Source organism: Marinobacter sp. DS40M6 (genome assembly GCF_028581595.1).
In the GTDB taxonomy this organism is placed as follows: Bacteria; Pseudomonadota; Gammaproteobacteria; order Pseudomonadales; family Oleiphilaceae; genus Marinobacter; species Marinobacter salarius.
The window spans coordinates 458,394-514,930 of the sequence record NZ_JAFCAE010000004.1 but is presented as its reverse complement, the minus strand read 5'-3'; the positions used below and the strand labels follow the sequence as shown (position 1 = coordinate 514,930).

Here is a 56,537-nt window from a genome sequence, read left to right as displayed (position 1 = left end):
TGCAGGTTGAGTCTGCGCCGGTGGATGTTTCGGTGTTCTATCGTTTTTTGATGGCTTCTGTTGTGGCTCTGGTGGTGCTTGCATTGCTTGGGCGCCTGCAGACGTTGACGCTCAAGCAGCATGGCTGGCTTTTTTTGCAGGGGCTGACGCTGTACAGCGTGAACTTCCTGCTCATATACCGTGCTGCCGAGTCCATGACCAGTGGTTTGCTGGCGGTGGTGTTTTCACTGGCGGCGCTGTTCAATGCCTTGAATGGCTGGCTATGGTTGCGGTTGAAGCCCACCGCCCGTCTGTATCCCGCTGTGGCGTTAGGGATTACAGGCGTGGCGCTGCTGTTCTGGCATGATTTGCAGCTTGGTAACGCCACCGGTGCCAGCATCCTGTTTGCGGCTGCCGGCACGTTCTGGTTTTCCATGGGGAACCTGGTGAGTATCAAGGTTCGGCTGGCGCAAATCCCCTTGTTGGTGGCGAATGCCTGGGCCATGGTTTACGGCGCTGTGATCCTCGGCGTCTGGTGTCTGTTGCAGGGAGTGGAGTGGGTGGTGCCAACCTCCGCGACCTTCTGGGGCGCAACGGTTTTCCTGGCGGTACCCGGCTCCATTATTGCGTTTTATTGCTACATCACTGTGATCCAGACCCTCGGTGCCGACCGGGCCGGCTATGCAACGGTGCTGTTTCCGGTGGTTGCCCTGAGTGTATCGACCTGGCTGGAAGGCTTTGAATGGACAACAACCGCCGTATTGGGTGCCCTACTGGCCATCCTGGGAAATTACGTGCTGTTTCGCCGAGTCAAATGATATCCCGTGGGGCCTCGGAAACCGCTACGTTGTATGGAGCTTCAGATGCGTCACCTTTTCCGAGAGACGGCTGGGTTCCGTGCCGAGGATGTCATCCAGTGAGGAAGGCCGATGGACCCAGAAGCCCTGGAGAAGATCCACGCCGATCTCCTTCAGTAACGACGCTGCATCCTCGGACTCGACGTACTCGGCCACCGTGATCATGTCCATGGTTCGGCCAATGTCATGAATGGCCCTGACCATTGCAAGGTCTGTTTTGCTGGTGACGATATCGCGAACAAACATCCCGTCGATCTTCAGGCAGGTAACTGGTAATCGGCGCAGGTAACCAAACGACGACAACCCTGAACCGAAGTCGTCCAGGGCAAAGCTGCACCCCATGTCGCTCAGGCGTTTCATAAAGGCCTGAACTTCCAGCAGGTTATGGACGGCGGCAGTTTCGGTGATTTCGAAGCAGATCTTGTTCGCTGGAACCCCGTAGTGGTGGAACCTGCCAACCACAAAATCCGCGAAGTCTGTTTGATCGAACGAGCGACCAGACAGGTTGATGTGGCAGGCTTCCAAGGCACCAAGGTGTTCTGGGGCGGCGGACAGTTTTTCGAGTACATTCTCGATAACCCAGCGGTCGATTCTCGATGCCATGCCATAGCGCTCCGCAGGGGGCAGGAAAGCACTGGGAGGCACCACCGAACCATCCTGTGAGCGCATGCGAATCAGCACTTCGTATCGCAACCCCTTGCCCCGGCCAGTGGGCGGGGCAATTATCTGGCATTCAAGGAAAAAGCGGTTGTCCTGAAGCGCGGTCTGAATGCGGTTGTGCCATTCCATCTCGCCCTGCTGGGAGGCCATCTGCTTGTCGTCCATCGACATCACGCACACGCGGTTGCGGCCGCCGTCTTTGGCGGTGTAACAGGCAATGTCGGCGGCTTTCATCAGGGCGCTGATGCCCGCGCTTTCTGCGGTTATAGGCACCACGCCAATACTGCAACTGATGGTGTGGCTGGTTTGCTGCCAGGAAAACACCAGGTGGTCGAGAGAGGCCCGCACCTTTTCAGCCACATGATGGGCGGTGTCGAGGTCGCAGTTCTGAAGAATGATACCGAACTCGTCGCCGCCCAGTCTGGCGAGGATGTCTGCTTCGCGCAGATTCTTTGAAATGATGTCGGATACCTGGCGCAGAAGTTGGTCGCCCGCGTCATGGCCCGACGTGTCGTTCGCCAGCTTGAACTGATCCAGGTCGATGTAGCAGAGGGCGTGTTGCTTTCCTCCGTTGCGGACGTGCCCGAGATGGCTGGCAAGCTGCTGCTCAAAGGCTCTTCGGTTTATCAGGCCGGTCAGGCTGTCATGGGTCGCCATGTAGCTCAATTCCGTCGACAGACGGTGAGACTCGGAAATGTCTTCCATAACCGTTGTGAAATACGCTGAAGCACTGGGCACATCCCACACGCGGGATACGGTGAGCCTGGCCCACAAGAAGTCATTGTCTTTTCGAACAATGCGATGCTCGGTCGTATAGCTGTCGATGTTACCGAAGCTGATATCCCGTCGTTCTTCCCGGGCAACGTCCCAGTCTTCCGGATGGACCAGCTCCCGATAGGGGCGATGCACAAGGTCATCGGGCCGGTAGCCAAGGATGTCGCAGGTCGCCTGATTGGCATTAACGATTCGGCCCTCGGTATCAATCTGGATGATACCGATGGCGGACTGCTCGAAGATCGAGCGGAAGTTCTGCTCGGTTCGATTGAGCAGTCTCACCAGCCGGAATCCCAGGAACCAGGACAGCAGCGCCACAAGAGTCAGGAACAATGCACTGACAACAGACAGGAAGCTGGCGGCCCAACGCGAGGCGTCTCCCATGGAAAGGCGGAATTCCCGGGCATTCACCTGCAGTTGCTGGTCAACAATCGCGAGTTTGTCTCGCAGGGCCTGCAGTTGCTCGCGATCCGGAGGTGCCGCCAACCACTCTCGTTCCATCGCATTGCCGATCTGATCCAGTTCAAACAGCAGGTCATCGGCGCCCTCCCAGGCGGTTAACGCCCGCTCCAGTTGATCAAGCCACGAAAAAAGACGGATCAGCAGAATCATGCGGGTCAGGTCTTCTTCATGGTTGCCCCCTTGGAGAAAACCATGCCTGGCACGTTGCCAATCGAGCGTATCGGAGGTGATGGCGACGCGGGCGTGCAGATCGCCGATGGGCACCGCCAGCGCCTGCCTCGCCTTCGCAAGGTGCGAAAAATCACCAGATTCGGAAAACCGGTTGAGGTGGTGGACAGTATCGATCTGCGCTCGGGACCAGACGCTTTCGCCCCAGGTATAGGCAGTGATTGCCGACTGCACCTGCACCACGGCGACCATGAAACACACCGTCAGGATGATCGTGAGGCACAGTCCTGCCACCAGCGCGATCAGTTGTCTTTGAAGATTGGGTTGCTGTCCTTTGCGTCGCATGGCTGCCGGTACTCTCCATACATGGTGCAAAACAACATAAATGGCGCACCACAAATGGTGCCAGTAGGTGGCATTTTCTCAATGGGGGCGTCGGCTTATAACGTATGCCCCAACAACCCCAGGACACCGAGGATGATCAGATAGCCCGCCACGATGTAGTTCAGCAGCTTTGGAAACACGAGTATGCCAATGCCCGCGCCCAGGCTGATCAGTGGCGCCAGTTCAAGGTGAAGTGTCATAAGCGTAATATCCCTGTCGAGTACGTTGGAGCGTGTTTTTTCTATCTTTCATCGTAGTCGGTAAGTCTGCACAGTGCATCCACGCACGCCTCGATCTGTGACTCGCTCGCACTCGCGAATCCCATCACCAGCCCGGTTTGCGCGGTTCTTCCGATGTAGTGCTCGCTGAGGGCCGTGCTGCCGAAGCCCAGGTCTCTCAGTTGCTGACTCAGGGCAAGGTCATCCACGTTGCCTTTCAGAACCAAATGCATCCCGGCACTTTCCGCTATGGGGGCCAGCCTGCCGCCAAGCTTTTCGGTAACCCGCGCCTGAAAATGATGCCACTTATCACGATAGAGTTGGCGCATACGGCGCAGATGTCGTGTGAACTGGCCGCTGTCGATGAACTCGGCGATGGTTGCCTGGGTCAGTAACGGTGTCTCTCCGCCGCTGACACGCTTGGCCCAGAGGAAATGGTCGACGAGTGCCTCTGGTACGATCAGGTAGCCGACGCGTAGGGCTGGCAGCAGTGTCTTACTGAAGCTGCCCACATAGAGAACGGGGGCGGTATCGAACATGCCCTGAATGGCTGCAAACGGTTTGTTATAGAAATGGAACTCGCTGTCGTAATCGTCTTCCACGATCCACGTCTGGTTTCGGCGCGCCCACTGTAGCAGTGCCATGCGCTGGGAGACATCGAGAATACCGCCCATGGGGTATTGGTGAGTCGGTGTGCAGAACAGCAGTTTGGCGTCGCCAAGGCTGTCCAGGACGCCGACATCCAGAACCTGTTGCTTGAGCGGTACGGGCAGCAGTGGGTTGCCGTGACGACCAAGGGCGTATCGGGCGCCCCGGTAGCCGGGGTTCTCAACAAAGACCCTGTCACCGGGTTTTAACAGCACGTCTGCAATCAGCGACAGCGCCTGTTGAGCCCCATTGGTCACGATCACCTGGTGTTCCTGGCAACGCACCCCGCGGGAAGCTCGTAAATAATCAGCAATGGCTCTGCGCAATGGCTGGTAACCCTGGGTTGTGTCATAGCCGCGAAGGCTTGTTCGGCTCTCCTGATGGTGCAGTATTCGGTTCCAACTGCGAATGGGGAAGGCGTTGATGTCGGGCAGCCCGGGCTGGAAGGGCAGGTTGGCGTCCTCCCCGAGCTTCAGGCGGCTGGCGGGAGCCGGCGGCAGTGGCGGCAAGGTCATGGCCTGCGTGGTTTGAATGGCTCCGCCGGTAGGTTGGTTGATGGCCAGGTTGAGGTCTTGATGCACGAATACGCCCCGACCAGCTCGGCTTTGCAGGAAACCTTCGGCTTTCAACTGGTCGTAAACGGCATTGACGGTGTTGCGGCTGATACCCAGGTCTGCTGCCAGCTGACGGCTGGAGGGCAGTTGGCTTCCCGGCAGGTAACGTCGATGGATAATGCGTTGGGACAGGTGTTGATAAAGCTGTGTTTGCAGCGGTGTGGTGTGTTCGAACCGTATATCGTCAATCACCTTAACTGGTCCTATTGAAATCTATAATCTGGATCTTTCCATGGTATCAGATGTTGCTTCTAATAGAGACGTACTTTGCAAAAGGAGCATACGATGTCTCGGAAGGAAATCACGGATACCCCTTTATCACTACCGTTATCACCGCCGTCATCACCGCTGTCTTGCTGTCCTCGCAGTCGGGTGAAGCGCGCGGCCAGGAGAGCCAGTTATGAGCGGGCGCCGGCTTACGCCCTGATCGATCGGTTAAAAACAGCGCATGTGGGTTTTGTGGAAGAAGGTGAGCCACGCATCATCCCGATCACGGCCTGGCGTCTTGCTGACGATCTTTACCTGCATACACTCAGCGGTGGAAGGTTGGCGCAGACGCTGGCATCGGGACAACAGTTGTGCATTTCATTCGCCGTGACAAACCAGTGGGTGATGACAAAATCGGCGTTCCACCATAGTGCCAACTATGAATCGCTGGTGCTGTTCGGCAGGGCCTCGCCAGTGTCGGATGATCGTGAGTTCGACGCCGCGTTTCAGGCCATCATTAATCAGATTGAACCGGGCCGCTGGGAGCAGGTGCGTGCCCCCAATGCGAAGGAGCGGAAGGCGACGGCATTGTTCCGGATTCCGATCGAGGAGGGCGCGTTCAAAAGCCGGGATGGCGGTCCTGGAGAGGAACCCGAGGATATGGCACTCCCGGTGTGGCACGGTGTGCTGCCCGCGTAAGGTGAGTGCAGGCGTTGATGCCCCCGATCGTTGGCCGGCAGGTTATGATTGGGGGTCATTCAAGGTAAACTGTGTTCACAATCGTTTCACTTACTTGCCAGATAACACAGGCAGCAACGCATGTCCGATGTTGATCCCCTGAAAGCCTTGTCCGATATTGCCAGTGATGCCCATACCCGCATCCAGGCTGCCCATGAGCACATCAACCCGGTGTTGGAAGTGCGCCGGGGCATGCGTGATTCGGGTATTCCTGCGGATGTCATGACCATTGACTGTCTGCGCACCCGTCGCCGCATAACGTTGATCCTGCACGACAACCAGCCAGGCGTGTTGTTGTATCAGTTCGTGACCATCGATGATGAAGTGGGTGATGAGTTCCAGGGCATGGCGTTGTCGGAGGTCAGTGCCCAAACGCTGGTGGACTGGATGCAGGATTATTTTGGCTAAGCGGGCCCTTATGTCGGGCGCCTGACACACGAGGGGCAGCATGGAAGCATTATTGATTATTCTGGCACTTGGTCTTGCCATACTCCTGCCGGTGGGCTCCGTGCTGGGTATTCTTGCGTTTTCCCGACGTCGTGATCAGTCGGAACGCCTTGAGTCCCTGAACCGGGAAGTGTCCCGTTTGCGCGAAGAAGTGACTTATCTAAAACAACATTTGGGCGGAAAGGACCAAGACCAGCCGGCCCCGGAGCTGGAGCTTGAACTCGACGAAGCCGTTGTCGAGGACACGCCAGCCCCTTCTGAATCAAGCCCCTTTCCTGACACAAGCTCCCCGGGAGCGGATGCGACGTCACGCGATAAATCTCGCTTTGTCCAGGCCCTGAAGGATAACTGGATGGTCTGGCTTGGTGGCCTGAGCGTTGGGTTGGCCGGTATTTTCATGGTCAGCCACTCCATCAACGCAGGAATGATCGGCCCATCGCAGCAATTGATGTTGGCGCTATTCAGCGGTCTTGCGTTGCATGCGGGAGCGGAGTACCTGCGTCGTCGCAACCGGGGTGCAAACGAAGTATTTGCGGCGCTGGCGGGTGGAGGCAGTATCACCCTCTATGCGGCATTGCTGGCGGGCGTTCACCATTACGGGCTGGTCGGCCCTACCGTGGGCCTGTTCGGGCTGGCTATTGTGTCTCTGGGTACCATGGTGCTGTCGCTGTTTCATGGCCCGTTGCTTGCTGTCATGGGGTTGAGTGGTGCCTATCTGGTGCCGTTATTGATCGGTGGCGATGATGGCAGCGTGGCTTTTGTGCTGTCTTACAGTTTCCTGATCACCGTCAGTTCGTTGATGTTGATGCGTTATGTCTATCGGGACTGGCTTTGGTACGCCACGTTATCCGGCGCGTTTCTGTGGTGGTTGGCCACGTCCAGCGGAGCCGCCATCGGCGCCTCAACAGCCTGGTACATCGCCGCCCTGTTTGTGGTGTTTGCCATGGTTCCGGTTCGCGCAAAGCAGGCGTTGCCGTATTTACGGGAAGTCTTGATATCCCTGCTGGTTCTCTGGGCACTATCGATGGTCGGGCAGGGTGATCGCCCGTTTTTCTGGAGCTGGCTTATCATATTGCCGGCCGCAGCTCTGGTGCCGCAGAGTCGTGGAGCGCTCTGGTTCCTGCCCTGGGCCGCGGTGCTGGTCAGTGCGCTGGGATGGCTCGGATACGTCGGGCGCAATGGCACCGAGGTGACCTATTTTACGCAGATGGCGCCGGAGCATCAGGGTGGTTTGCTGTCCTACCTGATTGGGGCCGCCATACTCTCCACCGGGCTCGGATTATGGCACTGGGTTCGCCAGAATGATCGCCGCCGATGGGCCTCCTTTACACTGTTGTCGCCACTGGTTTGGGCGGTGCTGGGTTGGCTGTTAGTACACGGCTACCAGACGTCGTCGGCCTGGTCGGTTGCAATGTTGCTGGTTGGCGGCGTTTACGGCGTTCTCGCGTGGAAGCTCGAAAGCGTGCAGCGCTATCGAGTGGGCGTTGTCTGGGCAGTGATGGCGGCACACGTCAGCTATTCCCTGGCGGCGATAATGATTGTTAGTGAGGCGTCACTCACCCTCGCCCTGTCTGCTCAGTTTGTCAGCCTTACCTGGCTGGCGCGTCGTTATCAGATGCCCGAACTTCACCTGCTGTTGAAGGTGGCCCTGGCCCTGGTGGTGGCACGGCTGACGTTCAACCCCTGGCTGCAGGATTACGACACCGGTCTCCATTGGTCACTCTGGAGCTATGGTGGGGCGACGTTGTTTGCCGGCATTGCTACCTGGCTGGCGGGGAAGGATCGCGCCATTCGTCCTTGGCTGGAGGGGGCAACCCTGCATCTACTGGTGCTGTTCCTGGGTGCCGAGATGCGTTACTGGCTTTACGATGGCGATATTTTTTCCCAGCAGTACAGCTTTACCGAGGCCGCAATCAACACACTGCTCTGGGGTGCACTGGGCGTGACCTATATGGTGCGTGCCGGGGCAAGTGAGTCACTGGCCTGGCTGTACCGGTTGTTCTCGCGGATACTGGTTGCGCTGTCGATGTTGAGTTATCTCGCTCTGGTGACGCTGCACAATCCCTGGTGGGGCGGCGGCCATATTGGCGATACACCGATCATCAATATGCTGCTTCCCGGCTACGGTGGTCCCATTCTGCTGGCGCTTGCGGTCAGCCGGTTTCCCTTGCTTGCGCCCCGGTTCTGGTCGTTGTGCGTGGCGTCTGCCGGCTTTCTGCTGTTTACCGCGCTGGAGATCCGGCAACTCTGGCAGGGGAGTGACATGGGGTTGTCGTTCGGTATGTCAGAGGGTGAGCTTTACACTTATTCGGTTGTCAGCCTAATGTACGCGATCGGCGCTATTGCCTACTCCGCCAAGCGTGACAATGCGGTGCTCTACAAGGCTGGTATGGCTCTGTTGGGACTGGTGATTGCCAAGATCTTTCTCGTCGATATGGCCGGCCTACAGGGGCTTTGGCGAGTGGCGGCCTTTATGGGGCTTGGGCTGGCGTTACTGGGGTTGGCCTGGATGTATCGGAAAGCGCAGCCTTCGGCGGGTAATCAGACCCTCTCCGACTGATCAGGTGGGGCCGCGGGAGCGGCCCCACCCAGTTGTTTGCCGGTCGCTTACTTCGCTGTGATGGTTTTCATCACAAGCTTACCGTCTTTCTTGATGGGACCATCTTCCTTGGCGCCCAGGGTGTATTCGAAAATGCCCGTTTTCATGCCACCGTCTTCGCTATGAAGCATCAACATCAGCATGTCACCGGATTTGACGTCTTCAGTCAAAATGGCGGCCACATCTGTGTTTTTACCCTTGCGAAGGGGCGCGTGTGCCACGACCGGGCCGGGCTTGCCGCTTTCATCCGTGCGATGCACTACGAGCCAGCCATTTTCCTCGGCAACGACTTTTTTGGCAGTGACGGTGCCGTCCGCAACTGACTGATTGTCTCCCCAAACCCCGACTTTCATGTTGTCCATTGCCAATGCGGAACCAGAAGCCAGAGTTGCGGCTAGAAATGCGCTTGTCATCAAATGCTTCTTCATTGTGTTCTCCTTGCTTTCGGGTTGATCCCATCTTGATGTCTTGTTCGATGGGTGTAACTACAGCTACGGGATGTGATTCCCAAAAGTTTCAGCAAGGAAAAAAGAATCAGTGAGAAGGGTCGGATGTGCCATCAGCAACGGGATAAAGGTAGCCATGTATAGCCGGCCCGGTGGGCTGGCCAGTAGGTGAACCGCCTTCGGGCTCTAGGCTGATACCGAAGGTGGCTTCCTTCAGTAGTTCAGGATCGTAGTCACGAAGGGCTGCACGCTCCAGCTCAAAGTTGTCGTTAAGTACGCCCAGGGAGCGCGGATTCGGCCCAAGCGAATCGGCCTTTATCCACATCTGGTAGGATTTTCCCTGCATGGGTTTGGCCGTTACCGGACGAATCTGCATTTGACGGTTGTTGAGGTCTACCGAGAGCATGAAGGCCGGCTGCTGGTCATTCTGTTGGAACACGGCCACAAACGACTGCGGGCCCTGCTCTGGCGCAGGTTGGAATACGAGAACCGCAACCAGCACCATGGCAGCGGCTGACGCCAGGGCTGTACTCCACTGCCAACGCCGGAGGCGCTTGTGCAGGGAAATCACGTTGGATTTATCGAGGCTGTCAGTATCGACACCTGCCCGGCGCGTCTCGAGGGCATCGATATCTTGTTCAATCCGCTGATACAGCTCGGGGTCTGGCGTGACCGGCGTTACTTCATCAGCCAGTGCAGACAAACGCTGCTCCCAGGCAGAGATCATCTCGTCGAGATCCGGTTCGCTTTGCCGACGCACGGCCACAGCGGCCCGCTCCCGGGCATCCAGTGTGCCCAGGACGAACTCTGCTGCCAGCATGTCCAGATCGTCGTGGTCGGTCATGGTGTGAGACACCCTTTCAGTTGTTTCAGCGCCCGGTGTAGCCAGGTTTTGACAGTATTCACCGGTTGATCGAAATGCGTGGCCAGGTCTGCTCTGGACCAGCCGTTAAGATAGGCCAACCGCACCATGTCGCGGCGATCTTTTTCCAGCTCCTCCAGGCATAGGTTCAGTCGGTTCACGGTCTGCTGGCTTTCCACTTGTGATTGGGCATTGGGTTCTTTGCTGGCAAGCTGCTCCAGCTCATCTTCCGGTGCCTTGCGACTTGCCGGCTGCTTTCGCAGCTCGTCGATAGCACCGTTGCGGGCAATGGTGACCATCCAGGTAATCGCAGAGGCCTTGGACGCGTCGAACTGATCCGCTTTTCGCCAGATCTTGATATACGTATCGTGCACGACTTCCTCGGCCCAGCCCCGGTTATTCAAGATACGGGTGATGGTGCCAAGAAGTTTCGGCGCCGTTGCTTCATACAGTGTTGCAAACGCGGAGCGGTCTTTTGCGGCAACGCCCTTAAGAAGCTGGCTGAGTTGATCGGGGGACACTGACATGGATGGCGACTCCGCGCCTGATGGGGCGCGGCCAGTGGTGGATGAACTGAACGGTTCAGACATGCAGGAGTCGCCAACGGGTGTGTGAAAAGTTGCCTCGTGATACGCAGATTGCCGTGTTCGGGTTTATTTCGTCAAGCAAGTTTGTGTGTGAGCCCTTCACCAACGGTAGCGGACGCTGGCAACCACGCTGCGGGCTTCGCCGTAGTAGCACCAGTAATCACAGCTTGCGACGTATTCCCGGTCCGCAACATTGGTGACGTTCACCTGTGCCTGCCAGTTGCGGGTTACATCGTATTGGGCCATCAGGTCCAGAACCGTGTAAGAGGGAACATCGGTCGTGCCGTCGCGAGTAGAGCCCACATAGCGTGCGCCGCCGCCGATTTTCAGGCCTGGCACGTGGTCGACGAAACTGTAATCCAGCCAGGCTGACGCCATATGTCTAGGGATAAGCGGGGCTGCGCGTTCGCTGTTGTCGGTCTCGGTTTCCTTGATCGTGGCATCGCTGTACGTGTACGCGGCGGTCAGTTCCAGTTGGTCGGTCAGGTAGCTGACACTCTCCAGTTCAAAGCCAGCCGTGGTGCGCTCCCGGTCCTGGATCTGGAAACCGCTTTGGCTGGTGCCGAGGGAATTCTCTTCTTCGATCCGGTAAATCGCCGCTGTTACGTAGCCATCCAGATCGTCCGGAGCGATTTTGACGCCGGCCTCCAATTGCTTGCCTTTCCTTGGTTCGTAAAGGTCGCCAGTGCCATCAGTACCTGAAATAGGCTGAAATGATTCGGTGTAGGACACGTAGGGCGAGAATCCGTTGTCCGCCAGATACATCACACCACCGGAGAGGGAGAATTCATCAGCATCGGCTTCCTGGCGTGTGCCGGCCGTACGATTAACGCTGTCGACTTCGGCCTGGTCAAAGCGACCACCGGCCAGGAACACCCAGCGATCATCCAGGCGCAGTTGATGTTGCAGGTAGTAGCCTGTCTGCTGCTTGTTGATGTCCTGTACGATCAGATCTGTGGCAGTGATTGGCGTGAAGTTGCCGTACTGCGGGTCGAACAGGTCGATAGGACCGCCAAACGGAGTAGATCCTCCAGCGCCGTTCTGTTTGCCCTTGTTTTCAAGATCCTGATAGTCCACCCCGAACAGCAACGTGTGTTCGGTGCGGTCGGTAAACCACTTGCCCACCAGGCGATTGTCGATTGTCCAGCTGTTGATCTCGCCGTCCCGGTAGACCAGATAGCGCTGACCTTCCCGCGGACCTGTCTGGAAGAAGATAAAGCTGCTGCGTAACAGCAGGTCTACCTGGCTGTAGCGGAAGTCCTGCTCGAAGGTCCAGGTGTCGTTTAGGCGATGACTCAGTGAATAGCCGATGGCTGACTGGGTGCGTTCGTTGGTGTCGTAGCCTGGCTCGCTGTAGTTGGTGGACGGGTCCACTTTGCCAAAAGGCGTGTCGTCTATGGTGCCAAATGGCAGCTTGAACGGATTGGTCGGAATGGCGTCGTCCTTCTGGATACTTGCCAATAAGGTGAGCTCGGTGCTGTCAGACATCTCCCAGGTCAGGCTTGGGGCCAGGTAGTAGCGCTCGTTCTCGGTGAAATCCAGATCGCCTTCGTTATAGCGGTACAAGCCAACCAGACGGTAGCTGAGATCGTTTCGATCGCCGACGGGTCCGGACGTATCGACCCCAAGCTGGCGATGCTCATCGGTTCCTGCCTGCAGATTGATCTGGCCCTGAACAGTATCGGTAGGTCGCTTGCTGATTGCATTGATGACACCACCCGGAGGCGCTTCGCCGTACAGAATGGACGCAGGGCCTTTGAGCAGTTCTATGCGCTCCAGGCCAAAGGGCTCTGGCAGCCATTGATAGAACCCCTCGCGATAGATTCGCAGGCCGTCCTGATAAGTCGACTGGTCGAAACCACGTATCTTCAACCAGTCGGTATCGTTGTCTTCACCATACTGTCCCGAGAGCACCCCGGCACGGTAGCGGAAGGTTTCATCAAGCGTCTGCACGTTGCGCTCTTCCAGTTCTTCCTGCTCCACTACCGAACCGGGCCGGGGGGTTTCCATCAACGGGGCTTCCACTTTCAAAGCGGTTGCGGACACAACCAGCTCCCCCAGACTCGTTGGTTCGCTGGCATCGTCCTGCGCAGCCGCGATAGCTGGAACACAGATTGCCGAGCAGGTTGCCAAAAGGGTTAGTGTGCGCCTGATCGCCAGCGTGAGCTGGTGCGGGGTGGGAGACTGGGCCATCGAAAACCTCCGGAAAACGCTGGGAGAGAAATGAACGGATGTTCATGTTGGATGGCGGCAATCATATCAGTCGCATTAAATAATGCAAATCAATCTCATTATGATTAATAATTTAGAATGACATTCTCACTCGTAGGTCTGTGTTCGGCGGCATGTCGTGACGAGCTGAGGAAAGCACTTTTTTGAGTAGCAAATTCGGAGTTTTGCAAATAGAGTTAAGGTCTTATCAGTCTTTTCGATACAGCCTTCCAGGAGTATGCCCGTGTCTGAGTCAGAACAGTTTGCCAGTGATAATTACAGTGGCATTTGCCCGCAAGCCTGGTCCGCAATGGCCGAGGCGAATGGTTCTGACGAGCCGGCGTATGGGGAAGACCGCTGGACACAACGAGCCGCCGATGGGCTTCGGGGCCTATTCGATACCGACTGCGATGTCTTTTTTGTGTTCAACGGCACTGCCGCAAACTCACTGGCACTGGCATCCATGGGGCAGTCATTCCACAGTGTGATCTGCCACGAACTGGCGCACATCGAGACCGACGAGTGTGGCGGGCCGGAGTACGCTTCCAACGGTGCAAAACTGCTTTTGGGGCAGGGGCCGAACGGCAAGCTGACGCCAGAGAGTATTGAGCACCTGGTTACCAAACGCACGGATATCCACTACCCCAAACCCAAGGCCCTGAGCCTGACCCAGGCAACTGAGGTGGGTACTGTCTATTCTCCAGACGAGCTACGCGCGATCCGGCAAACGGCTGATCGTTTCAACTTGAATATCCATATGGACGGAGCTCGTTTCGCCAATGCCGTAGCGGCGCTGGATGTTCACCCTTCCGAGATTACCTGGAAAGCTGGCGTGGACGTACTGTGTTTCTCGGGCACCAAGAACGGCCTGGCTCTGGGGGAGGCCGTTGTGTTCTTCAATCGTGCGTTGGCAGAGGACTTCGAATGGCGCTGCAAGCAGGCGGGGCAATTGGCGTCAAAGATGCGCTACATTTCCGCGCCCTGGTGCGGGCTGCTTGAAGGTAATGTATGGCTGGAGAATGCCCGGCACGCGAATGCCTGCGCAGAGCGACTGGCGAAGGGCCTGGAAGGCTTGCCGGGTATCGGGCTCCGTTACCCCAGGCAAGTGAACGGCGTATTTGTAGAAATGCCTGACCCGGTGCAGGCGGCGCTGCGTGACAAAGGGTGGAAGTTCTACAATTTCATCGGCGGAAGTGCCCGTTTGATGTGCTCCTGGTCGACCACCCCGGAGCAGGTTGATCGCTTTCTGGCGGACTTGCGGGCGCTGGTGTCCTGATTTTGGTGTCGGGCCTCTCGCCAGCGTCGTCGCTTCATGATATATCAGCACCCTGTTTGTCCCACTTTAAATTCCGGAATCCGTAGCAATGCCAAAAGCAGGTGAAATCAAAAAGAATTCGGCGATCGAGTACGAAGGTGGTGTCTACTTCGTAAAAGATATTGAGCGTTCTGTCCCGCAGGGGCGTGCCGGTGGCAGCCTGTATCGCATGCGCCTTTACGACGTTGTAACCGGCTACAAGATCGACCAGACCTTCAAGGACTCCGATATGCTGAACCTGGCGGATCTGGTCCGTCGGCCAGCAACGTTCTCCTATTCGGATGGCGAGGAGTACGTCTTCATGGATAGCGAGGACTATACGCAGTACAGCCTGAATGGCGAGGCCATTGCCGATGAGCTGCTGTTCATCAACGAAGAGACTCAGGGCTTGATGGTGATTCTGGTGAGCGATGCGCCAGTGGCGCTGGATTTGCCCCCAACGGTGGACCTGCTGATCGAAGAAACCGACCCGTCGGTAAAGGGTGGCTCGGCCACTGCCCGCACCAAACCGGCCAGACTCACCACCGGCCTGGTGGTGCAGGTGCCCGAGCATATTTCCACGGGCGACCGCATTAAGGTCAATGTCGATGAGCGGCGGTTTCTGGGGCGGGTTTGATCCTCGGCTTACCCGATAGCGGGGCTTTCGGTGCCGTTGTGGCTCATAGCCCCGCGTCTTTCACATTCTCCATGACCACAAACGTGCTGGTCTGCAACACATGGGGCAGCGCCGATATCTGCTCCCCCAGCACTTGCCGGTATTCCGCCATGTTCCGCGTGCGTACTTTCAGCAGGTAGTCGAAGTTGCCGGCAATCATGTGGCATTGCTCTACCGCTGAAATCTGCTTCACCGAATGGTTAAAGGCCGCAAGGGCATTGCTGCTGGTGTCGTTCAGGGTGACCTGGGCAAAGGCAATATGACTCTGTCCGAGTTTGGTCTGATTGATCAGGGCTGTGTAACCCGTGATATAGCCCTGTTCTTCGAGGCGCCTCATACGGACCTGGCAGGGGGTTTTTGACAAACCAACACGTGACGCCAGTTCGGTGACGGTCACCCGTGCGTGTTTTTGCAGTTCGCGGATGATGGAGTGATCGATCCTGTCCAATTCGACCATAACTTATTTCTCGATATGGATATACGGCTATACAAAGCCAAGAATATAATCAAATTGCCTGCATTTTAAAACTTTATGGGCAAAGAGTCTTTCGTGAGTTGTCTATACTGGGGGTGTTCCGTCATACATGCCCCAGTTGATATCCCCGGAGATCTCCGATGACCCATTCCGATTCCCCTCAAAAGCAAACCCTCCTGGAACAGCTCTCCGAGGCGTTGGAGGGTGAGGACTACGACCCGGACGATTCCGGCCATCTGCGTGACGTTGTGGCGACGATGCTGGAGGAGTCCCAGTCCTGGGACGACGCGTTGCACCGCCGTTTGACCGAGGTGTTGGGTAAAGCGGAAGGAAAGCGTTGGGCGGGGATGTTCAGCGGCGGGTTCCCTTCGAGTTACCGATCGAGATTCTCCGTCGCGGAGGCCGCTGGCGATATCCAGCAAATCCAGTCCATTGCCCTGAGTTCTGATGTGCCCATGAGGTTCTACACATCATCGGAGCAGGGAGAGCAGGAACTGAACTTCAAGCTCTACAGTCAGGGCAAGCCGGTGATTCTGTCAGATGTGATTCCGATCCTTGAGAATCTTGGCATGCGAGTGTTGGGGGAGCACCCGTATCGTATTCGGCGGCGTGACGGCGAGCAGTTCGGGGTCAGTGATTTTACCGTGGAATGTCATTCCCGCTGCCGTGGCGCAGATGTCGAAGCGGCCAAACCGCGACTTCAGGAAGGGTTCCGGGAAATCTGGAATGGTTTCGCTGAAAACGACGACTTCAACCAGTTGATGATGGCGGCGGGTCTGAATTGGCGTGAAGTCAGCCTGCTGCGAGCCTACTCCCGCTACATCAAGCAGTTGCGCTTCGGATTTAGCCAGCCCTTTATTGCCGACACCCTGGCCCGGCACCTGGATATCACGGCGTTGCTGGTCGCCTTTTTCAGCGTTCGTTTCGATCCTGTAGTGGACAATCGGGAAACAGAATCCGAGCACATCGAGAACCGGATTCTTGAGGCTCTCGAAGCCGTAACTAGCCTTGACGACGACCGTATCCTCCGGCGGTTTTATGTACTGATCAAGGCCACCCTCAGAACCAACTATTTCCAACGCCAGGACACCGGCGAGTTCAAAGGCTATATCTCGCTTAAACTCGATCCTTCCAGCATCCCGGATATTCCCAAGCCATGCCCGCGTTTCGAGGTATTCGTGTGTTCCCCTCGGGTGGAAGGGGTTCATCTCAGGGGAGGCGCCGTGGCCCGTGGTGGTTTGCGCTGGTCCGACCGTAGCGAAGACTACCGCACAGAGATACTCGGGCTGGTGAAGGCCCAGCAGGTCAAGAATTCGGTCATTGTACCCGTGGGTGCCAAAGGGGGCTTTATCGTCAAGCAGCCTCCGGAAGGCGGCTCACGCGAGGCGCTGAGAGAAGAGGGTGTTGCCTGCTACCAGACATTCATCCGAGGTTTGCTGGACCTGACCGATAACTTGGATGAAGGCAGCGTAGTGCCACCGGTTGACGTGGTCCGTCACGACGCCGATGACACCTACCTGGTGGTGGCCGCCGACAAAGGCACGGCGACCTTCTCTGACATTGCGAACCGGCTTTCCGGGGAATACGGCTTCTGGCTTGGTGACGCTTTTGCCTCCGGCGGCAGTGAGGGGTACGACCATAAGAAAATGGGTATTACCGCGAAGGGCGCCTGGGAGTCGGTCAAACGTCATTTCCTTGAGAAAGGCATCGACACCCAGGCCGACGAATTCACAGTTGTGGGTATTGGCGACATGGGCGGGGACGTGTTTGGCAACGGTATGCTGCTGTCGGATCGCATTCGCCTTGTGGCAGCCTTCAATCACCTGCACATCTTTGTGGATCCGGAGCCGGATGCAGCGGCGTCGTTCGCCGAACGCAAGCGCCTGTTTGAAACGCCGGGATCGAGTTGGGAGGACTACAGTGCAGAACTGATCAGCGAGGGTGGTGGTGTGTTCTCACGGGCTGCCAAATGGATTCCCGTGTCGCCACAGATGCAGGCACGCCTCGGCATCCGTGAAACCCGCCTGCCGCCCAATGAGTTGATCAGTGCGCTGTTGCAGGCCCCGGTGGACATGCTCTGGAATGGTGGTATCGGCACCTACGTGAAAGCGGCTGGCGAGACCCATGACGACGTCGGCGACAAGTCCAACGATGCCGTAAGGATAGACAGCCACCAGCTACAATGCGGGGTCCTTGGTGAGGGCGGAAACCTCGGTTTCACCCAGCTTGCTCGCATCGGTTTTGCCAGAACCGGTGGTGCCGCCAATACCGACTTTATTGATAATGCCGGTGGGGTGGACTGTTCGGACCATGAAGTAAACATCAAGATTCTGCTCAACGAGCGGGTGCGAAGCGGGAAGATGACGCTGAGGCAGCGTAACCAGATGCTCCGGGCAATGACTCCGGAAGTGTCGGAGCTGGTGCTGCGGAACAATTACCGTCAGGCCATGGCTCTGAGCCTGGCCGCCACGGGGGCGGTTGCCACTACGGACGAGTACGAACGCCTGATGCGGCGGTTGGAGGCAGAGGGGAAACTTGATCGGTCCCTCGAATTTCTGCCCGACGACGAGGAACTCCGCTCGCGGCGAGAGCGTGCTTCGGGGCTGACTCGCCCTGAGCTTTCGGTGTTGATTTCCTATGCCAAGATTGAACTGAAGCAGGCGTTGCAGGCTGCGCCTATTGTTCACGACGATCGTTTCTCCGCAGCCCTGTACTCCGCTTTCCCGGGCTCGTTGCTCAAGCGTTTTCCAGACGCGATCGATGCCCATCCCCTGCGCGGGGAAATCGCTGCAACGCAGATTGCCAACGATATGGTGAATCGCATGGGCATCAGTTGGGCGGACAAGCTGCGTAATGCCACCGGTGCCGACTGTGGCCGGATTGCTGCCGGCTTCCTGATCTCCCTTCAGATCCATGACGTAGAGACCCAGTGGAAAGCGATCGAAGCGCTTGACGGGAAAATCAGTGCCGGCGTGCAGGCGGAGTTGTTCAGCGATGTGATTCGCCTGGTTACCCGCAGTACCAGCTGGCTGTTGCACAATCGCCGGGCTGACCTGGACCCGGAAGCCTGTGTTGCCCACTATCAGCGGCCGCTGGCGGAGGTGTTGGCGTCGACAGAGAGCCTGGAGGCGGTGATTCCTGCAAGTCGGTGGCAGGAACGCTATGATAAATACTGTGAGCACCATGTTCCGGAAAAACTGGCAGCCTATGCCGCCTCTGCAGAAAGCCGCTATTGGCTGATGGATATCATCGAAATCGGCCGTCAGTTGGATCGGGATCTTGAGTCGGTGGCCTGGGTGTACTTCAGCTTGGGTGAAGGTCTCAAACTGACCTGGCTGGACCGTCAGATGCGTGCCTTCAAGGCCCGGGGGCACTGGCAGGTACTGGCGACGCTTCATTACAGGGACGAACTGGACCACCAGTTGCGGAACCTGACCGCGAGTGTACTGTCCTTCGCGTCCGAAGGGGGCGGATCGATGTCTCCTGAGCAGTCTCTTGAACGTTGGCGTGAAGACAAGCAGGCTCTGTTGAGCCGTTGGCAAAAGATGCTGGCTGATATGCAGGCCGCGAGTGACGTGGATTGTGCCGTGTTCTCGGTGGCCCACGGCGTGCTTCGGGAGCTGGCTGCAAAGGCAGCTTAGTCATCTGTCAGGGTGTTTTCGTCTGAAAATTAATCATTTCACAGGAAAAATGTAAATTTTAATTAACCAAAAAAGCCTGAACGTCGCGCTTGTATGGTTTTTACAGTCAAATAGTCTTTGTCGTTCCCGGTAGAATGCGGGAAAGATAAACAACTGAGAGGGTTCAACCATGAGACCGCAGCAATCAGAGACTCCCACACTGGTCGATAGCCGGCAGGCCATCCGCAATTATTACCTCGCGGACGAACACAAGGTGATTAGTGAGATGATTGCTGGCGCCCAGTTGACCCGGGCAGAGCGCGATGGAATCTCGGAGCGCGCCGCCGATCTGGTACGCAGCGTCCGCAAGAATGCCAAGTCCACCATCATGGAAAAATTCCTGGCGGAGTACGGCCTCACGACCAAGGAAGGCGTTGCACTGATGTGTCTGGCTGAGGCGTTGCTGCGTGTGCCGGACAATATGACCATTCACGAACTGATCGAAGACAAGATCACTTCTGGCGCCTGGGGTACTCACGTAGGCAAGGCGTCCTCAGCACTGATCAACACGGCGACCGTGGCGCTGTTGATGACCAGCAATCTATTGAAAGACTCTGAGCGACACAGCGTGGGTGACACGTTGCGTAAGCTGCTGAAGCGTTTCGGCGAGCCGGTCATTCGCACGGTTGCAGGTCAGGCCATGAAGGAAATGGGCCGTCAGTTCGTGTTGGGCCGTGATATCGACGAAGCCCAGGACGAAGCCAAAGAATACATGGAAAAGGGGTATACCTATTCCTATGACATGCTGGGTGAAGCTGCCCGCACCGATGAGGACGCCAAGCGCTATTTCGACTCCTACTCCAATGCCATTGATAGCATTGCCAAGGCCTGCAAAGGCGATGTGCGCAAGAATCCGGGTATCTCCGTCAAACTGTCCGCACTACTGGCCCGATACGAATATGGCAATAAAGAGCGGGTGATGAACGAACTGCTACCCCGCGCCAAAGAGCTGGTAAAGAAGGCCGCAGCGGCCAATATGGGGTTCAATATTGATGCCGAGGAACAGGATCGGCTTGATCTGTCCCTTGATGTCATTGAAGCCCTGGTCGCAGACCCGGAACTGGCCGGTTGGGACGGTTTTGGTGTTGTGGTTCAGGCTTACGGCAAGCGTTCAGCCTTCGCGCTGGACTGGCTGTACGGGCTGGCTGAGAAGTACGACCGTCGCTTTATGGTGCGCCTGGTAAAAGGCGCGTACTGGGACGCCGAGATCAAACGCGCCCAGGTAATGGGCCTGAGCGGTTTCCCGGTATTCACCCGCAAGGCCTGCAGTGACGTTTCGTTCCTCTCCTGCGCAACCAAGCTGCTGAACATGACCGATCGGGTCTATCCGCAGTTCGCCACCCACAATGCCCACTCGGTATCGGCGGTGCTCGAGCTGGCCAAATCCAAAGGCGTGGATAACTATGAGTTTCAGCGCCTGCACGGTATGGGTGAATCACTCCACAACGAAGTGTTGAAAACCAGTGGTGTGCCTTGCCGGATTTATGCCCCGGTTGGCCCCCACAAAGACCTGTTGGCGTATCTGGTACGTCGCCTGCTGGAGAATGGCGCCAACAGTTCCTTCGTGAACCAGATCGTGGACAAGAGCATTACGCCGGAAGAAATCGCCAAAGACCCGATAGACTCCGTTAAAGAGATGGGCAGTAATATCTCAAGCAAGGCGATCGTCCACCCCTTCAAGCTCTTCGGTGAACAGCGCAGAAACTCCAAGGGTTGGGACATCACCGATCCGGTGACGGTTGCGGAAATCAACGAAGGCCGGGACGCCTATCGTGACCATCGCTGGAAAGGCGGTCCGATCATCGCTGGCGAAGTATCCGGTGCGGAAGTGCAAATGGTCCGTAACCCCGCCGACGCGGAAGACACGGTTGGCCATGTGACGCAGGCGTCCGAGGAGGACGTGAACACAGCAATCACCGCAGCTCAGGAAGGCTTCAAGGCCTGGTCGGCCCGGTCCGCCGAAGAGCGGGCCGAGTGTCTTCGCAAGGTCGCTGACCTGTATGAGGAAAATGCCTACGAGCTGTTTGCGCTGGCCACCCGCGAAGCCGGTAAGTCGCTGCTGGATGGCGTCGCTGAGATTCGGGAGGCGGTGGACTTCGCCCAGTTCTATGCCAACGAAGGTATTCGCTACAAGGACAGCGGTGAGTCGCGCGGAGTCGTGGTGTGTATTTCGCCCTGGAACTTCCCGCTGGCGATCTTTACCGGCCAGATTCTTGCCAACCTGGTAGCAGGCAATGCTGTGTTGGCCAAGCCGGCCGAGCAGACCTCGCTATTGGCGGTAAGGGCCGTGGAGCTGATGCACCAGGCCGGTATTCCGGAAGATGTGATCCAGTTGCTGCCGGGCACCGGTGCGACGGTTGGCGGGGCGTTGACATCCGATTCGCGGGTCGCCGGCGTTTGCTTCACCGGCTCGACTGCGACGGCCCAGCGCATCGACAAGAAGATGAGCGAGAACATGGCCCCCGATGCCACCCTGGTGGCGGAAACCGGTGGTCTGAACGCCATGATCGTGGACTCCACGGCGCTGCCGGAACAGGTGGTGCGGGATGTTCTGGCGTCATCTTTCCAGAGCGCGGGCCAGCGCTGTTCTGCACTGCGCATGCTGTATGTGCAAAAAGACATTGCCGACCACCTGCTGGAAATGCTGTATGGCGCGATGGATGAATTGGGCATTGGTGATCCCTGGTTACTGTCCACCGATGTTGGCCCGGTCATCGATGAGACGGCCAGAAAAAAGATTGTCGACCACTGTGACAAATATGAAGCCAAGGGCCGGCTGATGAAGAAAATGACGGTGCCGGAGAAAGGCAACTTCGTGTCACCTGCGGTGATCAGTGTCAGCGGCATTGAAGAGCTGGAAGAGGAAATCTTCGGCCCGGTGCTGCATGTGGCCACATTCGCGGCCAAGGACCTGGACAAAGTCGTTGATAGCGTTAACGCCAAGGGCTATGGACTGACCTTCGGTGTTCACAGCCGTGTTGACCGCCGCGTTGAACGCATCGCCAGCCGTATCAAGGTGGGCAACACCTATGTTAACCGCAATCAGATCGGTGCCATTGTCGGCTCTCAGCCGTTTGGTGGTGAAGGTCTTTCCGGTACCGGCCCCAAGGCTGGCGGACCGCAGTACGTGCGTCGTTTCCTGAAAGGTGAAACGGTTGAACGCCCGGCGGATGTCAGTGCCAAAGCAGTGGATATCAAGAAGCTTGAAGGGCTGATTGGCAAGGTAGCGGATGTGAAAGCGCCCGCGCCGGAGCCACGAATTGAAGCCATGAAGCCTGTTTTCGGTGATGTGCCAGCACCGCTGGACGCCCATGCCGAGGAATTGCCGGGGCCAACGGGTGAGCTGAACCGCCTGAGCAATCATGCCCGAGGTGTGGTGCTCTGTCTTGGTCCGGACAAGGAAACCGCGTTGGAGCAGGCTGCAATGGCTCTGTCCCAGGGCAACAAGGTGGTTGTGGTTGCGCCGGGCACCCAGGATACGGTTGACCGTGCTGCCAAGGCCGGTTTGCCGATCGTGGGTATTGAGGGCCTGTTGGAGCCAGAGGCATTGTCCCAGGCGCGTGGTTTCCAGGCAGCCGTAAGCTGCGCTGAGCCGTCCTTGCTGAAGGAGTACCGTCAGGCCCTGGCGAAGCGGGAAGGTGCGCTGCTACCGCTGATCACCGAACACAAGCTAGACCAGAGGTTTGTGATTGAGCGCCACCTGTGTGTGGACACCACGGCGGCGGGTGGCAACGCCAGCCTGATTGCAGCATCCGAGTAACGACCTGTCACCTTGCAACGCCCAGGGAAGGGCGTTGCAAGGGTTTTGGTCAGGCAGAGTCAGCGATCTCCCGGAACGCGTTGATCAGTGTGTCTGGCTCCTGCGCACCGGATATCAGGTACTTCTGGTTAATGATGTAAGCAGGAACTGCCGACACGCCTGCCTGCTGATACTGTGCCTCTTCCTCCCGAACAGCCTCTGCATACTGGTCAGACGCCAGTACCTCGCGCGCTTGCGAGCCGTCCAGGCCAATCGTTTCCACGCAGTGGATCAGCGTATCCGGATTGGAAATATTCTCACCGCGTCCGAAATAGGCCTCGAAAAACGCCAGTTTCATATCGGTCTGCTTGCCCTGTTCACCGGCCCACTTCACCAGCCTGTGGGCATCAAAGGTGTTGCGAGTGTAGCGTTCCTGAAGTTTCTCGAAGTTCAGCCCCAGCCCCTTGGCAATGTCCATCATCTGCGCCTGATTGGCTCTCATCTCGTCCTCGCTACGGCCGTATTTGCGGCTCAGGGCGGGCAGGATGGGTTCGCCGTCACCGGATGGGTCCGGGTTCAGCTCAAAGGCATGCCATGCAACAGTGAAGTCCATGTCGTCTTTCAGGGCGTCCATCGCCTTTTCCAGGCGGGCATAACCAATGGCGCACCAGGGGCACGCAATATCGGAAACAATGTCGATGGCTATTGGGGTCATGGTGGCTCCTGTGTGTAAGGGCGAATAAGGGCAGGGTACCTGAAAGTTAAGCGGATGACTGCCCGTGCAGGCTCTTGGCCGTCCGGGCGCGCGGACACCTCTGTCAGGCGTTCCGGGCATATCGTTATTCAGAACAATCCCTGGGATGAGGGAAATCAGCAACCTGCAATCCTGGCACGTATCTTTCAGTTGCAACACTGCCGAACAATAAATCCAATAAAAGGAGCTCAAGATGTTCCAACTCATCGCACGTCAGGTGCGCGGTGGCACGCTATCGGCATTGCTGGCCTCCGCCGCCCTGATGATTCCTGCTCTTCCCGCGGTCGCGGGCCAGACAGATTCCTATACCCTGCCACAACAATCCTACAATCAGTCCAGGGCCCGTAACTACAAGGTGTACGTGCCCTCGAACGTGCAATCGCCTGCACCCATGGTGATGGCATTGCATGGTTGCAAACAGACCAACAACGACGTGCTCAATGACTGGGGGCTGAAAGCCGCCGCCGATGAGTACGGGTTCATTCTGGTTGCCCCCTTCATTACCAGCTACGACGGGCTGCGTAATGAAAACTGTTGGGGCTTCTGGTTTGACCACCATCGCCATGAAGGCGCTGGCGAAGTGGAGGACCTGCACCAGATTGCACAGGCTGTTGAGTCCAATTACACCATTGACGCCAATCGCCGTTATATCACCGGCCTGTCTTCCGGCGGTGCCATGGCAACCGTAGCCTCGGTGGCCCATAACGAATACTGGGCGGCGGCCGCGCCTGCCTCGGGCCTGCCGTACGGTGAGGATTCTGCGTCTGTCTCGTTGTCCGGACAGTGCCCCGGTAGTGCGACGTTTCACAGCGTATCGCGGGTATCCTCCGACATGCAGTCGGAGGTGGACGACCAGTATCCGATCCCGCTTATGGTGTTGCAGAACGAGAACGACTGTACCGTGCTGAAAGAGGCGGCTGATAACACCCGGGATGCGCACCTGCAGGTGTTTGGCGAGTCCGGGTTCCAGACCACGGGCCAGGCCTACGCCTCGTCAGTCGCCTGTTCACCCTATTATCAGAACAACCACAGCTGCGAGCACATCCGTTATACCCAGGATGGCACCAACGGAGCGCGTTCGGTGGTTGAAACCGTCTACCTGGACGGCCCCCTGTCGACCCCCAATACCCAGGATACCAATCATGGTCACTACTGGGTTGGCGGAGAGCATGGTAATAATGGCAAATGGTCCGTGAGGGTGGGGCCCAGCTATCCGGATATCATCTGGGATTTCTTTAACCGCCACAGCCGCGATGGAACCGAGCCCGAGGGTTTTCCGGTCATCACACTAATCGGCGATAACCCGATGACCGTGGCGATCAACACCACGTTTACCGATCCGGGTGCCACCGGGCAGGATGCTGAGGACGGTTCACTGACGGTAACGGCTGACTGCAGTGCGGTGGATACGTCAACGGTCGGAACCTACACCTGCGACTACAGTGCGACTGACAGCGACAGCAATACCACGACGAAAAGCCGTCAGGTCGAGGTGTATGACCCCAACGCACCTACCGAGACCTGCGAGCAGGCGACAGCGTCGCCCAATGCCCACATCTCGGCAAACCGGGCCTACGCTGGAGGTAACTCCAACCTGAGGGCCTATGCCAGTGGCGACGACATCGACATCGGGGGCTCCTTCGACACCTGGAGCAATGTCACCCTCTATGAGGGCGATCCGGGGCTCTGGTATACGTCCGAACCCAGCGCTTGCAGCGGAACCGGCGGAGGCGGTGATGGTGGTGGCTCCGGCGGCGATGTCACCTGCCAGGACTGGAACGATACCCATCTCAACCATGATACCGCTGGCCGGGCGTACTATTCAGGGGGGTACTACACCACCGGTGGTAACGATTACCTGGGCGCGGTATCCGGCACCTACAGCTGGGTGAAGGAGACCGACAGCGGCGTCTTCAAAGCCGGCCAATGTAACTGATCGCCATCGAAGACAGGCACTCACAGGGGGCGGGAAACCGCCCCCTGTTTCGTTGTTATTCCAGAATAATTTCGCGGGTGGTGAGTGGTCGGAATTCCCCGGGTTTCAGCGTTGGGTCCAGTGTTATCGCGCCCATTTGTTCCCGGTGCAGGCTACTCACACGGTTGCCCGTTGCGTGGAACATACGCTTGATCTGATGATAGCGGCCTTCGTAGATCGTTACCCTGGATTCGTTGGCAGACAGTGGTTCCAGGCGCGCAGGAGAGGTGGTCAGTTGTTCGTATTCGAACCAGATTCCCTGCGCGAAGCGCTCTATGGCATCGGTTGAAACCGGTTCGACCGTGGTGACGCGATAGACTTTGGGGAGCTTTACCCTGGGCTCCGTAAGCCTTCGTGACCAGGTTCCGTCATTGGTCAGTATCAACAAACCGGTGCTGGCGCGGTCAAGCCTGCCGGCAATGTGAAGGTCTTTTCGCAGTTCCGGGTCGATCAGCTCCATTACGGTTTTGTGAATCTTGTCCGCCGTGGCACTGAGGTATCCGGCCGGTTTGTTCAGCATCAGGTAGTGGGCTCCGTCCCCGTGCTGGATAACCCTGCCGTTGCAGGCTACAGTGCTGAAACGGTCGACTTCCCGGGCTGTCTCCCTGCAGATACAACCGTCCACTGTAACCGTTCCGGCCGCGACCAGGGCGTTGGCCTGCTTGCGGCTGACACCGTTTTGATTACTGAGAATTCGGGAAAGCTTCATAGTGGCAATGTTATAGTCTTTCCGACTTTCTCCGTGATTCCCAAACCTGGGTGATGATAACACCGTGGCTCAACGATCCGTGATCCAAAAATCCCTGCGTGCGCTTGCCTGGTTACTGGTGGGCTTTTTGCTGTTGATAATCGCATTGATTGTCCTGCTCCGGTTCGTGAACCCACCGACGTCCACCTTCATGCTGGGGCATCTGTTTTCCGGTTCCAGCCACGAGCTCAGACAGGAGTGGGTTAGCCTGGACGAGATATCACCCTGGGTACCGTTGGCAGTGGTGGCCAGTGAGGATCAACGCTTTCCGTACCATCAGGGAGTGGATTTCAGCGCCATTCGCAAGGCACTTGCGGAATACCGTGCGGGCCAGGGTTTGCGGGGCGCCAGCACCATCACCCAGCAGACGGCAAAAAACCTGTTCCTGTGGAACGGGCGCAGTTTCGTGCGCAAGTCGTTGGAGGCCGGGTTGGCGCTCGGTATCGACGCTATCTGGCCGAAGCGTCGGATCATGGAGGTGTACCTGAATATCGCCGAATTCGGCCATGGGATCTACGGTGTTGAGGCTGCCAGTTGGGCCTTTTTCGGCATCCCCGCCAGCCGGCTGTCGCAAACCCAGGCAGCACGGCTTGCTGCGGTTCTTCCCAATCCGAAAGTGCTCAGTGCCGCCAGCCCCTCGTCCTATGTATGGGAGAGGGTGGCCTGGATTCGTGGGCAGATGGCTCAGCTGTCCGGGTTGCATTATCTGCGTGGACTGTATAATTAAGAGTTTCGTTTCTCTCAACGTCCAACATTCTATCAATGTAAGAGTCTGCCCGTGATGTCACTGAACCTGGCCTTGTTGTCTGCGTTTATCCCAACCTTCTTTGTGGTGTCCATTACGCCGGGTATGTGTATGACCCTGGCGCTGTCCCTCGGCATCACTATTGGCGTGAAGCGGGCGTTGTGGATGATGGCCGGAGAATTGGTTGGTGTGGCCGTAGTGGCGACTGCAGCGGCGGTGGGTGTGGCAACCTTCATGTTGAAGTACCCGACGGCCTTCGACGTATTCAAGGTTGTAGGCGGCGCCTACCTTGCCTGGCTGGGCATCCAGATGTGGCAGTCCCGGGGCAAAATGGCCATGCCGGAGGAGGATTCGCAACCGGTGGAGAGCTCAAGGGTGCAATTGGCGCTCCAGGGGTTTGTGACCGCTATTGCCAACCCGAAGGGCTGGGCGTTTTTCATTGCGCTATTGCCGCCGTTTATCGACAGTAAACTGCCAATGGCGCCACAACTCACGGTTCTCATCCTGATCATACTGGCCCTGGAGTTCCTCTGCCTACAGCTCTACGCCCACGGTGGAAAGACTCTGCGCAAGGCTCTAAAGCAAGGCGGTGGTGTTCGCACGGTTAACCGTGTGGCGGGCAGTCTGATGATGCTGGTGGGCGCTTGGCTGGCGCTCGGTTAGGCCGGTCAGTTACTGGCGTAGCGCTGATGAAGGATTCCAACCCGTTCCACATAGGCGCGGGTTTCCGCGTAGGGTGGTATGCCGCCATGGCGCCCGACGGCCCCCGGGCCGGCATTGTAGGCGGCCGTTGCCAGCTTGATGTCACCGTCGAAGCGCTTGAGCATACGGGCCAGGTAATTGACTCCACCGCGAATATTCTCCGGGGCCACCATGGCATTGCGAACACCCAGCTCCTCTGCGGTGGCAGGCATTAACTGCATCAGCCCCTGGGCTCCCTTGGGCGACAGGGCTTTGTCATTAAACGCCGATTCCGCATGGATGACAGCCCGAACCAGAGCGGGGTCAACGTTGAACTCCCTGGCGGCCGTCTTGATTTCATCCCGGTAGGGCGACAGAAACAGCGGTGTGGTGCGCCAATTAACGTTGGAATCCGGATCGCAGGCGTAGCAGTGGAACCGGATGACACTGAAATTCGAGCTGGCGGGCTGGATACCACTGTAGGCAACTACGCCATTGTCGTCAGTGTAGCGGTAAACCACTTCATCCTTTGTTGACGCACGCTTGTCGCCACTGCCCTTGACGTTGGTGTACTCCACGGTACCGTCGGGGTGCACAATACGCTTGATACTGTCCGCCGATACGGGCGCAACGAAAGCCAGTAGCAGAAATGCCAGCGAGGAAGTGAGAAGGGTTTTGCCGCTTATCATCGTTGACTCTTGGAGTGCATGATCAAGAACACCGCCTGCATTCGTAAATAACAACCGTAAGGCGGATTATACGGCGTTAATTGCCTGAAGAAACCGCAATGTTTGTCGGAAAAGTGTTACTTTTCTCAATATAGCCGGTCAATTCTCATTGTTGGCGACATCCTGGAGATTCTGTGCCTTTGAATACGTCCCGCAGCAACCTTGTACTCATCGGAATGCCCGGCAGCGGCAAAAGTACGGTTGGGGTGCTGTTGGCAAAACAGCTTGGCCTGGGGTTTATCGATACGGACCTGCTGATTCAGGAGGAAGCAGGTCGCACCTTGCAGGACATTGTCGACGGTGATGGCTATCAGGCACTAAGGCGAATTGAGGAGCAGGTATTGCTGAGGCTGGATGTGCGGCGTCAGGTGATATCCACGGGCGGCAGCGCCGTCTACAGCGAACCTGCGATGAGCCACCTGAAAGCTGATGGTCTCGTGGTGTTTCTTGATATTCCGCTGGAGGTGGTCATTGCGAGGATAGGGGATTACAGCGCCCGTGGCATCTCCCGACGACCGGATCAGTCGCTGGAACAGCTGTTTTGGGAACGTTTTGAGCTTTACTCGCGGGCTGCGGACGTGGCAGTCAATTGTGTTGGTAAGAGTCAGGAAGACGTTTGCGACGACATATCGGCGGTGATGTTGCAGATGCCGGCGACACGTTAAAAACATGCCGCCGGACGCGAAGACTTCTAGGGTTTCGGTCCTTTGCCCCGAAGCGCGTTGGCCACCAGTGAAATAACCAGCAGAACCAGAAAGATAAAGAACAGAATTTTCGCAAACCCTGCGGCTGTCCCCGCGATACCACCAAAACCAAGTACGCCGGCGATTACCGCGACGATCAGGCATACAATAGCCCAATAGAGCATAGTATTTCTCCTGTTGTGTAACGTCACCTTCAAAGTGGCACATGGGCCTGAAAGCCACAAATAGTGGAAGTCCGAAAACGCTTCGCAAGAGAATGATTTGTGCTGCAAACGATTGTTTTGTTGGTCTAATTACCTTTATTGTCGGTTGATTAAGCTTTGCTAAGGTGCGGTTTTACGACAAAAGTTGTTACTGTCTACCAAATAATATCGGGAGAATTTCAATGCTCTTCAAACAACTCGGTTATTCTCTGGCTTTCGTTCTTGCACTTGGCATGTCCGGTTCCCTGCAGGCGGAATCGTCCGGGGATTCTTCGGTTGAGTCGCTGAAAAAAGAAACCCGCGAGCTTGGCCAGGCGTTGCAGGAGTTCGGTGCGGACCAGAAAGCAGAGGCGGAAACAGCCATTGAAAATACGCTCTCAGCTCTCGACAAGCGCATAGACACGCTACAGCAGGAACTGGATCAGAATTGGGACGACATGAGTGACACGGCCCGGGAACGGTCAAGGAAAAGCCTTGAGTCACTGCAGGAGCAGCGGCAACGCGTCCAGCAATGGTATGACGAGCTGCAGGCCAGTTCATCCTCCGCCTGGGAACGTGCCAAGCAGGGCTTCTCCAACGCCTACGACGCTTTATCAGAACAGTGGAATGAAACCGAGCGCAAACTGATGGACGACTCGGACAAGAAGAACGACAGCATCTAGACGGCGTTTCGGAATTGCACCGGCCATACAGACCCGCCCTGAACATCTGTACTGGTTGTTAATTCCGTTTACTGTATCTGTTTTGTTTGTCAGTCACAGGTTACAGTGGGCAGACTCACATTCGTCTGCCTCTCGGTTAACCGTATGCCCCCGATTTTCTATTCGTTTTTTGTGCCGGCGCTCTTTGTTTGGCTGTGGAGCACGGGCTTCATTGGCGCCAAGTATGGTTTACCCTTCGCTGAGCCGTTTACGCTCCTGCTGATACGCATGCTGTTTACGCTGGTACTGCTCAGCGTACTCGCCTGGATAATGAAAACCCGCTGGCCTGGTTGGCGTGGTGCCGGTCATCTGGCGGTTACCGGCCTGCTGGTGCATGGCTGTTATCTGGGCGGGGTTTACTACGCGATTCAGGGGGGCATGCCGTCGGGAATCGTGTCGCTTATTGTCGGCCTGCAGCCGCTGGTAACGTCGGCCGTGGCCATTCTGGTGCTGAAGGAAAGTGTCTCGAGCCGGCAATGGCTGGGCCTGGCACTGGGCCTGGTCGGTGTAACACTGGTGTTGCTGGAAAAGTTCGGCGGTGGTGCTTCTGCTTCCGATTTCCCGCTTTGGACTCTGCTTTGGGCTGCGCTGTCCCTGGGCGGCATATCCTTGGGCACGGTGTACCAGAAACGTAACGGCACCCAGTCGGATCTCGTCGCAGGTACGTTCATTCAGTACAGTGCTGCGGCAACGTTTTTCGCCGTTGGTGCCTTTGCGTTTGAAACCCGTGAGGTGGTGTGGGCTCAGCCGTTGATCTGGTCGATGGTCTGGCTGGTGTTCGGTGTTTCCATCGGGGCGATTCTGCTGTTGATGTGGCTTATCAGGCGCGGTGCTGCCTCACAGGTGGCCAGTCTTTTCTATCTGGTGCCACCTGTCACTGCGCTGGAAGCATACTGGCTCTTTGATGAAAGGTTGGGCGTGCTTGCGATGATTGGGGGTGTTATCTCCATCACCGGGGTTGCCCTGGTGGTAACGCAGCAGCGAAAACAGGCGGCCTAGTTCCAGGGGTCTACCCGGAACAGGGTACCCAGGCCGGATTGCGGGGTCAGTTTGCCGCACAGCCTCAGCCCCTCCCAGAAGCTGACCTGATTAGCGGTCAGTACCGGCTTGCCCGCCGCTGCCTCCAGGTCCTCCAGCCAGGCGGCGGAATGCAATGCGGTATCGGGAATCAATAGCGCATCTGCGTCCGGGTGGTCATTGTCCGTCACGAACCTCAATACGGCCTCTTTCTCCAGCGTGCCCACCTCCGCTGCGGTAATAATGCCGCGGCAGTTTATGTGCACTACCTCGATATCGAAGTGCTCCAGAAACGTTTTGAACAGCAGGGCTATGTCCCGCGGGTAGGTAGCCGCGATGGCGACCCGCCTGGCGTTGATGGCGGTAACCGCCCTGGCGAATGCCATGGCCGTGGTAGAGGCCGGGATATGAAGCAGGTTTTCGAGCGTCTCGATTTGTTCCCCTATACCGTCGATGCCACGAACGAAACTGGCACTGGTGGAGGTCCATAAAACGGCTTCCATATCCGCATTTTCAAGGTGTCCGGCTCCTTCCGTAAGGCGCGCCGGGCTTCCCATTTCGGTGAGTGCGTCAACGGTATGTGCATCTTCATCGAACGCCGTATGTACGACTCTGACCTCAGCCGGTGGTGAGATCATTCCGGCCAGACGTGGGTAGTCATCCTCGGCAGCGTGTCCAGGATAAAGAAAGGCGAGGCGGGGAACCGGTGTGTTCTTGTCCATGCCTGAACAGTATTAGAGTTCAGGCAGTGTTGGCAACAGGATTGCGGGATGTCAGAAGGTGGTGTCCAGTACGGTGCCCATTTTTTTCTGACCCAGTGCATTGTCGAACGACGTTCCGTGCCACGCTGGATGACCGGCAATCATCACCAGGGGCACCACACCGTCGGTGCGGTTAACCAGTTGCTCGTGCTGAAATGCCTCACGGTACTGACGTTGCACCGTATTGTTGTGGTCCATGCGGCGCAGGGCTGACGGGTCTACCAGGATAAGGTCGGCCTGATCGCCCACTTCGATGCCGCCCCCTTTGACGCCAAATACACGAGCGGGGTCTCGGGTGAGACGGCGTACCATATACGCTACATCTATATCGCCGCCGTCAGAGGCCAGTTTCAGGGCTCTGAGGTTGCCGTCGTAAAAGGCCATGTTGGTGAGATGGGCGCCACTGTCATTGAAGCCCGGCAGCAGTTGCCGATCCATCAGCAGGTTGCGGACAACGCGTTCGTTCCGATTCGCGGACACGGTATACCAGCTCAGATCACGGTCGAACGCCCGCAGCATCGCCAGCACGAAATCGCCTTCGTCCTTCACCCCAGAGAAGTGGTCTTTCAGCAGGGCCCGTTCCGCATCGCTGCCTTCGAGTGGTTTTCCTGCGTTGGCGGCATTCACCCGAACGAAGACATCGGCAAAGGTATGGCCTTGCCATTCTCTCAGGGGGCATACGTCGATGGTCATGTCCGCCAGGGTACGGTTGAAGGCGTAGTCCTCCAGGCGTACCAGCCGTTTGAGGCGCTTGAGGCCAAAACCGGTTTTGCCGCTCATCCACATGGCTTTGAACGACGCGATGTAGGCTGGATCGTTGAGGATGTTCAGCCGGCCTTCACGGTCCTCCAGTTCGGTCTCATTGAGAATACGCAGTTCCTCGATCTCCTCGGAGAGCGGCGTTACGGCGCCGTCGGACCATACCTTGAAGGGGGCGGCCAGGGCCTGCAGGTGGAAGTCACCCCGCAAAAGTCGGGAATTGAGAACCCGGGCCAGCAATCTCGCCAGCCGCACGATCTTGCGGTTGCTTTGCACATCCAGGGCAGCCACCACCGTTGTTCTGAGTGGTTTGCCGTGGAGTAGGCCACAACTGAGCAGAAAGGTCTTGATGGTGCCCATGGTGCTGTCTTTCGGTGGCGTGGCCTGCCAGACACCGCCCTTGCGCCGTACCACGTCCGTCAGCCGTTTGATTTCCGGGTATTTGGCGAACTGCGTGGGTATGGTCTTACGGGTATTGGGCTGGTTGGCCAGGTAATGGAACGGCAGGGCATCGGTGGAGAATCCGGCATAGCCGTCATCCATGGCCTGCTCCAGCAAGGCCTCCATGGCCTTGAGTTCGTCTTCCGTGGGGTCACGGGAAATGCTGGCGTCAAACCCCATGACCTCAATCCGCAACATTGAGTGCGGCACCATGGTGACCAGATTCGGGCCCAGGCTAAGTCTGTTCAGATGCTGGATGTATTCCTTCGGGTTCTTCCAGTCCACTCGATCGGCGGTCGCCCGCAGGACGTCCTTGGGAATGTTCTCCACTCGGGCGTAACAGTCCACAATCGGGTCTGCACCGTCCTTGCGCTGTGCGCCAAACGCCAGCCCCAGGCTACAGTTGGCAATGACAACCGTGGTGGTGCCATGGCGCACGGATTCGGGCAGGCCAGGGGCAACCTCCAGCTCCAGGTCGTAGTGGGTATGAATGTCAAACAACCCTGGCATGGCCCAGCGTTCAGTGGCATCGATGACCTTGTGCGCTTTTTGCGGATCAAGGTCCGGCCCTCGTGCTGCGACCCTGCCATCTGCGATGGCGATGTCTTCGCGGACCGGTAATTCGCCAATACCGTCGAAGACCTTGGCACCCTGGATCAGATAGTCCCAGACGGTATCGGGTGTGGTATCGCTCATGCGTGCCTCATGGTTTGTTGTTATGGTTCTCCCTAGAAGCCAGACGGGGTGCTAGGGCCTGATCTCGGTGGTGCTACCGGCCGGATTGGCGGGCTCATCCTTGGCTATAACATAGATGGCGCCGAGCACGATGGCCAGGGCTGCGATCAGAACGCCGGCGGCGCCGATAATCATTTTGGGCCTGGAGCTCTGAAGGCTCCCGCATTCCGGGCATTTAGGCGTTTCGGTGGGAAGGCTGGCTCCGCAGTTGGAGCATTGGGTCTTTGCCATGTTGTCTGTCCTCTTGGTGATGACGGGTCACAGGCATAGGGTGACATGTACCGAGTTAAGGCCAGAAAGCATTGGGGATAAATCCGTAGTGACCCTGAGTCAGAGCGCAAACACCGCCACAAGGGCGGTGAATACTGCCAGGGTGCCCACGATCACCAGGAATTGCATCCAGGGGAACCGCGGCTTTTGCGGAACGTTCAGTTCGGATTCCAGGTGTTCCCTGAGCAGTTGGGTATTCCGGACATTGGCCTTCCAGGCGAAGTCGAAGACGTCGCCAATGACCGGAACAAGGCCGCCGAAAAAGTCGATCAGCATGTTCCTGGCCATTTGCTGTTTGACCCGGGGGCTGGCTCCGGCACGGTGCGCTTCCAGGAGTACGTAGCAGGACATGAGCAGCCCGGCCAGGTCGCCGAGTACCGGAACAAGGCCGATGATGGGTTCCAGCCCGATCCGAAAGCGCGTGAAGGGTATGCCAATAGCGTTATCGGCCATCTGACTGAATCGGTTCAGGCGGGCCAGAGCTGCCTGTTTCTCTTCCTGGCCTACGGGCGTTGACATCCCATCAATCCCAGGATTTTTCCTTGAGCCGATAGAACTCCTCGACCACGGCATCCATGGCACCGGCGTCATAGTCACGAAGGCCACTGACCACAAGCTTTTTGGAAACCTCGCCGGCAACGTTGCCGTCTGAGATCAGCCGGTAGTCCAGTGAGACATTGCCACGCTTTCCGTCCGGCTTCAGCTCCGCGTTATGGAGTTCAAGGTCGGGGCTTGGCGCATCAAGCGTATCCAGGGCCAGGCTCATGCTTTGATACATGATCATTGGCCGGTCCGGATTGAACATCACGCCAGCATTTTCCATCAGCGGTTTGAGCGTATGGGGGAAGTTCTTGCCGGACGCGGCCACGTAGCAGCGAGTGAAGTTCTCAATCACGGTGTCATCGTGAGTCCGCTCACCACTGCGTTCCACCTCGATGTAGACCTTGTCATTCTGATCGTAGACGCGGATCAGACCGTCGTCGTCCTCGCGGAAGTCCAGTGGAACATTTTCGCCGAGCAGGCTGCGAAAATGGAAGGTCATCTGTCGGGACAGGCCGAAGTGTGACAATAGCAGGGCAAACAGCAGGTCTCCGGGAACACAGAAACGCCGGGCATCCGGATTGTGGATCGGATTAAAATCACCGGCCACTTCCTTGGCAAATCGACTGGCCTGGGTCGCGCTGATCAGTACGAGTCCGTTCTGGGCGGTGTGGTAGCGTTCAAGAAACATGCGTTGCCTTTTCGTTTTCGCAAATAGAGATGCCATGATAGTGGCCTGAAACGTCCTTTGCAGCAAGACACTACGAAACCAATGTCTAAGGCCTGGACGTAAATAAATGGTTTCGCTATGTCGCCCGGCGATGATGGCGGCCGGTTTGCATGTACACCAGAGTGCTCAGGCTGTGGGTACCCCGTCGGTATGGCCGAGTGATCGATCGGGCGAGACTTCATTTCGAACCAGTTGCTTCAGTTCCCGGATGTCGGGGAAGCCTTGCTGTTCCTTACGTGACCAGATGCGTTTGCCATTGACGTGAATTTCAAAAATTCCGCCTGTGCCCGGTATCAGGGTCAGTTCGTTCAGCTCCTCTTCAAAGGTGCTCAACAGTTCCTGGGCCATCCAGGCGGATCGAAGCATCCACTTGCAGCCCGTACAGTACGTGATTCTTACGCTGTTTGGCATGGGTGGTCTCCCGTTGATTCGGTGATTGTGGTGTTTCAGGCTTTTGCGGTGGCCCCCAGACTATCCATCCGCCGGGGTTTTGCAATACAGAATCCCTGCCCGAAATCTACCTGGATCTCTTTAAGCAGCTCCAATGTCTCCATATCTTCCACATATTCGGCGATGGTTTTCATGTCGAGGAAATGACACAACTCGGTGATGGATCGAACCAATGCGTAGTTGGTCAGGTTACTGGCCATGTCACGGACGAATATGCCGTCCACCTTGACGTAGTCCACCGGTAGTTTTTGCAGGTAGGCGTAGGAGGACAGGCCGGTTCCGAAGTCGTCCAGTGCAAACCGGCACCCAAGCCGCTTCATCTCGGTCATGAAATCGGCGGCGTAATGCAGGTTGGCAACGGCGGACGTCTCGGTGACTTCGAAACAGATCTGATGGGTGAGGGCGTTGTGCTGCTTCATCCTCGTTTCCAGGGCGAACAGAAAGGCGTCGTCACTCAATGATGCGCCGGAGAGGTTGATGTTGAACGTATGGATGCTCTCCATGGCGCCTGGGTGTCCTTCCATCCAGTCTATTGCTTCGTCAATCACCCAAAGGTCAACACGGGAACTCCGGCGGAACTGTTCCGCGGCCTCAATGTAACTTTGTGGGGAAATTTCCTGGCCGGAGGAGTTCTGAAGGCCTAGCAGCAGTTCGTACATGTCACCGTTGCTGCCATCAGTCAGGGGAAGGATCCGCTGTGCTCTCAGGTACAGGCTGCCATCGCGTATGCTGCGGTCAATTTCGGGTACCCACTGGGGGCCCGAGGTGGGCACTTGCTGGGATTGGTCCCGAACCCGTTCAACGCTGTTTCCGCCTTTCTTCTTGGCGGATTTGAGCGCCAGGTTGGCCTGGTTCATCAGTTCGCCGGCAGAGCGTAGGGTGTCTTCGAAAGGGCACACGCTCGCACTCAGGGTGGCGGAGAATTCGGTGTCGTCAACGGTATGTGACTCGGTTCGAAAGGCGTCACGCAGCCGTTCGGAGAAATCCAGTCCTTCCTCCACCGGCATCTTTTGGGCCAGCAGTGCGAATTCGTTACCTCCCAGTCGACCGATGCAGTGATCGCCGGAGTGTCCCGAAGCCTGATCCTGAAGCAGGGAGGCAAACCGTTTAAGGAGTTCGTCGCCGACGCCGGTGCCATAGGTGGCATTGATCACACTGAATTCGTCGATGTCGAACACCATCAGGGTATGACTACCTGGTTTGCCGTCCATTACGGACAGGGCCTGGGCCAACTGCTTCTCGAAATCATGCCGGTGAAGACATCCCGTGAGGGCGTCGTGAGTGGCTTCGAAGTTGAGCTTGCTGTAGACCCCCTGAACGATGTCGAACAGGCTCTGGTCGACAAAGGGAATGTCACCCTGCTTGACGAGCCACGCGTCACCGCGGGCCAGTCTCGACACGAATTCGGAATATTGATAACTCACCTCACCCAGCCCCTGGGGCGAAAGGAACACAAAGCGAAAGACATCCTTGCCGCCCCAGACCAGTCGCATGCGCCGTTTTTCACCATTGTCGAGGACAATCTCAACCCAATCGCCCACGCCAATTTCCTGGGCACGCCGGGCCCAGCGGGTGTCAACTGACTCTGTAGAGGCCTCCGCTTCCTCCAGCTGGCAGGAACCCGGGGGATAGGCGTCGAGGGTTACTGTTTCGGTCGATACCTGCTGATGCAATTCCCGGGTCAGCCTCGCCACCACATCGCGGACTGGAGACACTTCGCCAACCGTACGTAGTTCCCTGTCGATAAGCTGGATCAACGCGTCGCTTTCCAGTTCCCGCTCAAATGCGAGATCCTTGCTGGTTTCTCCGCCCGATAGCCAGAGGCGGATCTGCTCAACGATGTTAATGAAACTTGTGGCGGTTTGGCTCTCAGCGCCTTCCCGCAATACCGCCAGTACGATCAACTGCTCCCAGCCTGCGTTCAAAAGATCAAGCAGTACTGTTGGCACGGCTTTATCCGCCAGGATCATGTTCAGGCGTCGCTGCACGCCGAGCCGCGTCTGCCGCAGGCGCTCCTTGCCTTCCAGGGTCTTGGCGATACGTTCGGAGTTCCTCAGGAACGATTGTTCCTGGCGTTCTACCAGGCCCTGCAACCGGGTACCGATGGACCTGTAAAACGCTTCATCCCGTTCTTCCGTCTGGATGAGTTCATCGATAATCCCCGTCACCGTCTGTTCCAGGTTGCGGCTTGAACTCCGCTCGGCCAGGCAGAGGCGCATAAGATCGTTGACGATGGTCCTGGCCGGGTGGTTGTCGCGGTCCAGAAATTCAGAGGTATCGAGCAGGACCTCCAGAACCGGAAGTCTCAACTGTTCAAGCTGTTCCCTCAGCGTTCTGTTCAGCCCCTGTTCATGCTCCAGTGGGGCGAACAGACGATCCACGAGGGTGACTTTGTCCCACGTACCGTCATCAAGTGCCTGTTCCAGATCCGGATTGGAGGATGCCAGGTTTCGAATGGCCTCCTCCATGCTGGGGCCCGGCTCGCCCAGCACCTTGCGCAGATCATCTCTGTGCGGTCGCAGTTCGGCGGTAAACTGTGGGTTGGTGCGTGGCCAGGTATCCCGCAGGTTACCCGGATCCTGTTGCAGGCTCATCAGTCGCAGTAACGAACGCCCAGGGGCAGAGGCGGGTGCCGCGGGGGGCGTGGAATCTACCACCGAAGCTTCAGGATGGGGCGTCTCCGTTGGTGCTTCCCGGGCCTTATTGGATTCCCTCAGTGACCAGTTGGAAGGCAAGCTGGTCAGATCGAGCGCCAGCATGCCCGCTGCACGAAGGTCGCGGTTCAGCGACTCTGCGGCTCGGGGCCAGAGGTCATCCAGCACGGTCTCGAAAGCAAGGTAGAGCGTGCCGCGATGCTGTCGGGCAATACCGAGTCGATCAATGGCGAATTGCAGACAGGTGCACAGTGACAGTGGTGAAAGAGGGTTGCTGCGGTCGCTGATATCGCAGGAAAAAAGCTGGTTGAGCAACTGGCTGAGCACGAACAGCGTATTGGTGTGTTTGCTGGCGAGCTCGGATGCCACCATTTGGAGTTCCAGCCAGTCCTCAAAAACATGCTGCTCCACGACCCTGAGTTCGCCGTTTTGGCTGTCGTTGTCCTTACTCGGGTTGAGCTGGTGGTCGAACGCTTGGAACTGCAGCGTAAAATCCCGGTATATCTGCTCCCCCCGACTGTTGAAGATAAAGCGCATGTCCTTCAGACGGGTGATCTCACGCACTTCCGCCGCTTGTTCAAGGTCGTTCCCGATACCCTCGCAGGCGTGGTCGATGAAGTCGGCTACCAGGGTGCCCAGCAGGCGCCGGGTGTGTTTTTTGTAGGTATCTCGCAACGACGGCAAGCTGGCGGAGGGTGGGGTGAGCTGATCAGGAATCCTTTGTGGCAAGCGTCGCAGATATTCAATGGTTTCCGCGTCGTGGGGATCACTGGTCATCCGCACACTGTCCCCAGCGGCAGCTTGTAGACCACCACTCACACGCGTGGGGTGATTGCCGTCAAACAGAAATAGTTCGGCGGGAGTGTGGTCCGACCCATTCAGGTGTTGTATCAGACCAGGCGAAGTGAGGTTCGCCAGTGTCAGTTGGGCGCCGTCGTCGCCGGACGAGGCCGCGACCAGTTCACATCCACAAGGAATAAAACCGCGAACAACGATGAGAGCGTTTTGACGGAGGCCGGTGATACGGGTCTGGCTTTCTGTCATAAACGGGGTCCCTGGGCAGGCCGGCTGCCAACAATTCCATAAACATGCATTCAGATTTTACACTTCTTCACACCTCACGGTAGACCAGTTTCAGCGGAAAATCTGTTTATTCCGATGGATAAAGGTATTGACGGGTGTATTGGCATTATTGCTCAAAGTGACTAGCCTAAACTACCAATACCCCTACCCATTGCGACGAGGACAAAAGCATGCCAGCCAAACCAGGCCCAGAAATGACCGGCCCGTTGAAGTTCATTAGACCGGTCTTGCAAGGCCTCCTTATGCTGGCGGTGGTGTCGTCGGCCGTTGCTGACGAGAAGCTGTATATCTTCACCGAGAACTACCCACCCTATAACGCGTCAACCACGGGGCAGGGCTTCGCCCATAATGAAGACGATATCACCGGTATCTGTACCGATATGGTTAAAACCATGATGGAGCGGGTGGACTACGAATACGTCATGAAGATGCGGGACTGGAGCCGTGCCTACGAATGGGTCCAGGGGCGGGAGAACCATGCTCTGTTCTGCACCGCCAGAACCGAGGAGCGGGAAGACGAGTTTCAGTGGGTCGGCCCGCTGGCGTCGATCAAGTGGACCCTGTTTGCCGCGCCCGATTCCAACATCCAGTTGGAGTCCCTCGAAGGTGCCCGGCAGTACAAGATTGCCGGGTACAAGGGTGACGTCATGTCGGACTATCTGGTGAGTGAGGGGTTTGATCTGGTCATGAATGTGTCCGGTGAGCAGAATCCTCGCCGTTTGGTGCTGGGCCAGGCCGACCTTTGGGTGACAGATGGTCTCGTGGGGCCTCTGGTGGCGGAGGAAGAGCACGATATCACTGGCCTGAAACCGGTTCTCGTTTTCCGTGAGACGCCGATGTACCTGGCGGTCAGCAACGAAACGGCCCCGGCCATTGTGGAGGACCTTCAGGCAGCGCTTGATGAAGCGCGCGACAGCGGCGCCCTGGACAGTATCGCTCAACGCTACGAGCCTTGAGCGGTGGTAACAAATCCTTAACGCAACCAGTGGGGTTGTGGACAGCAGTAATGGCAAGCTTGTGCTAGCTTTTAACGTGTTTCCCGACGAATGCGGTGGCGTTAATGAGCAATCCCAAGCATACCCTTTTCTGGATGACGCTGTTCCTGGTGGTCGTTGTGGTGGTTTGTGCATTGATCCACAAACCATTGCAGGCCGCGTTTATGGCGAACTGGGTGTTCAACCTGTTAATTGTTTGTGTGCTGCTGGTTGGTATTGCCATCACCTATCGCCAGGTGTTTGTGCTGTTTCCGGAATTGCGCTGGATTGCGCAGTTCCGCACCGGCAACGCCGGGCTCTCCGTATTGCAGGAACCCCGTCTTCTGAAGCCGCTGGCGCGACAGTTGGATGACGACTCCAAGCGTGACCGCTTCTCGTTGTCCACCATGTCGTTGCGTACGGTGCTGGATGGCATCCACAGCCGCATGGACGAACAGCGCGAAATCACCCGCTATTTCATCAGTCTTCTCATCTTCCTGGGATTGCTGGGCACCTTCTGGGGCCTGCTTGGAACCATCAATTCCGTAGGTGCCGTCATTGTAAACCTGGACATGAGCCAGGAGGACTTCGGCAAGGTGTTTGCGGGCCTGCAGTCTGGGCTGCTGGAACCCCTGGAAGGCATGGGAACGGCGTTCAGCTCGTCGCTGCTGGGGCTTGGTGGCTCCTTGGTCCTGGGTTTTCTGGATATCCAGGCGGGCCACGCCCAGAACCGGTTTTACGACGGCCTGGAGGAATGGCTGACTGGTGTAACCAACCTCGTGGACCGGGTTGACGATGATCCGCGATAGCAGGCCAGCCCCATGATCGGTTCCCGGCGTCGAACCCGCAGCAGCATCAACGTATGGCCCGGATACGTCGATGCGTTGTCGGCACTGCTGATGTTGATCATCTTCATGCTGCTGATTTACGTGGTCAGCCAGCTGTACCTGTCGCAAACCCTCTCGGATCGGGATTCGGAACTGGCCAGGCTCAATAGCCGCTTGCAGGAAATTTCCCGGTTGCTTGGTCTTGAGCAGGAAGAGACCGCCGCCCTGGAAAACGAGATGGCTGCGGTCCAGAACCGCTTCAGCGAAAGCCTCGCGCTGAACGATACACTTCGTGAGGAGCTGGAGGAGGAGAAGGCCCGGCGGTTGGAGCAACAATACAATGCCGAGGCCCAGGCCCTGCGGGTTGAAGATCTTGGCAAGGCCGTCGCCAGGGCGGAGTCGGAGTTGGAGGATGAAGAGCAACTGACGGCTTCCCAGCGCGCAATCATCCAGCAGCTTTCGAACCAGATTGCGGCGCTGCAGGATCAGCTCGGCCGCATCACCGCTGCGTTGCGTTTACAGGAGGACCTCACCGCCGAGAAGGAAGCCGAACTTGAAGAGGTGGGAAAGCGCCTGAATACATTGCTTGCCGAACGAGTCAATGAACTGGAACGCTATCAGTCGGAGTTCTTCGCCAGGCTGCGGGATATTCTGCAGGATAACGAGAACATCCGCATTGTCGGCGATCGCTTCCTGTTACCTTCGGAATTGCTGTTTGCCTCCGGCTCCGCCAGCCTTGGGCAGGAGGGTCAACAGGAGCTGGACAAGCTGGCAGAAGTGCTGCTGGACGTGGTGGACGCCATTCCCGAGGATATCGACTGGATTCTGCGCATCGACGGCCACACCGACCGGATTCCCATCAATACCAAAGCGTTTCCCTCGAACTGGGAACTCTCCACGGCCAGGGCAGTCGCCGTCGTGCGCTACCTTGCCTCTGCAGGCGTTCCCCAGAACCGCATGGTAGCTGCCGGTTTCGGGGAATTTTTCCCGGTTGCTTCGGGCGGTTCTGCCGAGGCGCTGCGACAGAACCGACGTATCGAGATCAAGCTGACAGACCGTTAAACGCTAGAGGCTGTGTCAGCCTGTCCGCCCGAAGAAACGTTCGAAGAACCCGGTTTCCCGCACGTCGGGAATGGGCAGGTCGGCGTTATCCTCAAGCGCCTTGCGCCAGAACCGCTCGGGGTCATCGAGGTGGGCAACTTTTTCCCGTTCCTGTGTGCTGTAGGAATTGTGGTCTCCACTGAGCCCGTGTTCCATGAGTTCCTGTTCCCAGAGATACAGGGCGCAGCGAACAACGCGAAGCAGCTTGTTATAGCTGTCCCTGCTGATGGTAATGGCCAGTTCGGCGGTCAGGTTGATATGCGCCTGAAGCGTGGCCATTTCCTCTTTATCGAAAACAATACGGTGGCCCGTGCCTTTCTTGCAGGCCATACAGGTTTTTTCCAGGGATTTGATGCCTTCTGGCATGTCTCGATGGCCGAAGTCCTGCTTCTGCTTGTCGTCGACCGGGGCGGGGATCCAGCCATACTGGGGTGAGCGGGCCACGATATGGCCGGGAACATCGCGCCGGTAGGGCGGGAGTTCCGAAGTATCACTGTAGCCGTCAAACTCGATTCGCATCCACGACGCCATCGTCCGGTGGCGCAACATCATGGCCAGGGTGATGGCTGAGGGCATGATCTCCTCAAGTGATTCTCCGTCGTCCCGGAGCCGTTCGTCCAGATGATCAACTGCTGCTGACATGGCTGTTCTCCATTTACCACGGGCAGAAGGGCCCACCTCCTGCCTGGCTGTTGTTCTTGTCGGAAATTCTGTCCGGCGGCTTTACCGGAAGCATTGATTAAAAACTAGGCGCTTTCTGTCATTTCTTCCGTTGTAGAAAAGTAGCCAGTTTGTTACTGGAAGTAAGGGCTTCCCGGCAGGTATGCTCATATACCTTTGTATTCGCGAACCTGGCTCCCGGAACCTCGATACCTCTATGTCTGACTTGGCGTTGTACCAGTATGTCCTGATTGGCCTGATTTTTATCTGGAGCGGGTTTGTCCGTTCCGGGCTGGGATTCGGCGGGGCGGTGCTTTCACTGCCTTTCCTGCTGCTGGTGCTGGACGACCCGCTGGTGTTCCTGCCCATCATTGCAGTGCACCTGTTGGTGTTTTCCTCCCTGACCATCTGGATGAATAATCGCAAGTCGTCGGGTACGGGTGATGATGGCGCGGCGGTCGTGGGTACGGTCGATTGGCATTATCTCTGGCGGATTCTGGCGATCATGATCGTGCCCAAGCTGATCGGGGTGTTCGGACTGATCACACTGCCGTCAGAGATCATGAGCACGATTATCTTTGTGATCGTGTCCCTGTACTCCATCTCCTACATCCTTGACCGGCCTTTTCGCAGCGGCAGCCGGACTGTGGACGCGGTGTTTCTGATGGTGGGCGGCTACATCAGTGGTACGTCCCTGATTGGTGCCCCGCTGATTATTGCCGTTGTGGCGCAGCATCTGCCGAAAGAGCGCCTGCGGGACACCCTGTTCGCACTCTGGTTCATCCTGGTGGTGATCAAAATGGCGGCGTTTATCTGGGTGGGCGTCGACCTGCAGCTGATCCACCACCTGTGGCTGTTACCCTGCGCTGCCATTGGTCATGTCATCGGGCTTTACGTTCACGACCGCATGCTGAAGGCGGAAACACCGATCTTCTTCCGGGTGCTGGGCGTTGTGCTGTTGATCGTCAGCAGCATCGGTATGGCGAGGGTGTTGTTTCCCGGCTAACCCAGCGTGGCGTCAAGGAACATCATGATGACGAAGCCGCCCAGAAGCGAGAAGGTGGCCAGGGTCTTGAAACGGCCACGATGGGTCTCGGGGATGATCTCATCACTGATAATGAACAGCATGGCACCGGCCGCGAAGCCGAGGGTCCACGGCATGATGGGTTCTGCCAGCCATACCATGGTGCTGCCGAAAAGCCCGCCAACGGGCTCGAGCAGCCCGGTCAGCACCGCGATCCCGAAGGATTTCAGGCGTGAGTGCTCGATGGCCAGCAGGGAGACGGCCACGGCCAGGCCTTCGGGGATGTTCTGAAGCCCAATGCCCACCGCCAGGGCCACCCCATTACCGATGTCACCACCGGCAAACCCGACGCCAACGGCCATGCCTTCAGGGAAGTTGTGCAGGGCAATGGCGATGATGAACAGCCATATCCGGCGTATACGTGCGCTGTCAGGGCCTTCCCGGCCCAGGGTGAAGTGTTCGTGGGGTAGCCGCTGATGAATGCTGAAGAGCAGGCCTGCGCCCATGAGAAGGCCGGCGATAACCATCAACGCGGCGCTCCAGGTAGCGCCGGTGAGCTCCTCGCCGTATTCGATGCCCGGGAGTAGTAGCGAGAAGAACGACGCCGCCAGCATGACCCCCGCAGCTGCGCTGAGCATGCCGTCCTGCAGCTGTGGCGTGAGCTTTCTGACCAGGAATACACCCAGGGCGCCGACACCTGTCCCAAGGCCTGCCAGCAGGCTGGCAATCGACCCCAGCCAGACAACATTGACATCTTCCAGCATCGGTCTCCCTTAGTTCGTCGGTGGCGGCGTTACAGCGCCGTTAAACCTTGACCATGTTGATGGCAAGTTCCGCTACCATGGCTTATACCTTAGTACGTCAAAAATCCAAAACAGACCCAGGAAGACGGTATGCAATGGTTTACTGGTTGATGGCCAACCCCAACGCCGGGGAAAAGGACAATCGTGGCGCTGAGTTCTGGCGAAATTACCTGGAAAGTGCGGGCATTGTCGATATCCGGGATTGCAGTCTTGACGATAAGAGCTGGACCGAAGAGGTGGGCCCCAGAGACTTCATCCTCGCGGCTGGAGGCGATGGCTCAGTAAATGCGGCGGCCGGTTTTTGTCTCGATACCGGCGCTACCCTCGCGGTTCTGCCTTCCGGGACCGCCAATGATTTTGCCCGCAACCTGGGGCTGCCTGACGATCCCCAGCATGTTTGCAATCTGGTCTCGGCAGGACGGACCCGTATGCTGGACGTAGCCACCACCGATAACGGTCTGTTTCTGAACGTGGCTCATATCGGACTCGGCACATTGCCGGTTCGAGAGTCGTCGGCGGACGCCAAACGACTTCTCGGTCGCTTCAGCTATGGCGTAGCGTTGCTGCAGAAACTGCGGGTGTATCGGGGTTTCCATGGCCTCATCGAAACCGAGAAGGGAACCGTAGCCGGGCGATGGCTGACCATTGCGGTGTCCTCCGGTGCCTTTTTCGGCGGTGGCAACGAGATTCCCCAGGCGTCGGCAGGGGATGGTCAATTGGATGTCGTGGCCGTGAGGCCGCGTTCGCTGTTCCAGCTTTTCATGACTTTTTTGACGGTGCGGTTGAGCCGTAACTCTCCGAAACGAACCAGCACAGTGGTTCACCTCAAAAGCCCGACCGTGTCGATCACCACCCGTTCGCGCCGAACGGTCACCATGGATGGGGACATCGCCGGCGATACACCACTTCGTGCTCAATGCAGGCCAGCCTGCCTGAAGGTCATCTGTGAGGAACTGGTAACGACCTGAAGGCTTTGTCCTTCAGGTTCGGCTGTCCGTGCTCTCGAAAATCTTGTCCGCCGAGGCGGCAACAAAGCCACTGTAGAGCTCTCCGTCAGGCTTGGCATAGCGACGTGCGAACTCGTAGAAGCAGCTTGGTATGGCCGCCGTCTGATCCGTAAACCGGACGTCGGCACGGTCCGCCATGGTGGAAGATTGTTCCAGCAGCTCTTCCGGAGAGCCTTTGATCTCACCTCCGGAACTGTTCACACGGTAACCGTTGTCTTTGAGGGTCTGATTGATTTCAGCCACGGTTTTGAATCGGCTGAGATGATTGATGCTCACCGTAAAGTGGTTGGCCCGATAACCCCAAGCCGCTACCCAGGCCGCGTATTCACTTTCCTCCAGCAGGGTCTGGTAGGTGGCGTGGTCGACATCCCAGTGACGACCGGAATAGAGAAAGTCGTCCCGGGTGACGGCGGTAGGGTCCATCTGGCTCACCAGGCCTTCCACAATGGATTGCAGCGACCCGGAACACTGATCAACCAGCAATTCGGAAATGAACACCTTGGGGGCAGTCGGATCTGGATGCTCGTAGTGTTTTGCGTACAGTTTCTTGGCGTCGAAGTGATAGTCGCCGCCTTCGTGATATCCCAGCGCCAGGAAGTGCGCGGCCAGTTTGTCCAGGTTTACCTTCTCGATGTTGAAGGTACGCAGGGCAATGTGGTCATTCACAATTTCGCCGCCCTGGGTGTCATCCAGCAACCGGTGGATATCCTGTGCCGAGGGTGTCACCTCGCAGTAATTGTCCCAAAGGTGGCGGAACAAAGTATCTCTATCGGTGTGCATGGATGGCCTCCTGTTGTTGGCGCAGTGGAATGGCTGTGGTCGCAGCTCCGCTCTGTGCGGCTGCAAGTTCCATGAAACGGACTTCTCCATCGTTGCGCAGATTAAGCGACTTTGCCAGTGCTGCCGGTACCTGCAGGAGATTGTGAGCAGGCAGGTATCGGGCAGCACTGGTGACGGTGGCGCGGAAATTCGCCGTTTCGGTATTGGTGATGGCCAACAGTCGGCCCTGGCCACCCCGGTTCCATTCCTCGAGCGTCGGTCGCACATCATCAACAATCTGGATACGGCAGCCGACGGACGTCGATACCGAGCGGATATCGGCCAGTCTCGCCTCAACGGTCGGGCCGGCATCAAACAGATCCACGTAACCATTATGGCGGAACCCTTCGGCTTCGAGCATGGCGAGGGCCGGACGGGTTTGCGGGTGTACCTGCCCGATAACAGCGCGGGCGTTTTCGTCCATCAAATGGGTGTAGAGCGGGTGTCGGGGCATCAGGTCGGCGATAAAGCCGTTGTCGCCCGTGCCCACCATGCGTGTCACCGTGCTGAAATCAAGATCCACGAAATGGGTCCGCAACCAATCCCAGAAGGGCGACTGCCCGCGTTCGTCCGAGATGCCCCGCATTTCAGCGATGACAGTCTCAGCAAAACGCTGCGGATGCTGGGCCATAAACAGAAAGCGAACCCGGGAGAGCAGCTTGCCCGCGTGCGCCCGCCGAAACCTGGGCCGCAAAAACAGTGTGCAGATCTCGCTGCAACCGGTGTAATGATTGCACATGTTGAGGACTTCCAGTCGGCGGAGCAGATTCAGTTCCGGCGAGTGGTGAACGACCTGGCTGCGATGATAATGATACAGAGGGCGTCGGATGCCTACAGAGGCTTCAATACCGGTGGTACCCATGATTTCGCCGGTTTCCGGGTCTTCCAACACGAACAGATAGCCTTCGTCGCCTGGGGTACCGGTATGGCGGTTAAAACTGTCCATGGAATGACGGATTTTCTGGGTCAGGAAATCACGGTCATCGACCAGTGAGGTGAAACCGGGGCCGGATTCCACGGCAATCTGCTGCAGAGCGGCGAGGTCTGAGAGGGCAACCGGGCGGATAATCATAGACATGTCCTCATCTGCTGACCGCTGGAAGCGGAGAGTGGCAGGGCCAGTATGATGGGGTGTAGTGCCATTTTGTAGCGTCAAAAAATGATAAATGATGATATATTATGGCAATTTGACCAGGAATGATGTCGATATGATCAGCAAGCAGGACCAAAGGCTACTATTACACCTGCGCCAGAATGCCCGTTGCAGTGTCTCGGACCTGGCCAGGGCACTGGACCTGTCGCGCTCAACGGTGCAGAACCGCATTGCAAAGCTCGAAGCGAGTGGCGTGATTCGCGGGTATTCCGTTGAGCTTGGGGGCGAGTACACGGCAACCCAGGTGGAGGCCCATGTGTCGATCAAGGTTTTCCAGAAGCTGACGGCTCGAACCAACGCAGCCCTGGAACAGATCAGCCAGGTATCCCAGTTGTATTCTGTCAGCGGCGAGTATGATCTGATTGCCATCGTCCAGGCTCAGTCCCTGGAGGAGCTGAGTGCGGTTCTGGACGAAATCGGCAATCTTGAGGGTGTGGAGCGAACCAATTCGGCGGTGGTTCTGGAGACGCGTTTCAGGCGTTGATACCAGTATTTCCGGAAATGGTTTGTAAAAGCTGTAATGAGTTTCAACATCTTTGCATATGCGACATATCGTCTGAATGTTGATTCCTCGCCCAGGTCTGTACGCATTCAGGTGGCTGATTTTACGGGGCAATGCTATTTAGGGCTGAGATAGGGGGTGGTCATTAGAGCTCGAAGTGGAAAACGCCAAGGTCGTTCGGCTAAAAAGTGTCAGATTTTGATACGTAGGGTGTAAAGCAAACCAGAAAACTCTGTAAATGTGTTTAAAGTGCAGTGATTGTGTTGGCTCCTGTCTGCAAAAATCTCAAATCCGTACTTTTTCGTGCTCTCCTGAAAAAATTCCGTCGTCACCCGCTGTCAGCAATGTATGCAGGCGTGCTGTTTTCCGGCGGTCGTGGAAGTTGTCCAATGTTGGCTGTCGGTCCTGAATGTGCCTGGCTGTTGTTGTTAACTGCCTGTTTGAGCATGGGATTCCGATGGGCCCGTAGTTCGGTTTTTTCACTTGATATCTCGCTGGCATGGAAGCTGCTATTTCCCTGGGGCTCGTCGCGAAGGGCACGACGCCCTGGCCGTTGTTCGCGGCTTCGACGGTCTGAGGACCTGATAGTCCAAATGGGAGAGAGGAATGAATATCAAGGAAACGTTCGAAACGAGCGAAAAAACGTACAAGAAAGTCAACATGTGTCCCGGCCATGGCATGGGCGGACGGCACCCGTCACGCAAGGGGCTTGACCAGTTATCCGGCCACGATGACCCAGGCATGTTTGGTCGTATGTTTCCGGGCCTGTCGGCCCTGGATGTGCCAGACAACAAGTTACAGGCGCTGGCGGAAGCCATGCTGGATCCCGATCCGACGGACAGTTCACTGGACAATCCGGGCATTCCGGGCGGTTACACCTACTTTGGCCAGTTTGTCGACCACGACATCACGCTCGATCTGAGCTCTTTGTCCGATAAGAAAAGGGACCCGCTGGGACTGGAGAACTTCCGTACCCCGGCGCTGGACCTGGATAATGTCTATGGTCTCGGCCCTGACGGCTCACCCCATCTGTATGCCAGGAACCCGGCGGACCCTTCGCAACGTGGTCCCAAGTTGGTGATTGGCCGGAACATCAACGTCGATTTTGGTGGCATCACCGGCGATTTTGCCAACGACCTTCCCCGCAGCCCGGAAGGCGTGGCATTGATTGGTGACCCGCGCAACGATGAAAACCTGCTGGTTGCGCAGACCCACCTGGCCTTCCTGAAGTTCCATAACGCTGTGTGTGACAAGCTGCAGAGCGAGGGCGTAGCGGCTGAACAGCTCCTGACTGAAGCCAGGAAAACCGTGACTTACCACTATCAGTGGATGGTGCTCCACGACTGGATGGAGCGTCTGTGCGGGGAAGGTGCGACCGACCGAATTCTCAACGATGGCCGGCAGTACTACCGGTTCAAGAAAACCCCTTACATGCCGGTGGAGTTTTCAGTGGCGGCCTATCGTTTGGGGCACAGCATGGTGCGCCAGCGCTATAGCCACAACCGGATCTTCGCGGATACCGGTTTTGATCTGTTGTTTGCGTTCTCCGGACTGTCTGGGGACATTATTGGAAATCTCGCACCGCAGCCTCCCACCGGGCCAACGCCAGTCAGTGTGTTGCCCAGCAACTGGATTATCGACTGGCGGCGCTTCCACGACCTTGACCGTCCATCGTCGATGCCATTCAATCCGTCGCGGAAACTGGACCCGTTGTTGGTGGAGGAACTTCATAATCTGCCGGGTGGTGGCGGTAACCTGGCTTTCCGTAATCTCAAGCGCGGCGTGAGCCTGGGCTTGCCCTCCGGCCAGGATGTGGCCCGTGAAATGGGCGCAGCCAATGCGTTGACTGCCGATGAAATTGTGACCGGGCCGGATGGCGAGGAAGCCAAGCGCCAGGGGCTGCATGAGTCAACACCGCTGTGGTACTACATCCTGAAGGAAGCGCAGGTGAAAGAGGCCGGTGACCGGCTGGGCCCGGTTGGGGCAGCCATCGTGTCTGAGGTGTTCGTGGGGTTGATCCACGGTGATCAGCAGTCGTTCCTCTGGCAGGAGGGCAAAGACTGGAAACCATCCCTGCCGGCAGCCACGCCAGGAACCTTCACCATGGCGGATATGTTGAGGTTTATTGGGGATATCAATCCCCTGGGAGACTGATCCGCGCAGACGTACCGAGGCGGGGAGGCGTGTGGTGAATGAGCGCCTCCCCGCCCATTCTGGGTTATGCGTCGGTGGTTTCGTTCAGCAATGAGGGTTTTTTCAGGGCCTTGGCGAACAGGTCCTTTTCCTCGGCAATGGCGAGTGCCGCTTTTTCCGCCATGGCTTCATCCAGGCCCTCAACTCGCGCCTGTAGAAACTGGGTGATTTCCTCGGCCAGTTCCAGGACTTTGTCCCGGGCATCGGCTTCCGCTTTGGACGAGAAGAGCATTGTGTCGGGGTGTTTCAGTGCCATCTCCAGTCCATCCCTCTCCGAGTAATACAGCGCTTGTACGGCCATGACGTTCTCCAGTGTGTTCCCGCACGTTGTCGTGTCTGGTGGGGTTCATTGAATCTGCGGTGAGTATACTTAAGGCATCTGTATATGTATACAGTGTTTTCGGCCGCCTGGGCGGCAGATGTCGGGCGGAAAAATGTGATAGTGTCTTAGGCCGACGATGACCAGACCCACCATCAAGGAACCGATACGCTATGCACGACCGACCCATGGCCAGCCCAGGCCGAACGCCCTTTCAGCTTGCTGCTCTGGCCTTGCTGGCCATGCTGCTCACCGGCTGCGGCATCAACAACATTCCAACGTATGACGAGCAGGTTAAATCAGCCTGGGCGCAGGTGGAGAACCAGTACCAGAGGCGGGCGGATCTGGTGCCGAACCTCGTTGAAACGGTGAAAGGTTTTGCGGATCAGGAACAGGAAACCCTGACAGCAGTCACCGAAGCGCGTTCAAAGGCGACCTCTATTCAGGTCGACGAAAGCATTCTCAACAACCCCGAGAAGCTGAAACAGTTCCAGCAGGTTCAGGGTGAACTCAGCAGTGCGCTCAGCCGCCTGATGGCGGTTTCAGAGCGCTACCCGGATCTGAAGTCAAACCAGAACTTCCTGGCGTTGCAGTCGCAACTGGAAGGTACGGAGAACCGTATCTCGGTCGCAAGGCGTGACTTTATCCAGGCGGTTGAACGCTACAATACGGAAATCCGGACCTTTCCAGGCCGTCTCTGGCACAGCATGCTTTACAGCGACCTTGAGTTGAGGGCCAACTTCGAGGCCACTACCCCCGATGCCCAGGAAGCGCCACAGGTGGAGTTCTGATGCCTGTTCGTTTCCACCCCGTTATCGTTTTTCTGGCCTTGATTGTGCTGTGCCAGGCCAATGCCCAGGCGCAATCCACTCCTGATTTCCCCGACCTGACCGGTCGCGTGGTGGACCGCGCCGACATGCTGCCCGCCAAAGTTGAACGTCGCCTCAGCCAGATGCTTGAGGCCCACGAGCAGTCAACGACCGAACAGGTGGTTGTGGTGACGCTGCCGAACCTTCAGGGCTATGCCATTGAAGACTTTGGCTACCAGTTGGGTCGTCACTGGGGAATTGGCCAGGAAGGTGAAGACAACGGTGCGTTGCTGTTGGTAGCCAAGGATGAGCGGCGGATTCGCATCGAGGTTGGCTACGGCCTCGAAGGTCGACTGACCGACGCCACATCCGCCACGATTATTAATCAGATCATTACCCCGGCGTTCAGGCAGGGGGATTTTGCCACCGGCATTGCCAACGGTGCTGCGGCCATGGTTCAGGTATTGGGTGGTGAGCCACTTGCGGTTCCGAAGTCCAGTCGCCAGGCAGCCGAAGACGATCGGCCCCATCCGGCGTTGGGCATCCTGTTTTTCGTCATTGTGCTGATTGCGTTCTTTAGAGGCGGTGTCGGCGGGGGCCGTGGTGGCCGCAGTGCCCTGCTGGCCGGTGCGCTCGCTGGTGGTCTTGGTGGAGGTCGCGGCGGCGGTTTTGGCGGTGGTGGCTTCAGCGGCGGAGGCGGTGGCTTCGGCGGCGGTGGTGCCTCCGGCGGTTGGTAAACCAGCGACTCAACGCGAGTAGACAGCGAACCTATTGATTCAGCAACACCGGAACGAACATGACGTTACTAACAGACAGTGAGCAACAACAGGTGGCTTCGGCCATCACAGAGGTGGAGCGTGAGACCGACGCGGAACTGGTAACGGTTCTTGCCGCAGCCTCCGATGATTATTCCTATATCCCTCTGCTCTGGGCCGGGGTTATTGCACTACTGGTGCCCGGAGCGATCAATTACTTTACCGGTTCGTTGGGCGCGGACTGGTTGCTGGTGGTTCAGTGGGTGACCTTTATCCTGTTATGCCTGTTGTTTCGGTTTCCGGGTGTGGGGCATCATCTGGTTCCAAAGGCTGTTCGCTTCTGGCGGGCGTCCAACATGGCCCGGCGGCAATTCCTGGAGCAGGATCTTCATCACACCCAGGGCGGCGTTGGCATGCTGATTTTCGTCTCGGAAGCGGAACACTATGTTGAAATTCTGGTGGATCAGGGCATTGCCGATAAGGTCAGCGACGGCGTTTGGGAAGAGATTGTCGGCACCTTTACCAACCAGGTTCGCAGTGGCGATACCCTGGCCGGCTTCCTCGGTTGCATCGAAAGTTGCGGCCAGCACCTGCGGGAGCAGTTGCCCGCAACCCGCGAGAAAAACGAATTGCCTAATCATCTGGTGCTAATACCGAAACGTTCTTAATGCCTGCCGCCGGTCTGCCGATAAACAGGGGCAGGCTGCGGAAGCATCCCATGTCCTGCCTGCAGACAGCGCTGATGAGGGGTGAGGGTATGGTTTCTCCAATTAATATTCCCGGTTCCGGAATGCCAGGTCGCTCCGGCGCGGAGCCATCGGGAAGCCGGTCGACAAACAATGCCCCCGAGCCTACCAAGGTCCGGGAACAGGGCAGGGGGGCGATCCGCACGCCCGAGGATGCTATTAACGCACTTCGAAGCAGGCTTGAACAACAGCTTCAGCAACGACTCGGGGCATCCGGCCCCGACGCATCTGCCTCCACCCGAAATCGATTCGAACCGCCGACAGCCGCCGACGTGGCCAGCCGCGTGCTGGGCTTCGTCCAGCAGCGCCTGCAAAAGGAAGCGGCTGCCGGTGCAGACTCGGAGCGCCTGGCAGGCCTGCTTTCCGATGCACGCCGTGGTGTTGAGCAGGGGTTCTCCGAGGCGCGGGAGCAGATCGAAGCCCTGGGGTTGATGACGGACACATTGAGTCGTGATATCGACGACAGCTTCACGCGCATCCAGGACGGTTTGTCTGATCTGGAATCGCGGTATCTGCAAAACGGGATGCCGTCAGAGAGCCGGGTAGCAGCGGCGATGGTGGAGAGCGCCAGCAAAGAGTCTTTTGCGTTTGAGGTCACCACCCGTGACGGCGACCGTGTGACCGTTCGCATGGAGGAGCAACGCTACTCGGCGATGTCGGCAAGTGCCCGCGAGAGTGATGGCGTCCGGTCTGAAGAAGTACGCTCGGCCAGCCTGTTTTCGGGGCGTTATGCGTTCTCGGTGGAGGGCAGTCTGGATGACGGCGAGAAGGCCGCGCTCGCGGATCTTTTTGGCAAAGTGCAGCAAGTGTCTGGCCGTTTTTTCGACGGCGATATCCAGGGTGCCTTTCAAGCGGCCCAGTCGTTGAGTTTGGGCGGGGATGAACTGGCGAGCTTCAGCCTGAACCTCTCTGCTACCCGGATGGTGTCTGCCGCTGCTTACGAGTCTGTATCCCGTGAGCCTTCATCCGAGCCCTCCGCAAACATGCAGTTGCGACCGCTTGGCAGTCTCGCCCGGGATATCCAGGGGCTTGCTCAGGAGTCGGTTGCCAAAGGCATGGACCTTCAGGCAATGGAAGGGCTCATGCAGGAACTGCTGGACGATATCCAGCGGCTCCAGAACGAGCGGGGCGGCGAAAACAACCCCGCGCCGCGCTCGTTAATGGATGATTTCCTGTCTTCAGTGTTGGCCGCTTTCGAAAGTGCCGGCCAGAAGGGCGAGCCGGCTTGAGGCATCAGGCCGGCTTGATTGCATAACCCTGTTTCGGGAAGTGGACATGGACCTGCCCGACACGCGCGTGGGAACGCTCCAGAATCAGGGTTTGCTCATCTGCGAACACCAGGCGTCCTGCGACCGGGTCGCGCCCGTAGTCATCGGGTGCGACTTCGACATTCTTTCCTGTTAACTCATTACCACCGGCAGACTCAATGGCTCGCGGCGTTTCATTGCGGGCAATGTCCAATGCCTGGTCAGCGGTGATCTCACTAGGTTTGCCGTGTCCGAAGGCTTTCATTCGCTCCAGCCACGCTGCCACGTTGGGAGCGTCCCGCAGCCAGGGTTTGCCCGCCAGATCGCAGACAAACCACAGGCCATGGTAGGCCGAAAAATCAGCGATGCAGGGAGTATCGCCGAACAAGAAGTCTTTCTCCAGCATCGACTCCATGGTTTCGATGTGCGCCATAACCTTGGCTTTTGCCTGCGGCCCTCGTACCGCTTTCACGCGGGACTTTGTGCCCATGGTGATGCGGTCCTTGAGGAAGCGTAAGGCGTTCAGCAGCGACGTGTCGCGGATCAGCTTCCGCAGCATGCGGCCATCGCTGGCGGCAATCACGCAGGCAAGAAACACCTCAAGGTCCGTGGTGCGCACAAAGTCGATGACTGCTTGCGGCTGGTTGGCCAGGCTCAGTTCCGGTTTGCCACTCAGGCGTGCGATTTCGTCAGCGATGGCGCGGCTGTCGCAGAACACATCGGCGCCACTCTGGGCCACGGGAACTTTGCGGTAACCGCCCGCCAGCGCGGAAAGCATAGGCCGGGGCGGCATTTCCCGGACGATAACAGACTGCCAGGAAAGGCCGGCGTAGCCGAGCATGGCCCGGACCTTTTCGGAAAAAGGCGACATGGCGTAGTGGTACAGAATGAACTCTTGCATGGGGAAACCCATCCTTATTTGGCAATGTTATCTGGCGCGATCCGGGAGGTTACCCTGCAATCCTGTCGGGCGAAAGCCCGGGAGTTGTCCGTGTGGGCCAGCTGGCCCGTCACCATCGCCCAGGCTTGAGGAAACGGGAAATACAGGTACTATGCTTTAGTTGCCCAAAAATAACGTCAGAAAAGACGACAACAATAAGGAGCCCTTGATGGCTGCAGACAGCAACAAGCAAACGTCCCTCCACTGCCTGTATTACTGGGCAAAGCAAACCCCCGACAAGGTATACCTGACCCAGCCATTTCCGGATGGCACCACCGAAGACATTACCTGGAAACAGGCCGCCGACCAGGTGTCCCGGATGTCGGCTCACTTGGCAACACTGGGCCTGCCGGAACGCAGCAATGTCGCCATTCTTGGCAAGAACAGTGCGCACTGGATCCTGTCAGACCTCGCCATATGGGCTGCCGGCCACGTTTCAGTTCCGCTATATCCGACGCTCAATGGTGAGACAGCTGCGTATGTGCTGGAGCACAGTGAAGCGAAACTGCTGTTCCTGGGGAAGTTGGACGGCAAGGCGGACGGCTGGAACGATATCAAGGGCCACATTCCCGGAGACCTGCCGGTTATTTCTTTGCCGATGTCGCCCCGGGACGACACGCCGAAATGGCTGGACGTTATCGCCCAGCAGCAGCCGGCCGAACCCAGCTTGCCGGACCCTGATGACCTGGCCACCCTGGTTTATACGTCTGGAAGCACCGGTCGCCCGAAAGGCGTTATGCACAGTTTTCGCACCATGATTTCCGTCGCCGATGGGCTGCAGCAGATATTCCCTGTCACCCAGGATGAAAGAATGCTTTCTTATCTGCCTCTTGCCCATGTTGCTGAACGTGCGGCGGTGGAAACCCAGTCGCTTTATTACGGATTCCACCTGTATTTTGCCAATTCCCTGGACACCTTCCAGGAAGATCTGCAAAGAGCCCGGCCGACCCTGTTCTTCTCGGTGCCCAGGCTGTGGATGAAGTTCTACCTGGCCATCAACAGCAAGTTGCCGCCGAAGAAGCAGAAGGTGCTGTTCAATATTCCGGTACTGAACAAACTGGTGAAAAAGAAGGTATTGAAGCAGTTGGGCCTGGATCACTGCCGTGCGGCCCTCACGGGGGCGGCACCGCTCTCGGGTGAAATTATTGGCTGGTACAGGAACCTTGGGCTGGAGCTGCTGGAGGTGTATGGGATGTCGGAAAACTTCGGCTATTCTCATGCCAATCGCCCGGGCCGGGCCAAGGTGGGTACCGT

Annotated in this window: 51 protein-coding genes (2 of these 51 cut by a window edge); 26 read left to right on the top strand and 25 right to left on the bottom strand. The window is 57.4% G+C overall.

What is annotated here, in order from left to right; translation table 11 throughout:
- On the top strand, positions 1 to 797 hold the 3' portion of the coding sequence (locus JJO78_RS13100; RefSeq protein WP_036209353.1) for a DMT family transporter. 67 nt of this gene lie to the left of the window's left edge; the window shows 797 of its 864 coding nt (coding positions 68-864); its start codon lies beyond the left edge, outside the window; it ends in the stop codon at positions 795 to 797.
- 24 nt (positions 798 to 821) lie between these two features.
- On the opposite strand, the gene JJO78_RS13095 is transcribed toward JJO78_RS13100, so the two are convergent.
- From JJO78_RS13095 to pdxR, 3 genes are all read right to left on the bottom strand, one after another.
- Positions 822 to 3,245: a putative bifunctional diguanylate cyclase/phosphodiesterase gene (locus tag JJO78_RS13095; RefSeq protein WP_075196996.1), complete on the bottom strand. Its 2,424-nt coding sequence runs from the start codon at positions 3,243 to 3,245 to the stop codon at positions 822 to 824.
- 95 nt (positions 3,246 to 3,340) lie between these two features.
- Positions 3,341 to 3,484: a DUF3096 domain-containing protein gene (locus tag JJO78_RS13090; protein ID WP_007152669.1), complete on the bottom strand. Its 144-nt coding sequence runs from the start codon at positions 3,482 to 3,484 to the stop codon at positions 3,341 to 3,343.
- Between the two features lie 41 nt (positions 3,485 to 3,525).
- Positions 3,526 to 4,956, bottom strand: coding sequence for a MocR-like pyridoxine biosynthesis transcription factor PdxR (gene pdxR, locus JJO78_RS13085; RefSeq protein ID WP_075196997.1), 1,431 nt, complete (start codon positions 4,954 to 4,956; stop codon positions 3,526 to 3,528).
- A 93-nt stretch (positions 4,957 to 5,049) separates the two neighbouring features.
- On the opposite strand from pdxR, the gene JJO78_RS13080 reads away from it, so the two are divergent.
- From JJO78_RS13080 to JJO78_RS13070, 3 genes are all read left to right on the top strand, one after another.
- Positions 5,050 to 5,670 (top strand): pyridoxamine 5'-phosphate oxidase family protein, encoded by a 621-nt coding sequence (locus JJO78_RS13080; protein WP_075196998.1) that lies wholly within the window; start codon positions 5,050 to 5,052, stop codon positions 5,668 to 5,670.
- Between the two features lie 120 nt (positions 5,671 to 5,790).
- The gene (locus JJO78_RS13075; RefSeq protein ID WP_036209362.1) at positions 5,791 to 6,117 is read left to right on the top strand and encodes a hypothetical protein; all 327 of its coding nucleotides are present in this window, start codon (positions 5,791 to 5,793) and stop codon (positions 6,115 to 6,117) included.
- A gap of 40 nt (positions 6,118 to 6,157) precedes the next feature.
- Positions 6,158 to 8,716: a DUF2339 domain-containing protein gene (locus JJO78_RS13070; protein WP_075196999.1), complete on the top strand. Its 2,559-nt coding sequence runs from the start codon at positions 6,158 to 6,160 to the stop codon at positions 8,714 to 8,716.
- A gap of 47 nt (positions 8,717 to 8,763) precedes the next feature.
- Here JJO78_RS13070 and JJO78_RS13065 read toward each other — a convergent pair whose 3' ends face one another.
- From JJO78_RS13065 to JJO78_RS13050, 4 genes are all read right to left on the bottom strand, one after another.
- The gene (locus JJO78_RS13065; protein ID WP_036209368.1) at positions 8,764 to 9,183 is read right to left on the bottom strand and encodes a DUF7282 domain-containing protein; all 420 of its coding nucleotides are present in this window, start codon (positions 9,181 to 9,183) and stop codon (positions 8,764 to 8,766) included.
- 106 nt (positions 9,184 to 9,289) lie between these two features.
- A complete protein-coding gene (locus JJO78_RS13060; RefSeq protein WP_075197000.1) occupies positions 9,290 to 10,045 on the bottom strand; it encodes an anti-sigma factor in 756 nt (251 codons plus the stop codon).
- Entirely contained in the window at positions 10,042 to 10,590 is a 549-nt protein-coding gene (locus JJO78_RS13055; protein WP_075197001.1) for a sigma-70 family RNA polymerase sigma factor, read from the bottom strand. The genes JJO78_RS13060 and JJO78_RS13055 overlap by 4 nt, the downstream gene beginning before the upstream one ends.
- A gap of 159 nt (positions 10,591 to 10,749) precedes the next feature.
- Positions 10,750 to 12,843: a TonB-dependent siderophore receptor gene (locus JJO78_RS13050; protein ID WP_075197002.1), complete on the bottom strand. Its 2,094-nt coding sequence runs from the start codon at positions 12,841 to 12,843 to the stop codon at positions 10,750 to 10,752.
- A gap of 256 nt (positions 12,844 to 13,099) precedes the next feature.
- Between JJO78_RS13050 and JJO78_RS13045 the strand changes: the two genes are divergently transcribed.
- Both JJO78_RS13045 and efpL read left to right on the top strand, forming a co-directional pair.
- Positions 13,100 to 14,137 (top strand): threonine aldolase family protein, encoded by a 1,038-nt coding sequence (locus JJO78_RS13045; protein WP_036209376.1) that lies wholly within the window; start codon positions 13,100 to 13,102, stop codon positions 14,135 to 14,137.
- Positions 14,138 to 14,225: 88 nt separating this feature from the next.
- Entirely contained in the window at positions 14,226 to 14,792 is a 567-nt protein-coding gene (gene efpL, locus JJO78_RS13040; RefSeq protein ID WP_075197003.1) for an elongation factor P-like protein EfpL, read from the top strand.
- Positions 14,793 to 14,835: 43 nt separating this feature from the next.
- Here the strand turns inward: efpL and JJO78_RS13035 are convergent, their stop codons facing one another.
- Entirely contained in the window at positions 14,836 to 15,288 is a 453-nt protein-coding gene (locus tag JJO78_RS13035; protein WP_007152658.1) for an Lrp/AsnC ligand binding domain-containing protein, read from the bottom strand.
- A 158-nt stretch (positions 15,289 to 15,446) separates the two neighbouring features.
- Here JJO78_RS13035 and JJO78_RS13030 point away from each other — a divergent pair, with 158 nt between their 5' ends.
- The gene (locus JJO78_RS13030; protein ID WP_075197004.1) at positions 15,447 to 18,947 is read left to right on the top strand and encodes an NAD-glutamate dehydrogenase; all 3,501 of its coding nucleotides are present in this window, start codon (positions 15,447 to 15,449) and stop codon (positions 18,945 to 18,947) included.
- Positions 18,948 to 19,116: 169 nt separating this feature from the next.
- Positions 19,117 to 22,746, top strand: a complete 3,630-nt coding sequence (putA, locus tag JJO78_RS13025; RefSeq protein ID WP_075197005.1) for a bifunctional proline dehydrogenase/L-glutamate gamma-semialdehyde dehydrogenase PutA — start codon at positions 19,117 to 19,119, stop codon at positions 22,744 to 22,746.
- Positions 22,747 to 22,795: 49 nt separating this feature from the next.
- Here the strand turns inward: putA and JJO78_RS13020 are convergent, their stop codons facing one another.
- Positions 22,796 to 23,440: a DsbA family oxidoreductase gene (locus JJO78_RS13020; protein ID WP_075197006.1), complete on the bottom strand. Its 645-nt coding sequence runs from the start codon at positions 23,438 to 23,440 to the stop codon at positions 22,796 to 22,798.
- A 232-nt stretch (positions 23,441 to 23,672) separates the two neighbouring features.
- Here JJO78_RS13020 and JJO78_RS13015 point away from each other — a divergent pair, with 232 nt between their 5' ends.
- A complete protein-coding gene (locus JJO78_RS13015) occupies positions 23,673 to 25,415 on the top strand; it encodes an extracellular catalytic domain type 1 short-chain-length polyhydroxyalkanoate depolymerase (RefSeq protein WP_075197007.1) in 1,743 nt (580 codons plus the stop codon).
- Between the two features lie 55 nt (positions 25,416 to 25,470).
- On the opposite strand, the gene JJO78_RS13010 is transcribed toward JJO78_RS13015, so the two are convergent.
- Entirely contained in the window at positions 25,471 to 26,163 is a 693-nt protein-coding gene (locus JJO78_RS13010) for a pseudouridine synthase (protein WP_075197008.1), read from the bottom strand.
- A gap of 64 nt (positions 26,164 to 26,227) precedes the next feature.
- On the opposite strand from JJO78_RS13010, the gene mtgA reads away from it, so the two are divergent.
- A complete protein-coding gene (gene mtgA, locus JJO78_RS13005; RefSeq protein ID WP_036209384.1) occupies positions 26,228 to 26,929 on the top strand; it encodes a monofunctional biosynthetic peptidoglycan transglycosylase in 702 nt (233 codons plus the stop codon).
- A gap of 54 nt (positions 26,930 to 26,983) precedes the next feature.
- A complete protein-coding gene (locus JJO78_RS13000) occupies positions 26,984 to 27,610 on the top strand; it encodes a LysE family translocator (protein ID WP_075197009.1) in 627 nt (208 codons plus the stop codon).
- A gap of 5 nt (positions 27,611 to 27,615) precedes the next feature.
- On the opposite strand, the gene JJO78_RS12995 is transcribed toward JJO78_RS13000, so the two are convergent.
- A complete protein-coding gene (locus tag JJO78_RS12995) occupies positions 27,616 to 28,317 on the bottom strand; it encodes a lytic transglycosylase domain-containing protein (RefSeq protein ID WP_075197010.1) in 702 nt (233 codons plus the stop codon).
- Between the two features lie 179 nt (positions 28,318 to 28,496).
- Between JJO78_RS12995 and JJO78_RS12990 the strand changes: the two genes are divergently transcribed.
- Positions 28,497 to 29,021 (top strand): shikimate kinase, encoded by a 525-nt coding sequence (locus JJO78_RS12990; protein ID WP_036210277.1) that lies wholly within the window; start codon positions 28,497 to 28,499, stop codon positions 29,019 to 29,021.
- A gap of 26 nt (positions 29,022 to 29,047) precedes the next feature.
- Here JJO78_RS12990 and JJO78_RS12985 read toward each other — a convergent pair whose 3' ends face one another.
- Positions 29,048 to 29,224, bottom strand: a complete 177-nt coding sequence (locus JJO78_RS12985; protein ID WP_007152648.1) for a DUF1328 domain-containing protein — start codon at positions 29,222 to 29,224, stop codon at positions 29,048 to 29,050.
- A gap of 221 nt (positions 29,225 to 29,445) precedes the next feature.
- Here JJO78_RS12985 and JJO78_RS12980 point away from each other — a divergent pair, with 221 nt between their 5' ends.
- Both JJO78_RS12980 and JJO78_RS12975 read left to right on the top strand, forming a co-directional pair.
- Positions 29,446 to 29,925 (top strand): hypothetical protein, encoded by a 480-nt coding sequence (locus JJO78_RS12980; protein ID WP_051947025.1) that lies wholly within the window; start codon positions 29,446 to 29,448, stop codon positions 29,923 to 29,925.
- 144 nt (positions 29,926 to 30,069) lie between these two features.
- A complete protein-coding gene (locus tag JJO78_RS12975) occupies positions 30,070 to 30,963 on the top strand; it encodes a DMT family transporter (RefSeq protein WP_075197011.1) in 894 nt (297 codons plus the stop codon).
- Here the strand turns inward: JJO78_RS12975 and JJO78_RS12970 are convergent.
- From JJO78_RS12970 to JJO78_RS12940, 7 genes are all read right to left on the bottom strand, one after another.
- Positions 30,960 to 31,703, bottom strand: a complete 744-nt coding sequence (locus JJO78_RS12970) for a maleate cis-trans isomerase family protein (protein ID WP_075197012.1) — start codon at positions 31,701 to 31,703, stop codon at positions 30,960 to 30,962. The two genes, JJO78_RS12975 and JJO78_RS12970, sit on opposite strands and share 4 nt — an antisense overlap.
- 51 nt (positions 31,704 to 31,754) lie before the next feature.
- Positions 31,755 to 33,638, bottom strand: coding sequence for an N-acyl-D-amino-acid deacylase family protein (locus tag JJO78_RS12965; protein ID WP_075197013.1), 1,884 nt, complete (start codon positions 33,636 to 33,638; stop codon positions 31,755 to 31,757).
- 51 nt (positions 33,639 to 33,689) lie between these two features.
- Positions 33,690 to 33,908 carry a hypothetical protein gene (locus tag JJO78_RS12960; protein ID WP_126811866.1) on the bottom strand — a complete coding sequence of 73 codons (219 nt, stop codon included), beginning with the start codon at positions 33,906 to 33,908 and terminating at the stop codon, positions 33,690 to 33,692.
- Between the two features lie 99 nt (positions 33,909 to 34,007).
- Positions 34,008 to 34,466, bottom strand: coding sequence for a DUF4112 domain-containing protein (locus tag JJO78_RS12955; RefSeq protein ID WP_075197014.1), 459 nt, complete (start codon positions 34,464 to 34,466; stop codon positions 34,008 to 34,010).
- Between the two features lie 4 nt (positions 34,467 to 34,470).
- Complete coding sequence (locus JJO78_RS12950) at positions 34,471 to 35,178, bottom strand: DUF3581 family protein (protein ID WP_075197015.1); 708 nt, start codon at positions 35,176 to 35,178, stop codon at positions 34,471 to 34,473.
- A gap of 165 nt (positions 35,179 to 35,343) precedes the next feature.
- The gene (locus JJO78_RS12945) at positions 35,344 to 35,628 is read right to left on the bottom strand and encodes a SelT/SelW/SelH family protein (RefSeq protein WP_075197016.1); all 285 of its coding nucleotides are present in this window, start codon (positions 35,626 to 35,628) and stop codon (positions 35,344 to 35,346) included.
- A gap of 35 nt (positions 35,629 to 35,663) precedes the next feature.
- Positions 35,664 to 39,365 carry a DUF1631 family protein gene (locus JJO78_RS12940; protein ID WP_075197017.1) on the bottom strand — a complete coding sequence of 1,234 codons (3,702 nt, stop codon included), beginning with the start codon at positions 39,363 to 39,365 and terminating at the stop codon, positions 35,664 to 35,666.
- A gap of 209 nt (positions 39,366 to 39,574) precedes the next feature.
- Between JJO78_RS12940 and JJO78_RS12935 the strand changes: the two genes are divergently transcribed.
- From JJO78_RS12935 to JJO78_RS12925, 3 genes are all read left to right on the top strand, one after another.
- Positions 39,575 to 40,360 carry a substrate-binding periplasmic protein gene (locus JJO78_RS12935; RefSeq protein WP_075197018.1) on the top strand — a complete coding sequence of 262 codons (786 nt, stop codon included), beginning with the start codon at positions 39,575 to 39,577 and terminating at the stop codon, positions 40,358 to 40,360.
- Positions 40,361 to 40,464: 104 nt separating this feature from the next.
- Positions 40,465 to 41,187 carry a hypothetical protein gene (locus JJO78_RS12930; RefSeq protein ID WP_036209409.1) on the top strand — a complete coding sequence of 241 codons (723 nt, stop codon included), beginning with the start codon at positions 40,465 to 40,467 and terminating at the stop codon, positions 41,185 to 41,187.
- Between the two features lie 12 nt (positions 41,188 to 41,199).
- Positions 41,200 to 42,267, top strand: coding sequence for a peptidoglycan -binding protein (locus JJO78_RS12925; RefSeq protein WP_075197019.1), 1,068 nt, complete (start codon positions 41,200 to 41,202; stop codon positions 42,265 to 42,267).
- A 15-nt stretch (positions 42,268 to 42,282) separates the two neighbouring features.
- Here JJO78_RS12925 and JJO78_RS12920 read toward each other — a convergent pair whose 3' ends face one another.
- Positions 42,283 to 42,948, bottom strand: a complete 666-nt coding sequence (locus JJO78_RS12920) for an AbiTii domain-containing protein (RefSeq protein WP_075197020.1) — start codon at positions 42,946 to 42,948, stop codon at positions 42,283 to 42,285.
- Between the two features lie 235 nt (positions 42,949 to 43,183).
- Here JJO78_RS12920 and JJO78_RS12915 point away from each other — a divergent pair, with 235 nt between their 5' ends.
- Positions 43,184 to 43,972, top strand: coding sequence for a TSUP family transporter (locus JJO78_RS12915; RefSeq protein WP_075197021.1), 789 nt, complete (start codon positions 43,184 to 43,186; stop codon positions 43,970 to 43,972).
- Here the strand turns inward: JJO78_RS12915 and JJO78_RS12910 are convergent.
- Positions 43,969 to 44,754, bottom strand: coding sequence for a ZIP family metal transporter (locus JJO78_RS12910; RefSeq protein ID WP_036209419.1), 786 nt, complete (start codon positions 44,752 to 44,754; stop codon positions 43,969 to 43,971). The genes JJO78_RS12915 and JJO78_RS12910 overlap by 4 nt on opposite strands.
- A 134-nt stretch (positions 44,755 to 44,888) precedes the next feature.
- On the opposite strand from JJO78_RS12910, the gene JJO78_RS12905 reads away from it, so the two are divergent.
- Entirely contained in the window at positions 44,889 to 45,761 is an 873-nt protein-coding gene (locus JJO78_RS12905) for a diacylglycerol/lipid kinase family protein (protein WP_041334184.1), read from the top strand.
- Positions 45,762 to 45,773: 12 nt separating this feature from the next.
- On the opposite strand, the gene JJO78_RS12900 is transcribed toward JJO78_RS12905, so the two are convergent.
- Positions 45,774 to 46,580: a DUF1338 domain-containing protein gene (locus tag JJO78_RS12900; RefSeq protein ID WP_041334185.1), complete on the bottom strand. Its 807-nt coding sequence runs from the start codon at positions 46,578 to 46,580 to the stop codon at positions 45,774 to 45,776.
- Positions 46,567 to 47,697: an arginine N-succinyltransferase gene (locus JJO78_RS12895; protein WP_151982720.1), complete on the bottom strand. Its 1,131-nt coding sequence runs from the start codon at positions 47,695 to 47,697 to the stop codon at positions 46,567 to 46,569. Before JJO78_RS12895 ends, JJO78_RS12900 begins: the two co-directional genes overlap by 14 nt.
- Before the next feature lie 130 nt (positions 47,698 to 47,827).
- Here JJO78_RS12895 and JJO78_RS12890 point away from each other — a divergent pair, with 130 nt between their 5' ends.
- Positions 47,828 to 48,256 carry an Lrp/AsnC family transcriptional regulator gene (locus JJO78_RS12890; protein WP_040474313.1) on the top strand — a complete coding sequence of 143 codons (429 nt, stop codon included), beginning with the start codon at positions 47,828 to 47,830 and terminating at the stop codon, positions 48,254 to 48,256.
- 624 nt (positions 48,257 to 48,880) lie between these two features.
- Positions 48,881 to 50,428 (top strand): peroxidase family protein, encoded by a 1,548-nt coding sequence (locus tag JJO78_RS12885; protein WP_051947026.1) that lies wholly within the window; start codon positions 48,881 to 48,883, stop codon positions 50,426 to 50,428.
- Between the two features lie 64 nt (positions 50,429 to 50,492).
- Here JJO78_RS12885 and JJO78_RS12880 read toward each other — a convergent pair whose 3' ends face one another.
- A complete protein-coding gene (locus JJO78_RS12880; protein ID WP_007152627.1) occupies positions 50,493 to 50,768 on the bottom strand; it encodes a YebG family protein in 276 nt (91 codons plus the stop codon).
- A 206-nt stretch (positions 50,769 to 50,974) separates the two neighbouring features.
- Here JJO78_RS12880 and JJO78_RS12875 point away from each other — a divergent pair, with 206 nt between their 5' ends.
- Genes JJO78_RS12875 through JJO78_RS12860 form a run of 4 tightly spaced genes read left to right on the top strand, consistent with a single transcriptional unit; the run spans position 50,975 to position 54,325 of the window.
- The gene (locus tag JJO78_RS12875) at positions 50,975 to 51,577 is read left to right on the top strand and encodes a LemA family protein (RefSeq protein ID WP_164732149.1); all 603 of its coding nucleotides are present in this window, start codon (positions 50,975 to 50,977) and stop codon (positions 51,575 to 51,577) included.
- A complete protein-coding gene (locus tag JJO78_RS12870; protein WP_036209438.1) occupies positions 51,577 to 52,332 on the top strand; it encodes a TPM domain-containing protein in 756 nt (251 codons plus the stop codon). Before JJO78_RS12875 ends, JJO78_RS12870 begins: the two co-directional genes overlap by 1 nt.
- 59 nt (positions 52,333 to 52,391) lie before the next feature.
- The gene (locus JJO78_RS12865) at positions 52,392 to 53,018 is read left to right on the top strand and encodes a TPM domain-containing protein (RefSeq protein ID WP_036209441.1); all 627 of its coding nucleotides are present in this window, start codon (positions 52,392 to 52,394) and stop codon (positions 53,016 to 53,018) included.
- Between the two features lie 50 nt (positions 53,019 to 53,068).
- Positions 53,069 to 54,325, top strand: a complete 1,257-nt coding sequence (locus JJO78_RS12860; protein WP_051947027.1) for a DUF5610 domain-containing protein — start codon at positions 53,069 to 53,071, stop codon at positions 54,323 to 54,325.
- Between the two features lie 4 nt (positions 54,326 to 54,329).
- On the opposite strand, the gene JJO78_RS12855 is transcribed toward JJO78_RS12860, so the two are convergent.
- Positions 54,330 to 55,244 (bottom strand): glutathione S-transferase family protein, encoded by a 915-nt coding sequence (locus JJO78_RS12855; RefSeq protein WP_036209444.1) that lies wholly within the window; start codon positions 55,242 to 55,244, stop codon positions 54,330 to 54,332.
- A 208-nt stretch (positions 55,245 to 55,452) separates the two neighbouring features.
- Between JJO78_RS12855 and JJO78_RS12850 the strand changes: the two genes are divergently transcribed.
- A protein-coding gene (locus JJO78_RS12850; RefSeq protein WP_036209447.1) for an AMP-binding protein crosses the window boundary here: on the top strand, positions 55,453 to 56,537 show its 5' portion. Its footprint extends 598 nt past the window's final position; the window shows 1,085 of its 1,683 coding nt (coding positions 1-1,085); its start codon is at positions 55,453 to 55,455; its stop codon lies off the right edge, out of view.

What these genes read in the sequence shown, in the direction of transcription:
- JJO78_RS12920 (WP_075197020.1), bottom strand. Translation starts at nt 42,948, where the DNA reads ATGTCAGCAGCAGTTGATCATCTGGACGAACGGCTCCGGGACGACGGA.
- JJO78_RS13090 (WP_007152669.1), bottom strand. Translation starts at nt 3,484, where the DNA reads ATGACACTTCACCTTGAACTGGCGCCACTGATCAGCCTGGGCGCGGGC.
- JJO78_RS12945 (WP_075197016.1), bottom strand. Translation starts at nt 35,628, where the DNA reads ATGCCAAACAGCGTAAGAATCACGTACTGTACGGGCTGCAAGTGGATG.
- JJO78_RS12975 (WP_075197011.1), top strand. Translation starts at nt 30,070, where the DNA reads ATGCCCCCGATTTTCTATTCGTTTTTTGTGCCGGCGCTCTTTGTTTGG.
- JJO78_RS12865 (WP_036209441.1), top strand. Translation starts at nt 52,392, where the DNA reads ATGACGTTACTAACAGACAGTGAGCAACAACAGGTGGCTTCGGCCATC.
- JJO78_RS13020 (WP_075197006.1), bottom strand. Translation starts at nt 23,440, where the DNA reads ATGACCCCAATAGCCATCGACATTGTTTCCGATATTGCGTGCCCCTGG.
- JJO78_RS12980 (WP_051947025.1), top strand. Translation starts at nt 29,446, where the DNA reads ATGCTCTTCAAACAACTCGGTTATTCTCTGGCTTTCGTTCTTGCACTT.
- JJO78_RS13045 (WP_036209376.1), top strand. Translation starts at nt 13,100, where the DNA reads ATGCCCGTGTCTGAGTCAGAACAGTTTGCCAGTGATAATTACAGTGGC.
- JJO78_RS12960 (WP_126811866.1), bottom strand. Translation starts at nt 33,908, where the DNA reads ATGGCAAAGACCCAATGCTCCAACTGCGGAGCCAGCCTTCCCACCGAA.
- JJO78_RS13050 (WP_075197002.1), bottom strand. Translation starts at nt 12,843, where the DNA reads ATGGCCCAGTCTCCCACCCCGCACCAGCTCACGCTGGCGATCAGGCGC.
- JJO78_RS13065 (WP_036209368.1), bottom strand. Translation starts at nt 9,183, where the DNA reads ATGAAGAAGCATTTGATGACAAGCGCATTTCTAGCCGCAACTCTGGCT.
- JJO78_RS13015 (WP_075197007.1), top strand. Translation starts at nt 23,673, where the DNA reads ATGTTCCAACTCATCGCACGTCAGGTGCGCGGTGGCACGCTATCGGCA.
- JJO78_RS12935 (WP_075197018.1), top strand. Translation starts at nt 39,575, where the DNA reads ATGCCAGCCAAACCAGGCCCAGAAATGACCGGCCCGTTGAAGTTCATT.
- JJO78_RS12965 (WP_075197013.1), bottom strand. Translation starts at nt 33,638, where the DNA reads ATGAGCGATACCACACCCGATACCGTCTGGGACTATCTGATCCAGGGT.
- JJO78_RS13000 (WP_075197009.1), top strand. Translation starts at nt 26,984, where the DNA reads ATGTCACTGAACCTGGCCTTGTTGTCTGCGTTTATCCCAACCTTCTTT.
- JJO78_RS12955 (WP_075197014.1), bottom strand. Translation starts at nt 34,466, where the DNA reads ATGTCAACGCCCGTAGGCCAGGAAGAGAAACAGGCAGCTCTGGCCCGC.
- JJO78_RS12925 (WP_075197019.1), top strand. Translation starts at nt 41,200, where the DNA reads ATGATCGGTTCCCGGCGTCGAACCCGCAGCAGCATCAACGTATGGCCC.
- JJO78_RS12915 (WP_075197021.1), top strand. Translation starts at nt 43,184, where the DNA reads ATGTCTGACTTGGCGTTGTACCAGTATGTCCTGATTGGCCTGATTTTT.
- JJO78_RS13080 (WP_075196998.1), top strand. Translation starts at nt 5,050, where the DNA reads ATGTCTCGGAAGGAAATCACGGATACCCCTTTATCACTACCGTTATCA.
- JJO78_RS12910 (WP_036209419.1), bottom strand. Translation starts at nt 44,754, where the DNA reads ATGCTGGAAGATGTCAATGTTGTCTGGCTGGGGTCGATTGCCAGCCTG.
- JJO78_RS12940 (WP_075197017.1), bottom strand. Translation starts at nt 39,365, where the DNA reads ATGACAGAAAGCCAGACCCGTATCACCGGCCTCCGTCAAAACGCTCTC.
- JJO78_RS13075 (WP_036209362.1), top strand. Translation starts at nt 5,791, where the DNA reads ATGTCCGATGTTGATCCCCTGAAAGCCTTGTCCGATATTGCCAGTGAT.
- JJO78_RS12885 (WP_051947026.1), top strand. Translation starts at nt 48,881, where the DNA reads ATGAATATCAAGGAAACGTTCGAAACGAGCGAAAAAACGTACAAGAAA.
- JJO78_RS13030 (WP_075197004.1), top strand. Translation starts at nt 15,447, where the DNA reads ATGACCCATTCCGATTCCCCTCAAAAGCAAACCCTCCTGGAACAGCTC.
- efpL (WP_075197003.1), top strand. Translation starts at nt 14,226, where the DNA reads ATGCCAAAAGCAGGTGAAATCAAAAAGAATTCGGCGATCGAGTACGAA.
- JJO78_RS12995 (WP_075197010.1), bottom strand. Translation starts at nt 28,317, where the DNA reads ATGATAAGCGGCAAAACCCTTCTCACTTCCTCGCTGGCATTTCTGCTA.
- JJO78_RS12950 (WP_075197015.1), bottom strand. Translation starts at nt 35,178, where the DNA reads ATGTTTCTTGAACGCTACCACACCGCCCAGAACGGACTCGTACTGATC.
- JJO78_RS12890 (WP_040474313.1), top strand. Translation starts at nt 47,828, where the DNA reads ATGATCAGCAAGCAGGACCAAAGGCTACTATTACACCTGCGCCAGAAT.
- JJO78_RS12905 (WP_041334184.1), top strand. Translation starts at nt 44,889, where the DNA reads ATGGTTTACTGGTTGATGGCCAACCCCAACGCCGGGGAAAAGGACAAT.
- JJO78_RS12930 (WP_036209409.1), top strand. Translation starts at nt 40,465, where the DNA reads ATGAGCAATCCCAAGCATACCCTTTTCTGGATGACGCTGTTCCTGGTG.
- JJO78_RS12985 (WP_007152648.1), bottom strand. Translation starts at nt 29,224, where the DNA reads ATGCTCTATTGGGCTATTGTATGCCTGATCGTCGCGGTAATCGCCGGC.
- JJO78_RS12855 (WP_036209444.1), bottom strand. Translation starts at nt 55,244, where the DNA reads ATGCAAGAGTTCATTCTGTACCACTACGCCATGTCGCCTTTTTCCGAA.
- putA (WP_075197005.1), top strand. Translation starts at nt 19,117, where the DNA reads ATGAGACCGCAGCAATCAGAGACTCCCACACTGGTCGATAGCCGGCAG.
- JJO78_RS12970 (WP_075197012.1), bottom strand. Translation starts at nt 31,703, where the DNA reads ATGGACAAGAACACACCGGTTCCCCGCCTCGCCTTTCTTTATCCTGGA.
- JJO78_RS12860 (WP_051947027.1), top strand. Translation starts at nt 53,069, where the DNA reads ATGTCCTGCCTGCAGACAGCGCTGATGAGGGGTGAGGGTATGGTTTCT.
- JJO78_RS12900 (WP_041334185.1), bottom strand. Translation starts at nt 46,580, where the DNA reads ATGCACACCGATAGAGATACTTTGTTCCGCCACCTTTGGGACAATTAC.
- JJO78_RS12880 (WP_007152627.1), bottom strand. Translation starts at nt 50,768, where the DNA reads ATGGCCGTACAAGCGCTGTATTACTCGGAGAGGGATGGACTGGAGATG.
- JJO78_RS12895 (WP_151982720.1), bottom strand. Translation starts at nt 47,697, where the DNA reads ATGTCTATGATTATCCGCCCGGTTGCCCTCTCAGACCTCGCCGCTCTG.
- JJO78_RS13095 (WP_075196996.1), bottom strand. Translation starts at nt 3,245, where the DNA reads ATGCGACGCAAAGGACAGCAACCCAATCTTCAAAGACAACTGATCGCG.
- JJO78_RS12875 (WP_164732149.1), top strand. Translation starts at nt 50,975, where the DNA reads ATGGCCAGCCCAGGCCGAACGCCCTTTCAGCTTGCTGCTCTGGCCTTG.
- JJO78_RS13055 (WP_075197001.1), bottom strand. Translation starts at nt 10,590, where the DNA reads ATGTCAGTGTCCCCCGATCAACTCAGCCAGCTTCTTAAGGGCGTTGCC.
- JJO78_RS13060 (WP_075197000.1), bottom strand. Translation starts at nt 10,045, where the DNA reads ATGACCGACCACGACGATCTGGACATGCTGGCAGCAGAGTTCGTCCTG.
- JJO78_RS13010 (WP_075197008.1), bottom strand. Translation starts at nt 26,163, where the DNA reads ATGAAGCTTTCCCGAATTCTCAGTAATCAAAACGGTGTCAGCCGCAAG.
- JJO78_RS13070 (WP_075196999.1), top strand. Translation starts at nt 6,158, where the DNA reads ATGGAAGCATTATTGATTATTCTGGCACTTGGTCTTGCCATACTCCTG.
- JJO78_RS12870 (WP_036209438.1), top strand. Translation starts at nt 51,577, where the DNA reads ATGCCTGTTCGTTTCCACCCCGTTATCGTTTTTCTGGCCTTGATTGTG.
- JJO78_RS13035 (WP_007152658.1), bottom strand. Translation starts at nt 15,288, where the DNA reads ATGGTCGAATTGGACAGGATCGATCACTCCATCATCCGCGAACTGCAA.